This window comes from Streptomyces sp. NPDC016459, from assembly GCF_040632845.1.
Classification (GTDB): Bacteria; Actinomycetota; Actinomycetes; order Streptomycetales; family Streptomycetaceae; genus Streptomyces.
In genome coordinates this window covers 1-57671 of sequence record NZ_JBEYCR010000004.1, presented here as the reverse complement: position 1 = coordinate 57671, position 57671 = coordinate 1, and the positions used below count along the sequence as shown (strand labels likewise).

The 57671-nt window shown below is 71.9% G+C and carries 44 protein-coding genes, 9 tRNA genes, 3 pseudogenes and 1 riboswitch (1 of these 57 running past the window's edge); of the genes and pseudogenes, 32 read left to right on the top strand and 24 right to left on the bottom strand.

Features of this window, described 5'->3' with window-relative positions; translation table 11 throughout:
• Together ABZ567_RS12730 and ABZ567_RS12725 are read left to right on the top strand one after the other, a co-directional pair.
• A protein-coding gene (locus ABZ567_RS12730) for a N,N-dimethylformamidase beta subunit family domain-containing protein (protein ID WP_360787780.1) crosses the window boundary here: on the top strand, positions 1-605 show its final stretch. Its footprint begins 856 nt before the window's first position; 605 of the gene's 1461 nt are visible here — the last part of the coding sequence; the start codon falls outside the window, past its left edge; its stop codon occupies positions 603-605.
• A gap of 96 nt (positions 606-701) precedes the next feature.
• On the top strand, positions 702-1610 hold the full coding sequence (locus ABZ567_RS12725) for a phosphoribosylaminoimidazolesuccinocarboxamide synthase (protein ID WP_360787777.1): 909 nt from the start codon (positions 702-704) through the stop codon (positions 1608-1610).
• A 67-nt stretch (positions 1611-1677) separates the two neighbouring features.
• Here the strand turns inward: ABZ567_RS12725 and ABZ567_RS12720 are convergent.
• From ABZ567_RS12720 to ABZ567_RS12700, 5 genes and pseudogenes are all read right to left on the bottom strand, one after another.
• A tRNA-Gly gene (locus ABZ567_RS12720) sits at positions 1678-1753 on the bottom strand.
• Positions 1754-1775: 22 nt separating this feature from the next.
• Positions 1776-2389, bottom strand: a pseudogene (locus tag ABZ567_RS12715) (response regulator transcription factor).
• A 218-nt stretch (positions 2390-2607) separates the two neighbouring features.
• A tRNA-Gly gene (locus ABZ567_RS12710) sits at positions 2608-2680 on the bottom strand.
• Between the two features lie 95 nt (positions 2681-2775).
• A tRNA-Gly gene (locus tag ABZ567_RS12705) sits at positions 2776-2847 on the bottom strand.
• A gap of 144 nt (positions 2848-2991) precedes the next feature.
• Positions 2992-3333: an Lsr2 family protein gene (locus ABZ567_RS12700; RefSeq protein ID WP_360787775.1), complete on the bottom strand. Its 342-nt coding sequence runs from the start codon at positions 3331-3333 to the stop codon at positions 2992-2994.
• 366 nt (positions 3334-3699) lie between these two features.
• Here ABZ567_RS12700 and purS point away from each other — a divergent pair, with 366 nt between their 5' ends.
• The 3 genes from purS to purL are packed head-to-tail and all read left to right on the top strand — an operon-like array spanning position 3700 to position 6871.
• Positions 3700-3945: a phosphoribosylformylglycinamidine synthase subunit PurS gene (gene purS, locus ABZ567_RS12695; RefSeq protein ID WP_360787772.1), complete on the top strand. Its 246-nt coding sequence runs from the start codon at positions 3700-3702 to the stop codon at positions 3943-3945.
• Positions 3942-4622 (top strand): phosphoribosylformylglycinamidine synthase subunit PurQ, encoded by a 681-nt coding sequence (gene purQ, locus ABZ567_RS12690; protein ID WP_360787769.1) that lies wholly within the window; start codon positions 3942-3944, stop codon positions 4620-4622. The genes purS and purQ overlap by 4 nt, the downstream gene beginning before the upstream one ends.
• Positions 4622-6871 (top strand): phosphoribosylformylglycinamidine synthase subunit PurL, encoded by a 2250-nt coding sequence (gene purL / locus ABZ567_RS12685; RefSeq protein WP_360787767.1) that lies wholly within the window; start codon positions 4622-4624, stop codon positions 6869-6871. The genes purQ and purL overlap by 1 nt, the downstream gene beginning before the upstream one ends.
• 67 nt (positions 6872-6938) lie before the next feature.
• On the opposite strand, the gene ABZ567_RS12680 is transcribed toward purL, so the two are convergent.
• Positions 6939-7343 (bottom strand): nuclear transport factor 2 family protein, encoded by a 405-nt coding sequence (locus tag ABZ567_RS12680; RefSeq protein WP_360787764.1) that lies wholly within the window; start codon positions 7341-7343, stop codon positions 6939-6941.
• 75 nt (positions 7344-7418) lie between these two features.
• Here ABZ567_RS12680 and ABZ567_RS12675 point away from each other — a divergent pair, with 75 nt between their 5' ends.
• Positions 7419-8207, top strand: a complete 789-nt coding sequence (locus ABZ567_RS12675; RefSeq protein WP_360787761.1) for a sterol carrier family protein — start codon at positions 7419-7421, stop codon at positions 8205-8207.
• Between the two features lie 35 nt (positions 8208-8242).
• Positions 8243-9061 (top strand): META domain-containing protein, encoded by an 819-nt coding sequence (locus ABZ567_RS12670; RefSeq protein ID WP_360787759.1) that lies wholly within the window; start codon positions 8243-8245, stop codon positions 9059-9061.
• On the opposite strand, the gene ABZ567_RS12665 is transcribed toward ABZ567_RS12670, so the two are convergent.
• Both ABZ567_RS12665 and ABZ567_RS12660 read right to left on the bottom strand, forming a co-directional pair.
• A complete protein-coding gene (locus tag ABZ567_RS12665; RefSeq protein ID WP_360787757.1) occupies positions 9055-10455 on the bottom strand; it encodes a sulfatase-like hydrolase/transferase in 1401 nt (466 codons plus the stop codon). The genes ABZ567_RS12670 and ABZ567_RS12665 overlap by 7 nt on opposite strands.
• A 75-nt stretch (positions 10456-10530) precedes the next feature.
• Complete coding sequence (locus tag ABZ567_RS12660) at positions 10531-10623, bottom strand: putative leader peptide (protein WP_360787754.1); 93 nt, start codon at positions 10621-10623, stop codon at positions 10531-10533.
• Positions 10624-10952: 329 nt separating this feature from the next.
• On the opposite strand from ABZ567_RS12660, the gene purF reads away from it, so the two are divergent.
• Together purF and purM are read left to right on the top strand one after the other, a co-directional pair.
• Positions 10953-12479, top strand: coding sequence for an amidophosphoribosyltransferase (gene purF, locus ABZ567_RS12655; protein ID WP_360787751.1), 1527 nt, complete (start codon positions 10953-10955; stop codon positions 12477-12479).
• Positions 12480-12537: 58 nt separating this feature from the next.
• Positions 12538-13605, top strand: coding sequence for a phosphoribosylformylglycinamidine cyclo-ligase (gene purM, locus ABZ567_RS12650; RefSeq protein WP_360787748.1), 1068 nt, complete (start codon positions 12538-12540; stop codon positions 13603-13605).
• A gap of 163 nt (positions 13606-13768) precedes the next feature.
• Here the strand turns inward: purM and ABZ567_RS12645 are convergent, their stop codons facing one another.
• Together ABZ567_RS12645 and ABZ567_RS12640 are read right to left on the bottom strand one after the other, a co-directional pair.
• Positions 13769-14023, bottom strand: coding sequence for a DUF3073 domain-containing protein (locus ABZ567_RS12645; protein ID WP_030221379.1), 255 nt, complete (start codon positions 14021-14023; stop codon positions 13769-13771).
• Between the two features lie 323 nt (positions 14024-14346).
• A complete protein-coding gene (locus tag ABZ567_RS12640; protein ID WP_360787745.1) occupies positions 14347-15438 on the bottom strand; it encodes a Glu/Leu/Phe/Val dehydrogenase dimerization domain-containing protein in 1092 nt (363 codons plus the stop codon).
• A 155-nt stretch (positions 15439-15593) separates the two neighbouring features.
• Between ABZ567_RS12640 and ABZ567_RS12635 the strand changes: the two genes are divergently transcribed.
• Together ABZ567_RS12635 and bldC are read left to right on the top strand one after the other, a co-directional pair.
• A complete protein-coding gene (locus tag ABZ567_RS12635; protein WP_360787742.1) occupies positions 15594-16454 on the top strand; it encodes a hypothetical protein in 861 nt (286 codons plus the stop codon).
• A gap of 581 nt (positions 16455-17035) precedes the next feature.
• Complete coding sequence (bldC, locus tag ABZ567_RS12630) at positions 17036-17242, top strand: developmental transcriptional regulator BldC (RefSeq protein WP_003949541.1); 207 nt, start codon at positions 17036-17038, stop codon at positions 17240-17242.
• 331 nt (positions 17243-17573) lie between these two features.
• Here bldC and ABZ567_RS12625 read toward each other — a convergent pair whose 3' ends face one another.
• The 3 genes from ABZ567_RS12625 to hrpA all read right to left on the bottom strand — a co-directional run bounded on the left by ABZ567_RS12625 (position 17574) and on the right by hrpA (position 22058).
• On the bottom strand, positions 17574-17792 hold the full coding sequence (locus ABZ567_RS12625) for a DUF6274 family protein (protein WP_360787739.1): 219 nt from the start codon (positions 17790-17792) through the stop codon (positions 17574-17576).
• A 127-nt stretch (positions 17793-17919) separates the two neighbouring features.
• Positions 17920-17993: transfer RNA gene (locus tag ABZ567_RS12620), tRNA-Asp, on the bottom strand.
• A 108-nt stretch (positions 17994-18101) separates the two neighbouring features.
• A complete protein-coding gene (hrpA, locus tag ABZ567_RS12615; RefSeq protein WP_360787736.1) occupies positions 18102-22058 on the bottom strand; it encodes an ATP-dependent RNA helicase HrpA in 3957 nt (1318 codons plus the stop codon).
• 161 nt (positions 22059-22219) lie between these two features.
• Here hrpA and ABZ567_RS12610 point away from each other — a divergent pair, with 161 nt between their 5' ends.
• The 3 genes from ABZ567_RS12610 to ABZ567_RS12600 are packed head-to-tail and all read left to right on the top strand — an operon-like array spanning position 22220 to position 24192.
• The gene (locus tag ABZ567_RS12610; RefSeq protein WP_360787733.1) at positions 22220-22567 is read left to right on the top strand and encodes a hypothetical protein; all 348 of its coding nucleotides are present in this window, start codon (positions 22220-22222) and stop codon (positions 22565-22567) included.
• Between the two features lie 57 nt (positions 22568-22624).
• Positions 22625-23353, top strand: coding sequence for a thioredoxin domain-containing protein (locus ABZ567_RS12605; RefSeq protein WP_360787730.1), 729 nt, complete (start codon positions 22625-22627; stop codon positions 23351-23353).
• Entirely contained in the window at positions 23350-24192 is an 843-nt protein-coding gene (locus tag ABZ567_RS12600) for a cytochrome c biogenesis CcdA family protein (protein WP_360787727.1), read from the top strand. Before ABZ567_RS12605 ends, ABZ567_RS12600 begins: the two co-directional genes overlap by 4 nt.
• A gap of 98 nt (positions 24193-24290) precedes the next feature.
• On the opposite strand, the gene ABZ567_RS12595 is transcribed toward ABZ567_RS12600, so the two are convergent.
• From ABZ567_RS12595 to ABZ567_RS12585, 3 genes are all read right to left on the bottom strand, one after another.
• Positions 24291-24364, bottom strand: a tRNA-Phe gene (locus ABZ567_RS12595).
• A 22-nt stretch (positions 24365-24386) separates the two neighbouring features.
• A tRNA-Asp gene (locus ABZ567_RS12590) sits at positions 24387-24460 on the bottom strand.
• Between the two features lie 39 nt (positions 24461-24499).
• Positions 24500-24572, bottom strand: a tRNA-Glu gene (locus ABZ567_RS12585).
• A 104-nt stretch (positions 24573-24676) separates the two neighbouring features.
• Here ABZ567_RS12585 and ABZ567_RS12580 point away from each other — a divergent pair.
• The 7 genes from ABZ567_RS12580 to ABZ567_RS12550 all read left to right on the top strand — a co-directional run bounded on the left by ABZ567_RS12580 (position 24677) and on the right by ABZ567_RS12550 (position 34433).
• Entirely contained in the window at positions 24677-25027 is a 351-nt protein-coding gene (locus ABZ567_RS12580) for a metallopeptidase family protein (protein WP_033208941.1), read from the top strand.
• 152 nt (positions 25028-25179) lie between these two features.
• Positions 25180-25896 carry a hypothetical protein gene (locus tag ABZ567_RS12575; protein WP_360787723.1) on the top strand — a complete coding sequence of 239 codons (717 nt, stop codon included), beginning with the start codon at positions 25180-25182 and terminating at the stop codon, positions 25894-25896.
• A 198-nt stretch (positions 25897-26094) separates the two neighbouring features.
• Entirely contained in the window at positions 26095-28500 is a 2406-nt protein-coding gene (locus ABZ567_RS12570; protein ID WP_360787720.1) for a DEAD/DEAH box helicase, read from the top strand.
• A 207-nt stretch (positions 28501-28707) separates the two neighbouring features.
• Entirely contained in the window at positions 28708-31833 is a 3126-nt protein-coding gene (locus ABZ567_RS12565) for an FG-GAP-like repeat-containing protein (RefSeq protein ID WP_360787718.1), read from the top strand.
• A 141-nt stretch (positions 31834-31974) separates the two neighbouring features.
• Positions 31975-32047, top strand: a tRNA-Lys gene (locus ABZ567_RS12560).
• Positions 32048-32253: 206 nt separating this feature from the next.
• Entirely contained in the window at positions 32254-33831 is a 1578-nt protein-coding gene (locus ABZ567_RS12555; RefSeq protein ID WP_360787715.1) for an acylglycerol kinase family protein, read from the top strand.
• The gene (locus ABZ567_RS12550) at positions 33828-34433 is read left to right on the top strand and encodes a phosphatase PAP2 family protein (RefSeq protein WP_360787713.1); all 606 of its coding nucleotides are present in this window, start codon (positions 33828-33830) and stop codon (positions 34431-34433) included. Before ABZ567_RS12555 ends, ABZ567_RS12550 begins: the two co-directional genes overlap by 4 nt.
• A 178-nt stretch (positions 34434-34611) precedes the next feature.
• On the opposite strand, the pseudogene ABZ567_RS12545 reads toward ABZ567_RS12550, so the two are convergent.
• Positions 34612-35516: pseudogene (locus ABZ567_RS12545) on the bottom strand (sigma-70 family RNA polymerase sigma factor).
• Positions 35517-35779: 263 nt separating this feature from the next.
• Here ABZ567_RS12545 and ABZ567_RS12540 point away from each other — a divergent pair.
• The 5 genes from ABZ567_RS12540 to ABZ567_RS12520 all read left to right on the top strand — a co-directional run bounded on the left by ABZ567_RS12540 (position 35780) and on the right by ABZ567_RS12520 (position 40238).
• A complete protein-coding gene (locus ABZ567_RS12540) occupies positions 35780-36274 on the top strand; it encodes a rhodanese-like domain-containing protein (RefSeq protein ID WP_360787710.1) in 495 nt (164 codons plus the stop codon).
• 196 nt (positions 36275-36470) lie between these two features.
• A tRNA-Met gene (locus tag ABZ567_RS12535) sits at positions 36471-36544 on the top strand.
• A 121-nt stretch (positions 36545-36665) separates the two neighbouring features.
• Complete coding sequence (locus tag ABZ567_RS12530) at positions 36666-37406, top strand: MerR family transcriptional regulator (protein WP_360787707.1); 741 nt, start codon at positions 36666-36668, stop codon at positions 37404-37406.
• Between the two features lie 125 nt (positions 37407-37531).
• The gene (locus ABZ567_RS12525; RefSeq protein ID WP_360787704.1) at positions 37532-38743 is read left to right on the top strand and encodes a PP2C family protein-serine/threonine phosphatase; all 1212 of its coding nucleotides are present in this window, start codon (positions 37532-37534) and stop codon (positions 38741-38743) included.
• A 201-nt stretch (positions 38744-38944) separates the two neighbouring features.
• A riboswitch (cyclic di-AMP (ydaO/yuaA leader) is annotated at positions 38945-39090 on the top strand.
• Positions 39091-39101: 11 nt separating this feature from the next.
• A complete protein-coding gene (locus tag ABZ567_RS12520) occupies positions 39102-40238 on the top strand; it encodes a M23 family metallopeptidase (RefSeq protein ID WP_360787701.1) in 1137 nt (378 codons plus the stop codon).
• Positions 40239-40318: 80 nt separating this feature from the next.
• Here ABZ567_RS12520 and ABZ567_RS12515 read toward each other — a convergent pair whose 3' ends face one another.
• The 4 genes from ABZ567_RS12515 to ABZ567_RS12500 form a co-directional block, all read right to left on the bottom strand.
• Positions 40319-41650, bottom strand: a complete 1332-nt coding sequence (locus tag ABZ567_RS12515) for a PrsW family intramembrane metalloprotease (RefSeq protein ID WP_360787698.1) — start codon at positions 41648-41650, stop codon at positions 40319-40321.
• 67 nt (positions 41651-41717) lie between these two features.
• Positions 41718-42482, bottom strand: a complete 765-nt coding sequence (gene trmB / locus ABZ567_RS12510; protein WP_360788797.1) for a tRNA (guanosine(46)-N7)-methyltransferase TrmB — start codon at positions 42480-42482, stop codon at positions 41718-41720.
• Between the two features lie 72 nt (positions 42483-42554).
• Positions 42555-43739: an L-2-hydroxyglutarate oxidase gene (gene lhgO / locus ABZ567_RS12505; RefSeq protein ID WP_360787696.1), complete on the bottom strand. Its 1185-nt coding sequence runs from the start codon at positions 43737-43739 to the stop codon at positions 42555-42557.
• A 100-nt stretch (positions 43740-43839) separates the two neighbouring features.
• Positions 43840-45282 carry an MFS transporter gene (locus ABZ567_RS12500; RefSeq protein WP_360787693.1) on the bottom strand — a complete coding sequence of 481 codons (1443 nt, stop codon included), beginning with the start codon at positions 45280-45282 and terminating at the stop codon, positions 43840-43842.
• A gap of 537 nt (positions 45283-45819) precedes the next feature.
• Between ABZ567_RS12500 and ABZ567_RS12495 the strand changes: the two genes are divergently transcribed.
• The 3 genes and pseudogenes from ABZ567_RS12495 (at position 45820) to ABZ567_RS12485 (ending at position 48490) form a co-directional block, all read left to right on the top strand.
• Positions 45820-48129: an asparagine synthase-related protein gene (locus ABZ567_RS12495; RefSeq protein ID WP_360787690.1), complete on the top strand. Its 2310-nt coding sequence runs from the start codon at positions 45820-45822 to the stop codon at positions 48127-48129.
• Positions 48130-48142: 13 nt separating this feature from the next.
• Positions 48143-48259: pseudogene (locus tag ABZ567_RS12490) on the top strand (Uma2 family endonuclease); the annotation flags it as partial.
• Positions 48242-48490 (top strand): hypothetical protein, encoded by a 249-nt coding sequence (locus ABZ567_RS12485; protein WP_360787687.1) that lies wholly within the window; start codon positions 48242-48244, stop codon positions 48488-48490. The pseudogene ABZ567_RS12490 and the gene ABZ567_RS12485, both read left to right, overlap by 18 nt.
• Here the strand turns inward: ABZ567_RS12485 and ABZ567_RS12480 are convergent.
• Together ABZ567_RS12480 and ABZ567_RS12475 are read right to left on the bottom strand one after the other, a co-directional pair.
• Positions 48477-50612: a sigma-70 family RNA polymerase sigma factor gene (locus ABZ567_RS12480; protein ID WP_360788794.1), complete on the bottom strand. Its 2136-nt coding sequence runs from the start codon at positions 50610-50612 to the stop codon at positions 48477-48479. The genes ABZ567_RS12485 and ABZ567_RS12480 overlap by 14 nt on opposite strands.
• A 285-nt stretch (positions 50613-50897) precedes the next feature.
• On the bottom strand, positions 50898-51704 hold the full coding sequence (locus ABZ567_RS12475; RefSeq protein WP_360787684.1) for a helix-turn-helix domain-containing protein: 807 nt from the start codon (positions 51702-51704) through the stop codon (positions 50898-50900).
• Positions 51705-52039: 335 nt separating this feature from the next.
• On the opposite strand from ABZ567_RS12475, the gene ABZ567_RS12470 reads away from it, so the two are divergent.
• Positions 52040-53404, top strand: coding sequence for an NAD(P)/FAD-dependent oxidoreductase (locus tag ABZ567_RS12470; RefSeq protein ID WP_360787682.1), 1365 nt, complete (start codon positions 52040-52042; stop codon positions 53402-53404).
• Positions 53405-53509: 105 nt separating this feature from the next.
• The gene (locus ABZ567_RS12465; protein ID WP_360787679.1) at positions 53510-55177 is read left to right on the top strand and encodes a SpoIIE family protein phosphatase; all 1668 of its coding nucleotides are present in this window, start codon (positions 53510-53512) and stop codon (positions 55175-55177) included.
• Here the strand turns inward: ABZ567_RS12465 and ABZ567_RS12460 are convergent.
• A complete protein-coding gene (locus tag ABZ567_RS12460; RefSeq protein WP_360787676.1) occupies positions 55174-56442 on the bottom strand; it encodes an MFS transporter in 1269 nt (422 codons plus the stop codon). The genes ABZ567_RS12465 and ABZ567_RS12460 overlap by 4 nt on opposite strands.
• A gap of 155 nt (positions 56443-56597) precedes the next feature.
• Between ABZ567_RS12460 and ABZ567_RS12455 the strand changes: the two genes are divergently transcribed.
• Positions 56598-57164 (top strand): MarR family transcriptional regulator, encoded by a 567-nt coding sequence (locus ABZ567_RS12455; protein ID WP_360787673.1) that lies wholly within the window; start codon positions 56598-56600, stop codon positions 57162-57164.
• Positions 57165-57671: the final 507 nt, after the last annotated feature.

Below are 57671 nucleotides of genomic sequence, written 5' to 3'. Positions count from 1 at the left end.
GGCACGACGAGTACTGGTCGGTGCCGATGCGCAGGACCGTCGAACTCGCCCGTGACCAGGGCACGTCGCTGGTCTTCCTCTCGGCGAACACCATGTACTGGCGGGTGGAGCTGGGGCCCTCGCCGTCCGGGGTGCCGGACCGGCTCCTCACCTGCCGCAAGCGGCGCGGCCCGGGCCGTCCGGCGCTCTGGCGCGAGGTCGACCGGCCCGAGCAGCAGCTCCTCGGCATCCAGTACGCGGGCCGGGTGCCCGAACCGCACCCGCTGGTCGTACGGAACGCCGAGCACTGGCTCTGGGAGGCCACCGGCGCCGGTGACGGCGACGAGCTGCCCGGCCTGGTCGCGGGCGAGGCCGACCGCTACTTCCCGCGCACGGCGCTCCCGGAGCACCAGGGCCGCATCCTGCTCGCCCACTCGCCCTACCGGGACGGCGAAGGGGCGCTGCGCCACCAGGAGACCTCGCTCTACCGGGCACCCTCGGGGGCCTGGGTCTTCGCCTCCGGTACGTTCGCGTGGTCGCCGGCGCTGGACCGGCCGGGCCATGTCGACGCCAGGGTCCAGCGCGCCACCGCGAACCTTCTCGACCGGATCTGTAAGAGGGACTGACCGGGGCCGACCAGGACTGACCGGGCCCGCCCGCCGCCGACCGGCCCCGGTGCGAGAGAATCGAACCGCTCCTGGATCAACCTACGCGGAGGAACCGTGTCCGGATTCGTAGAAAAGCCCGAGCCTGTCCAGGTCCCGGGCCTCACCCATCTCCACACGGGCAAGGTGCGCGACCTGTACCGGAACGAGGCCGGTGACCTCGTGATGGTGGCGAGCGACCGCATGTCCGCGTACGACTGGGTCCTGCCCACCGAGATCCCCGACAAGGGACGGGTCCTCACCCAGCTCTCCCTGTGGTGGTTCGACCGGCTCTCCGACCTGGTCCCCCACCACGTGCTCTCGACCGACCTCCCGGCCGGCGCCCCCGCCGACTGGGCGGGCCGCACCCTGGTCTGCACGTCGTTGAACATGGTCCCGGTCGAGTGCGTGGCCCGCGGCTACCTCACCGGCTCCGGTCTCGTCGAGTACGACGAGTCCCGTACGGTCTGCGGCCTCGCGCTGCCCGAGGGGCTGAGCGACGGCTCCGAGCTGCCGGCCCCGATCTTCACCCCGGCCACGAAGGCCGCGGTCGGCGACCACGACGAGAACGTGTCGTACGAGGAGGTCGCCCGTCAGGTCGGCGCCGAGACGGCCGCGCTGCTGCGCCAGACGACCCTCGCCGTGTACGGCCGGGCCCGTGACATCGCGCGCGACCGGGGGATCATCCTCGCCGACACCAAGTTCGAGTTCGGCTTCGACGGGGAGACGCTGGTGCTCGCCGACGAGGTCCTGACCCCGGACTCCTCGCGCTTCTGGCCTGCCGACCAGTGGGAGCCGGGCCGTGCCCAGCCCTCGTACGACAAGCAGTTCGTCCGGGACTGGCTGACCTCCCCGGCCTCCGGCTGGGACCGCAGGAGCGAGCAGCCGCCGCCGCCCCTCCCGCAGGAGATCGTGGACGCGACGCGCGGCAAGTACCTGGAGGCGTACGAGCTGCTGACCGGCAAGACCTGGTCCGACAGCTTCTAGGCGCCCAGCCGCCCGGTCGCGCGGGGCACGAGAAAGCCCCCGGTCGATTCGACCGGGGGCTTCATCATGGAGCGGACGACGAGATTCGAACTCGCGACCCTCACCTTGGCAAGGTGATGCTCTACCAACTGAGCCACGTCCGCATGCGCCGTAGCGCGCAGCCAACTATACCCAACCTTTCGCCTGCGCGAGCCGCACCGCCGTGTGACGGTTCTCGGCGCCGTGCTTCGCGGTGGCCGACGAGAGGTAGTTCCGGACGGTTCCGGGGGAGAGCGAGGCGCGCCGGGCGATCCCCGCGACGGGTGGCCCGTCGGCGGAGAGTTCGAGGACCTCGGCCTCCCGCGCGGTCAGCGGGGAGTCCCCCACGGCGATCGCGTCGGCCGCCAACTCCGGGTCCACGTAGCGGTTTCCTGCATGCACGGTACGGATGATCTCGGCGAGCCGCTGGGCGCTGACGGTCTGCGACGCGAAGCCGCGTACGCCGGCGGAGAGGGCCCGCTTGAGGTGCCCCGGACGGCCGTGACCGGTCACGATCATGGTGCGGCCACCGGGAGTTCGTCCCGCAGGGCCGTGGCGACCGTCACACCGTCCGCGCCCGGCATCTGCGGATCGAGCACGGCGACGTCGGGGCGATGGGCCCGAGCCATGGCGACCGCCTCGGGCCCGGTGGCGGCCTCGGCGACGACGACGAGGTCGTCCTCGATCCCGAGCGGCGCGGCGAGAGCGCCACGGATCAGATGCTCGTCGTCGGCGAGCGGCACGCGCAGGGGGACGGTCACGGGGCCAGGGCCCCGACCCGCGCCCGGCACCCGACCCGCGCCCGGTTGGTCATGTGTCCAGGCTTCCGGCGGGCGCGGCCGTCCGGCAGTGCGCGCTGTCACCACGGCTTCTGACGCATGTCATGAGGGGCGAGGGCGATGCGGCGGAGGAGGCGATGAGAACGCGGGGAACACGGCGAAGGCCCCGGTTCCTGAGAACCGGGGCCTTCGACTTCCTGAGCGGACGACGAGATTCGAACTCGCGACCCTCACCTTGGCAAGGTGATGCTCTACCAACTGAGCCACGTCCGCATTGCTGCCGCTCATCGGCCTTCTCGAAGGAGGACCCCGGGCGGTGCGAGCACTACTCTACCTGATCCACGAGAGTGGTCGGTCGAGCGATGCAGAGCGGGTGACAGGAATTGCACACTGCGCCTTCCCCCTGGAAGGGGGATGTTCTACTACTGAACTACACCCGCACGCTGCGTGAGGTGGGGCTTTGCGGCCTCGCCCCTCGGCGTGTTCCAGACTCTAGCGGATCATGGGGGGTGCAATGCAAATCGGTTCCCCCGGCCCGGTCCGCCGAGTCGCCCGCCCCGGCCCGCCGCGCTGAGCGGCGCCGCTCAACTCGCTTCGCGGAAGGCCTCGTAGACCCGCTTCGGGATCCGTCCGCGAGCGGGCACCTCCATCTTGTTGGACTGGGCCCAGGCGCGGACCGCCGCCGGATCGGGGGCGAGGGAGGTGTGGGTGTACGTCTCCGCCGAGGGGGTCCGGCCGGCCGCGCCCTTGGCCGGAAGCCTGCGGCCGGCGGCGAGGTACGGCGCGAGGGCCTTGCGGAGTTTCTTTGCATTGGCAGCATTCAGGTCGATCTCGTACATCTTCCCGTCAAGACCGAACGCGACCGTTTCAGCCGCTTCTCCGCCGTCCATGTCGTCGGAGAGAGTGACCACCACACGCTGAGCCACGGATATCGGTCCTTTCCTGCGGCCGACGCCGCGGGGGAGGTGCTTGTGGCGCCTCTGACGTGCGGTGATGTCGGCCTTGCGGCTGTTCCGGGACAATAATGCTTTCTTCTGGATTCCTTTGTACAGCGGCAGGTGTCGCATTGTGAAGCCCTGGCAATTGTTTCCGCGTGTCCCGGGGCAATGAGGTCCGCAATATTTCACTCGAATTTTCCGTGGGTGGGCCCGGGCAGGGGCATGGGTGGTGTGCGTGCGGTGAGCCCCTCCGGAGCCTGGCATTTGGAGGATCCTTCAGATCTCTACCCGCGTAGAATTTGGAGGCAGGTACGCTGAGGGAACCGCCCACGCAACACACCACCGGGAGTGCCAGTGGCACGCGTCGTAGTCGACGTCATGCTCAAGCCGGAGATCCTCGACCCTCAGGGGCAGGCGGTGCAGCGTGCACTGCCCCGCCTGGGATTCGCCGGAATCGCCGACGTCCGCCAGGGGAAGCGCTTCGAGTTGGAGGTGGAGGGACCGGTCGACGAGGCCGCCCTCGCCCGCATCCATCAGATGGCCGAAACCTTCCTTGCCAACACCGTGATCGAAGACTTCATCGTGAAGGTGGAATCGTGACCGCACGCATCGGCGTCGTCACGTTCCCCGGAACGCTCGACGACCAGGACGCGTTGCGTGCCGCTCGTCTCGCGGGTGCCGAGCCCGTCTCGCTCTGGCACCGCGACGAGGACCTCAAGCAGGTCGACGCCGTGGTCCTGGCCGGCGGTTTCTCCTACGGCGACTACCTGCGGGCCGGAGCCATCTCCCGCTTCTCGCCGGTGATGGAGCCGATCATCGAGCAGGCGAAGGCGGGCATGCCCGTCCTCGGTATCTGCAACGGCTTCCAGATCCTCACCGAGGCGCATCTGCTGCCGGGCGCGATGCTGCGCAACAACCACCTCCACTTCATCTGCCGTGACCAGAAGCTGCGGGTGGAGAACGCGGAGACCGCCTGGACCTCGGACTACACCGAGGGCCAGGAGATCGAGGTCCCGCTCAAGAACATGGACGGCCGGTACGTCGCCGAGGAGCGCGTCCTCGACGAGCTGGAGGCCGAGGGGCGGGTGGCCTTCCGCTACCTGGACATGAACCCCAACGGCTCGCTGCGCGACATCGCGGGCATCACCAACGCCGCGGGCAACGTGGTCGGCCTCATGCCGCACCCCGAGCACGCCGTCGAGCCCCTGGTCGGCACCGGTAAGACGGACGGCCTCGGTTTCTTCACCTCGATCCTCAAGAAGCTGGTCAACGCCTGATGACTCTGGACACGGTCAAGCACGCGGCCGAGACGCCGGACAGCGAGCAGCCCTGGAAGGACCTCGGCCTCAAGGAGGACGAGTACGCGCGCATCCGCGAGATCCTCGGCCGCCGTCCCACCGGTGCCGAGCTCGCCATGTACTCGGTCATGTGGTCCGAGCACTGCTCCTACAAGAGCAGCAAGGTCCACCTGAAGCAGTTCGGCGAGAAGACCCCCGCCAATGACGCCATGCTCGTCGGCATCGGTGAGAACGCGGGCGTCGTCGACGTCGGCCAGGGGTACGCGGTCACCTTCAAGGTCGAGTCGCACAACCACCCCTCGTACATCGAGCCCTACCAGGGCGCGGCCACCGGCGTCGGCGGCATCGTCCGCGACATCCTCGCCATGGGTGCCCGTCCGGTCGCGGTCGTCGACCCGCTGCGCTTCGGCGCGGCCGACCACCCCGACACCAAGCGCGTACTGCCCGGTGTCGTCGCCGGCATCGGCGGCTACGGCAACTGCCTGGGCCTGCCGAACATCGGCGGCGAGGTCGTCTTCGACTCCTGCTACCAGGGCAACCCGCTGGTCAACGCCGGCTGCATCGGCGTGATGAAGCACGAGGACATCCACCTCGCCAAGGCGTCGGGCCCGGGCAACAAGGTCATCCTCTACGGCGCCCGCACCGGCGGCGACGGCATCGGCGGCGTCTCGGTCCTCGCGTCCGAGACCTTCGACGACACGAAGCCGACCAAGCGCCCCGCCGTCCAGGTCGGCGACCCCTTCCAGGAGAAGCTCCTCATCGAGTGCACCCTGGAGATCTTCAAGGAGAAGCTGGTCGCGGGCATCCAGGACCTCGGCGGCGCCGGGCTCTCCTGCGCCACGTCCGAGCTGGCCTCCGCCGGTTCCGGTGGCATGCGCGTCGAGCTCGACCGCGTCCACCTGCGCGACGCGACCCTCTCGCCCGAGGAGATCCTCATGAGCGAGTCGCAGGAGCGCATGTGCGCGATCGTGGAGCCCGTGCACGTCGAGCGGTTCCTGGAGATCTGCGAGAAGTGGGACGTCATCGCCACCGTCATCGGTGAGGTGACCGAGGGCGAGCGCCTGGAGATCTTCTGGCACGGCGAGCAGATCGTCGACGTGCCGCCGCGCTCCGTCGCCCACGAGGGCCCGACCTACCACCGGCCGTACGCCCGCCCGGAGTGGCAGGACGCGCTCCAGGCCGACGACGCCGGCAAGCTGCCCCGGCCGCAGAACGGCGCCGAGCTGAAGGACCAGGTCCTGAAGCTCGTCTCGTCGCCGAACCAGGCCTCGAAGGCGTGGATCACGGACCAGTACGACCGGTTCGTGCAGGGCAACACGGTGCTGGCGCAGCCCGAGGACGCGGGCATGGTCCGTATCGACGAGGAGACGAACCTCGGCGTGGCCATGGCGACCGACGGCAACGGCCGGTACGCGAAGCTCGACCCGTACACGGGTGCGCAGCTCGCGCTGGCGGAGGCGTACCGCAACGTCGCCGCGTCCGGCGCCAAGCCGCTGGCCATCTCGGACTGCCTGAACTTCGGTTCGCCCGAGGACCCGGCCGTGATGTGGCAGTTCGCGGAGGCCACCCGTGGTCTCGCGGACGGCTGCCTCCAGCTGGGCACCCCGGTGACCGGCGGCAACGTGTCGCTGTACAACCAGACCGGTGAGGTCGCCATCCACCCGACGCCGGTCGTGGCCGTGCTCGGTGTGATCGACGACGTGAACCGCCGTACGCCGATCGCCTTCGCGGAAGAGGGCCAGCTCCTCTACCTGCTGGGCGACACGCGTGAGGAGTTCGGCGGCTCGGCCTGGTCCGAGGTGATCCACCAGCACCTCGGCGGCATGCCGCCGACCGTGGACCTCGACCGGGAGAAGCTGCTCGGCGAGATCCTGATCTCGGCCTCCCGCGACGGCATGATCGACGCGGCGCACGACCTGTCCGACGGAGGTCTGGTCCAGGCGGTCGTCGAGTCCTGCCTGCGCGGCGGGAACGGCGCGCGCCTGGTGGTCCCGGAGGACCTGGACGCCTTCACGTTCCTCTTCAGCGAGTCGGCCGGCCGTGCGGTCGTCGCCGTTCCGCGCAGCGAAGAACTCCGCTTCACCGACATGTGCGGTGCGCGGGGTCTGCCGGCAGCCCGGATCGGTGTCGTCGACGGTGACGTGGTGGACGTGCAGGGCGAGTTCACGCTCTCCCTGACGGAGCTGCGCGAGGCGCACGAGGCGACGATCCCGGCCCTGCTGGCCTGATGTTCGGACGTTTCACGTGAAACGGTCCCCGCCCTCGGGCGGGGACCGTTCGCGCGTCCGGCGCCGTCTATGCGGCCGTGCCCCAGAAGGCGTCGGACTGATCGATGTCCTCGACGCACTCGTCGATGTCGGTGATCTTCCCGCCGACGATGGTGAACACGAGCGCGCCCTGCATCTCGATGCCCCGGTCCCCTCGCTCCGCGAAGAACTTGTTGGCCGCCACGGCATGGCCGCGACCGTCCACGCAGACGCTGTGCAGTTCGACGCGCATCTTGCCGCCGGTGAGCTCGAACATCTGCCGGTACATGGCGAGGATGTTGTCCCGGCCCTTGAAGTGCCCGGAGATCTGGCTCTCACCGGGCATGTGGTGCGTGCAGTCCGCCGTCATCAGGGTGCCGACGGTCTCCATGTCCCCGCTGGTCCATGCCTCGAAGCCGCGGCGGACCAGGGCTGCGTCAGGGTGCTCAGCCATGGCTGATCGACCCCTCTCGTACGTGGGGGTGTGCGGGCGGCCCTCCCCCTCCAGTCTCCGACTACCCTCGCCCCCATGCCACCGGCCAAGAAGCGCACCCGTAGTTATGACTCCGCCAGGATCCGGGCGGCCGTGCTCGCCCAGTTCGGGCACGTACGGAAGGCGGTCGGGGCGCTCACGCCCGAGCAGCTCGACGCGCCGACCCGGCTCGGGGAGTGGACGGTACGGGACCTGGCGGCGCACCTCGCCTGGATGGTCGACTCCGTCCCGCAGCTCCTGGCCCTGCCGGAGCGGGGCGGGGACCGGCTCGCCCTCCTCGACTGGCCGTTCGTCACCGCCGGCGCGGCCGAGCGGATCGACGCGCACACCCGGGACATCGACGCCTCCGACCTGGCGGGACTGTACGCCCGCGTGGCGGACGACTACGAGCGGGCCGTGGGGGGCGCCGCCGACGAGCGGCTCCTGCCGGTGAGCTTCGGCCCCATGACCCTCGCCGATTTCCTGGTCACCAGGACCGTGGAGCTGGTCGTCCACACCGACGACCTGAACGCGGCGACCGGCGCAGCCGTCCCGTACGACCGGCAGGCCCTCGCCGCCTGCACCCGGCTGCTCGCCGACACGCTCGCGTCGAAGGCCCCGGGCGGCGCGGTGGAGGTGCGGATCCCGCCGTACGCGGTGGTGCAGTGCGTGGAGGGCCCCCGGCACACCCGGGGCACCCCGCCGAACGTGGTCGAGACGGACCCGCTGACGTGGATCAGACTGGCGACCGGCCGGGCCGGGTGGGCCGCCGAGCTGGACGGGGCGAAGGTCCGCGCCAGCGGCGAACGCGCCGACCTGGCCGGCCTGCTGCCGCTGATGGGCTGAGGGAACCGACTCCTCCGCGCGCCCGTCCCATCGCCATGAAGACGCCGCGTACGCCCCTCGCAGCAGCCGCCCTGGTCCTTCTCCTCGCCGCCTGCGGTACGGAAGGAGGTACCGGATCAGGTGGTGTGGCCACCGTCTCCCCCGACCTGCCCGTCGCCGGCACCCACTGGACGATCGACGCCGTGACGGTCGACGGGCGCAGGTCCGCCGCCCCGGACGGCGCGCGTGTCGACTTCGAGAAGAACGGCCGCGCCCGGGGGAACACCGGCTGCAACACCTTCGGTGCCGCCGTCGCGGTGAACGGCGACACCCTGACCGTCTCCCCGCAGGAAGTCACCGAGATCGGCTGCCCCGCCGACCGGCAGCGCTTCGAGCAGGAGCTGCTCAAGGCGTTCTCCGGTCGGCTCAAGGGGACGATCGAGGGCGACAGGTTCACCCTCGACTCGCCCGACGGCAAGGACGATCTGGAGCTGACCTCCGAACCGGCCGCCCCCCTGCGCGGCACCACCTGGAAGGTCGACGGCCTCGTCTCCGGTAAGACGGCGGCCTCGCAGCCCGCCGACAGCGAGGGCAAGGCGCGGATCGTCATCGGCGCGGACGGGCGGGTCTCCGGCAACCTCGGGTGCAACAACTTCTCCGCGACCGCCCGCGTCGACGAGAAGGCCCGCACCCTCACCGTCGACGGTCCGGCGGCGACCACCCGCATGATGTGCGCGAGCCCGCAGATGACGCTGGAGACGAAGCTGTACGAGCTCCTCGACGGCCCCCTCGGCTACCGCCTGGACCACCGGACCCTGACCCTCACCGACGCCTCGGGCGAGGGCCTCACCGCGGTCGCCGCCCCCGCTCAGTAGCGCAGGAGGCCCGCGTCGATCCGTTCCCAGGCCGTCCGCAGCGAGGCGGTCAGCCCGGGTTCGGCAACGGCCAGGTCCGCCTGCTCGCGGACGTCCCGGCCGAGGTGGAAGAGCTGGTCGCGGCCGGCCTTGCCCCGGTAGTACTTCCAGTCGCCCCGGCGCAGGGCCCGCTCGCCCCGCACCCGCCAGAACAGGTCCCGCTCGGGGACGTCGTCGCCGCGCAGCAGGTGCCCGGCGAGGCTCGTCCCGTCGAGCGGGAAGGCGGGGTGGGGGCGGGCCCCGGCCAGTTCGAGGAGGGTGGCGGTCCAGTCGGGGGTGAAGACCGGGAGGCGGCTGACCTGGCCGCCGTCGATCCGGGCGGGCCAGCGCAGGATCGACGGGACGCGGATGCCGCCCTCCTGGAGTGAGCCCTTGTTGCCGGTGAGCGGCCAGTTGTAGGAGAAGCGTTCGCCGCCGTTGTCGCTGGCGAAGAGGACGAGGGTGTCGCGTTCCTGGCCGGAGCGGCGCAGGGCGTCGAGGACCGTGCCGATCGACCGGTCGAGGTCCTCGACCATCTGCCCGTACTTCTCGAGGGAACCGCCGTCCTGGTGCCAGAGCGCACGTCCGTCGCCCGCCCTGATGCGGCGGGTGATCTCGTCACTGGTCTCCTTGTCGCCGTCGGCGACCCAGGGCCAGTGCGGGGTGGTGAAGTTCAGGTTGAGGAGCCAGGGCCGGTCGTGATCGCGGCCGATGTACTCGCTCGCCCGTTCGGTGAGGATCCGGGTGTAGTAGCGCAGGTCCTTGTACTCGGCGTCGCCCTCGTAGAGGTCGTACTCGCCGCTGAGGCCGAGCTTCGAGTAGTACTCCAGGGCCCCGCCGAAGTTGCCGAAGAACTCGTCCCAGCCGGATCGGGTGGGGGAGTGGTCGGGGAGGTAGCCGCAGTGCCACTTGCCGATGAGGGCGGTGGCGTAGCCGGAGTCGCGGAGCAGCGAGGCGAGCGTCGGGTGGGTGGGCTCCAGGCCTGCGGAGCGGTCGGCGATGGGTTCGGCGAGCCCGCCCTTCGTACGGCCCGGGTAGCGGCCGGTGTAGAGGCTGAAGCGGGTCGGGGAGCAGGTCGCGGAACCGGAGTAGGCGTCGGTGAAGCGGACGCCCTGGCGGGCGAGCCGGTCGAGGTTGGGGGTGCGGATGTGCGGCGAGCCGTACGAGGAGAGGTCGGCCCAGCCGAGGTCGTCGCCGAGGACGAAGAGGATGTTGGGCCGCCGGGAGTGCCGGCGCGGGCTCGCGGCCCGGAAGTCGCGCTCCTCGGGCGGGCCGGGCCGGGCGTGGGCGGGGGAGGCGGCGGCACCGAGGGCGGCGGCCGCCGCGGCACCGGCGGCGGCACCGCCGAGGGCACGACGGGACAGGGGTGTGGACATACGGGGTCTCCAGACGGAGGCACGGAAGAAGTGCGAAGAAGAGGAGAGGGAAGAGAAAGGGGGCCGCGGAAGCGGTCAAACGCAGCGACACACGGCGCCGGCGACACGGACGAGGTCCACGTGTCGGCGCTGGACGAGGGTGACCGAGGGGTCACGCGGGGGCTGCATGGGGCTGGAGCTTCGTCCAGCGTCCGCGTACCTGTCAACGACCGTCTCGTACCCCGGGATGACTGTGGCGACGGCGTTGCGGCGGTGTTTCCCAGGCCCTTCCCAGGGCTTCGGAGCGCCCCGGGATGCGAACTCCGTCACATCGCGCGGGCACCCCGGGGCTGGTAGGAGCGTCCGCCGTCGGGCGGTCGGAGGGCCGGAGCCCTTACCCCGCCTGGTTCGTAGGCCTCTCCAAGCCCGAGATGATCAATTCATAGGTTCGCACGAGTGGCGATGTCTCGGATTTCGCCAATTCGGACCAGTGGTCGAGCGCGTCTACACTCGGAAACGTGCCACGTGGTGACGGTCGACTCAATCACGACTTGCTTCCCGGAGAAAAAGGCCCCCAGGACGCTTGTGGCGTCTTCGGTGTCTGGGCTCCGGGTGAAGAGGTCGCAAAGCTCACGTACTTCGGGCTCTACGCCCTCCAGCATCGGGGCCAGGAATCCGCGGGAATCGCGGTCAGCAACGGCTCCCAGATCCTCGTCTTCAAGGACATGGGCCTCGTGTCCCAGGTCTTCGACGAGACCTCTCTCGGTTCCCTCCAAGGTCATATCGCGGTCGGTCACGCCCGCTACTCGACCACCGGGGCGTCCGTGTGGGAGAACGCGCAGCCGACGTTCCGGGCAACCGCCCGCGGCTCCATCGCGCTCGGCCACAACGGCAACCTGGTGAACACGGCGCAGCTCGCCGAAATGGTCGCCGACCTGCCCAAGAAGGAAGGCCGCGCGACCCGCGTGGCCGCGACCAACGACACCGACCTGCTCACCGCGCTCCTCGCGGCCCAGGTCGACGAGGACGGTGAGCCGCTCACCATCGAGCAGGCCGCCGCGAAGATCCTCCCCGACGTCCGGGGCGCCTTCTCCCTCGTCTTCATGGACGAGCACACGCTCTACGCGGCCCGTGACCCGCAGGGCATCCGCCCGCTGGTCCTCGGCCGTCTGGAGCGGGGCTGGGTCGTCGCGTCGGAGTCCGCCGCCCTCGACATCTGCGGCGCCAGCTACGTCCGCGAGGTCGAGCCGGGCGAGCTGATCGCGATCGACGAGAACGGCATCCGTACCTCGCGATTCGCGGAAGCGAAGCCCAAGGGCTGTGTCTTCGAGTACGTGTACCTGGCCCGCCCGGACACCGACATCGCCGGCCGGAACGTGTACCTCTCCCGTGTGGAGATGGGCCGCCGCCTTGCGAAGGAGGCGCCCGCCGAGGCCGACCTGGTCATAGCGACACCGGAGTCCGGCACCCCGGCCGCCATCGGTTACGCCGAGGCCTCGGGCATCCCCTTCGGCGCGGGCCTGGTGAAGAACGCCTACGTCGGGCGCACCTTCATCCAGCCGTCCCAGACCATCCGCCAGCTCGGCATCCGGCTGAAGCTGAACCCCCTCAAGGACGTCATCAAGGGCAAGCGCCTCGTGGTCGTCGACGACTCGATCGTCCGCGGCAACACCCAGCGCGCCCTCGTCAAGATGCTCCGCGAGGCCGGCGCGGCCGAGATCCACATCCGGATCTCCTCGCCGCCGGTGAAGTGGCCCTGCTTCTTCGGCATCGACTTCGCCACCCGCGCGGAGCTGATCGCCAACGGCATGTCGATCGAGGAGATCGGCAAGTCGCTGGGCGCGGACTCGCTCTCGTACATCTCCATCGACGGGATGATCGAGGCGACGACCATCCAGAAGCCGAACCTCTGCCGTGCCTGCTTCGACGGCGAGTACCCGATGGAGCTCCCCGACCCGGAGCTGCTCGGCAAGCAGCTCCTGGAGACAGAGCTGGCAGCGGGACCGGCCGCCACCGCGGCCGCCGACGCCCTCCGTCGCCCGTAAGAACCCGCTGCGACCCGCAGTACGGCGAGCAGTACGACGACACGAAAGCTCTGAACCCATGTCTCAGACCACCGGTGCCAGCTACGCGAGCGCGGGCGTCGACATCGAAGCGGGCGACCGCGCCGTCGAACTCATGAAGGAGTGGGTGAAGAAGACGCAGCGCCCCGAGGTCCTCGGCGGCCTCGGCGGCTTCGCCGGCCTCTTCGACGCCTCCGCCCTCAAGCGCTACGAGCGTCCGCTCCTCGCCTCCGCCACCGACGGCGTCGGTACGAAGGTCGACATCGCCCGCCAGATGGGCGTGTACGACACGATCGGCCACGACCTGGTCGCGATGGTCATGGACGACATCGTCGTCTGCGGCGCCGAGCCGCTCTTCATGACCGACTACATCTGTGTCGGCAAGGTCCACCCGGAGCGGGTCGCCGCCATCGTCAAGGGCATCGCCGAGGGCTGTGTCCTGGCCGGCTGCGCCCTGATCGGCGGCGAGACGGCGGAGCACCCGGGCCTCCTCGGCCCGGACGACTTCGACGTCGCCGGCGCGGGCACGGGTGTCGTGGAGCACGACCGGCTGCTCGGCGCCGACCGTATCCGTACCGGGGACGCGGTCATCGCGATGGCGTCCTCGGGTCTTCACTCGAACGGGTACTCGCTCGTCCGGCATGTGGTCTTCGACCGCGCCGGAATGACTCTCGACCAGCAGGTCGAGGAGCTCGGCCGGACCCTGGGCGAGGAGCTCCTGGAGCCCACGAGGATCTACTCGCTCGACTGCCTGGCCCTCACCCGGACCACGGACGTCCACGCGTTCAGCCACATCACGGGCGGCGGTCTCGCGGCCAACCTGGCCCGGGTCGTCCCGGACGGTCTGCACGCCACGGTCGACCGTTCGACCTGGGCGCCGGGCGCGATCTTCGACCTGGTCGGCAAGGCCGGTCAGGTGGAGCGCCTGGAGCTGGAGAAGACCCTGAACATGGGCGTCGGCATGATGGCCGTCGTGCCGGGCGACTCCGTGGACGCGGCCCTGACGACGCTCGAGGACCGGGGCGTCGAGGCCTGGGTCGCGGGCGAGATCACCGAGCGCGGGGCGCACACGACCGGCGCGGAGCTGGTCGGGGACTACGCCCGGTAGGACCGGCGACGCGGACAGTACGAGGACGGGGCGCTCCTGAGGGGCGCCCCGTCCTCGTCTCCGCCGTCGGCGCGGTCCGCGCGCGGACAGCACAGAAACCCGGCCGGGAGATCCCGGACCGGGTTTCTGAGGTGCGCTTCAGAAGGTGATGCGATTCAGAAGGTCAAGCGCGACGGGGGGACGACGCGGGACCGGACTCGTCGTCCTCGTCCTCGTCGTCCGTGTTGTAGAGATCCGCGTACTGGGCGTACGGGTCGTCTTCCTCGTCGTCGTCCTCGAACGGCTCGCCGTTAGGCGGCTGACTCGAAGTCGAAGCGCCCAGCTCATTGGCCAGACGCGTCAGGTCCGTCCCGCCGCTGCTGTACTTCAGCTGGCGGGCGACCTTGGTCTGCTTGGCCTTTGCCCGGCCGCGCCCCATGGCTCGACCCCCTCGGTGACGGGGCTCGGTGGCCCCAGAGTCTTGACACGCGTTCATGAGTCGGAACGGACTCTCGACAGAGAGACCGGTCCGTAGAGCTTCAACGGTACCTGTTTCCGCGGGTCTACGGTACGCCGCGCGCATCACATACCCCGGTACAGAACCATCGAGGTGCTCTTTCCTCGCTGGTCAACCGCGATTTTAACCTCTTCTGGGGGGCCGACCCGCCGAGGGTCGTGAGCGAAGTCTCCCCGTGGGCGCCGGAGGGGCGCCCACGGATCCCCCGCGCTCCCCCCTCCGGCGGGCCCGCCCCCTCGTACGGCTCAGCGGCGCCGCGCGTCCGCCATCCGCTGCTCGGCGATCCGGTCGGACGCCGCAGCCGGCGGAATCCCGTCCGCCTTCGCACGTGCGAAGATTTCGAGGGTGGTGTCGAAGATCTTCGTGGCCTTCGCCTTGCAGCGGTCGAAGTCGAAGCCGTGCAGCTCGTCGGCGACCTGGATCACGCCGCCGGCGTTGACCACGTAGTCGGGCGCGTAGAGGATGCCGCGCTCCACGAGGTCCTTCTCGATGCCCGGGTGGGCGAGCTGGTTGTTGGCCGCACCGCAGACGATGCTCGCGGTGAGGAACGGCACGGTCTCCTCGCTCAGGGCGCCGCCGAGCGCGCAGGGCGCGTAGATGTCGAGGCCCTCGACGCGGATCAGCGCGTCGGTGTCGGCGACCACGGTGACCTGCGGGTACTTCTCGGTGATCCGGCGCACCGACTCCTCGCGCACATCGGTGATCACGACCTCGGCGCCGTCCTTGAGGAGGTGCTCGACGAGGTAGTGGCCGACCTTGCCGACGCCCGCGACGCCGACCTTGCGGCCGCGCAGGGCGGGGTCGCCCCACAGGGTCTGCGCGGAGGCGCGCATGCCCTGGAAGACGCCGAAGGCGGTGAGGACGGAGGAGTCGCCGGCGCCGCCGTTCTCGGGGGAGCGCCCGGTGGTCCACTGGTTCTCGCGGGCGACGACGTCCATGTCGGCGACGTAGGTGCCGACGTCGCAGGCCGTGACGTACCGGCCGCCGAGGGAGGCGACGAAGCGCCCGTAGGCGAGGAGGAGCTCCTCGGTCTTGATCTTCTCCGGGTCGCCGATGATGACGGCCTTGCCGCCGCCGTGGTCGAGACCGGCCATGGCGTTCTTGTACGACATCCCGCGGGCCAGGTTGAGCGCGTCGGCGATCGCCTCGGCCTCCGTGGCGTACGGGTAGAAGCGGGTGCCGCCCAGGGCCGGGCCCAGGGCGGTGGAGTGAAGGGCGATGACGGCCTTGAGGCCGGTGGCGCGGTCCTGGCAGAGCACGACTTGCTCGTGGCCACCCTGCTCCGAGTGGAACAGAGTGCGCAGTACGTCAGCAGGAACGCCGGTCACATCGGTCACGGTGGTGACTCCCAAGTACGAAGCGGCGGTTTCGGGCCCCCCTGCGGGTGGGGGAGGACCAGTTCGGCACGAGGGTAAGTCCTACCTGCGCGTAGATCGGGCGCAGTGCTCAGGATCACCCCCTCCTGGAGTACCTCCGTGGAAGGATTCGCGACATGTCGGTCGCCTCCTCGGTCCCCATCCCCTACGCGTCCTATCTGCGGGTGTACGAGCCGCTGACCGCGTTCCCCGAGCCGGAGCGGACCCACTGGGCCCGGTACGCGCGCCGGCCGCGGACTCCGGGGGCCCAGGAGGAGCTGCGGCGTTCGCTGGCGGACCTGCTGTCGACGCCCCCTGTCCCGGTGCCGGTCCACGAGAGCGGGGACGCCTTCGTCGCCCATGTGGACGGGGTGGTGGTGATCTGCCCGTGGCGGACCCGGCTGCGGGCGTGGCTGGCGCTCCAGGACCTGCCGGAGCAGTTCCCCGAGCCCGTGCTGGACGCGATGCTGCCGCCCGTGGTGCGCGTCCAGGTGGCGAGCGACTACGAGCGGTGGCTGATCGCCAACCCGGACGCGCGGCCGTGGATCCGTACGGCGGTCTGGCAGGTGCCGCTGCGCTGGTTCGCGCTCTTCGGGGACGAGGACCGCCATTACGAGCCGGGGGAGGCCGGGAGCGCGGAGGCGGCGGGCCGGGCGCCGGTGCTGCGCTACCGGACGACGATGGCGCAGGCGCGCCGGCGGCTCGCGAGGGCGCTACGGGCGCTGCGGGAGTCGATCGACGAGGGTCCGATGACGGAGGGGCTCGTCGAGGTGGGGCGCTGGCTCGAGGAGTTCCATCCGCGGGCGCTCGTGGAGCTGGACTTCGGCGGGCTCGTGCACGCGGTCACGGAGGAGTGGCTGGCCGAGGACCGTTCGGTGGCGCAGATGGCGGAGGGGATCGCGGCGCTGCGGGCCGGTGACGGCGAGGCGGCGGGCGACACGTACGGGCGGCTGGCGGAGCGCTGGCGTGCGGTCAGGGACCTGCGCTTCGCGAATTGACATCAGTCGGGCATCTTCGTCAGGTCGGTATCGACAAGACATGTCCGGCCGGTGTAAATGATCTTCATGGGTGTCCGGATCCCGCCTGCCCGAATCTCGGCGCTGGGGTGGACGGGTCTTTCGGCACCCGTCGGGCGGGGCCATAGGTCCCGATCCGGGCCTTTGGCTCAAGCGTGACGGACAGCACGTAACGCACCCTTGCGCCCATCGCCCACCCTCGTGCCAAAATAGGACAAGGAGTCCGGGGAGGGTTCCTTCCGTCCATCTATGGGCGGATCGCTCGACATTGCACTCTATGGGGGGTCTGGGGACTCCTGATCGCTCTGTGACTGATCGTCACAGGCGCGTGACTGTCCGTTATGGCATGGTCCATCGACTTCCGCCGCTGATGAACACCTGCGAGGGCAATTCCATCGGTTTGGCCGACGTGGCTGGACGGATGGTGTAGTTGTAGTGCCGAGGACAAGCCGTTCGTCCTATAACCGACTCGGCCCGCTTTTGCCATTTCGGGCAACGCGGGTCAAGGTGCAGAATTTAGAGGAAAGAACCGAGAAGGTTCGGTTCTCCCGAGGAGGCCGCTCATGACCGCTCGCACCCCTGATGCCGAGCCGCTGCTGACCCCTGCCGAGGTTGCCACGATGTTCCGCGTGGACCCGAAGACGGTGACCCGTTGGGCGAAGGCCGGGAAGCTCACGTCCATCCGCACGCTGGGTGGACACCGCCGCTACCGCGAGGCTGAGGTTCGCGCGCTGCTGGCGGGTATTCCGCAGCAGCGCAGCGAGGCCTGAGGTCGCGCTGACACCCCGCAGTACCCCGTAACACCGGGTCTGTCCGGATCCCCCAATCCGGTCGCCCACCCCTAGCTCTGCCGACGGATTCCTGCCCCAACAGGCCTTCGTCAACGATCGCGCTGGACTCCGCCGGGTCTGGCGCGATCTTCTTTTGTGTCCGGCGCCACTCGTCGGCTGGTGGTGCAATTGCACATATTAAATTGGCCCGGTGTAGGGAGGGTGTAAGTGAAGCGGTTTCTGAAACCGCCTCAGTGACTCCCGTCACACCGGTGAAGCCTTGCCAAGGAACAGCCTGCCACTTCCTGGAACGCTCCCAAGCCGCCGTTGGTCATGGGTCGGTGGGACTTTCGTCCTCCGCGGACGCAGCGGACGCAGCGGGTTCGTCGGGCCCCTGGAACTCCTCGGGCTCCGGGAACTCCAGGGCGAGCCGCAGGAGGCGATGGCAGACCACGCAATGGCGCGTGAGGTGCCCGTAGCGCGACGCGGCCGCCAGATGGGCGCGCAGCAGTGCTCGTGTGTCATGCCGTGCTGCGGACGCCGCGGCCATGCGCGACCACCTCCGGTGTGGGCCCCCGTTTCCCTGGTGTCCGGGGTACCGGCGGACGCGTGGCCCCGTCAAGACACGGGAACACAACGAAAGGCCCGCATCTCGCGATGCGGGCCTTTCGTGGAAGCGATCCTGACGGGACTTGAACCCGCGACCTCCACCTTGACAGGGTGGCGAGCTAACCAACTGCTCCACAGGACCTTGCTCGCAGCCCCGTTAAGTGGCTGCGAGGAAGACTGTACAGCAGGTCAGCGGTCGGGTCGAACTCACCGGCGGCCGGGCCCGCCAGGCCCCGTTCGAGAAGGCCCGTCAGGGAGCCGCCGCGTCGATCGCCTTCACGATCCGCTTGTCCGACACGGGATACGCCGTGCCCAGCGCGTGCGCGAAGTAGCTCACCCGCAGCTCCTCGATCATCCAGCGGATGTCGGTGACCTCGGACGGCACCGGGCGGCCCTTCGGGAGCTGTTCGAGGAGCCAGGCGTACTCGTCCTGCATCTCCTGGACCTTCTCCATCCGCGTGGTGTCCCGCTGCACCCCGCTCGGCATCTGCTGGAGCCGCCGGTCCACCGCCACCAGATAGCGCATCAGGTCCGGGAGCCGCTTGAGCCCCGTGCGGGTGACGAAGCCGGCCGGCATCAGCCAGGCGAGCTGCGCGCGCACGTCGGCCAGGTTGGTGATCAGCGCCAGGCTGTTCGTCGACTTCAGCCGGCGCTCGCAGGCCTGCCAGGCCGCCAGGATCTGCTGCACCTGGCCCACCGTCCGTACGGTCGTGTCGACGAGGTCCGCGCGGACCTTGTCGTACAGCTTCCGGAAGGACTCCTCGTCCCACGCCGGCCCGCCGTGGTCCGCGATCAGCCGGTCGGCGGCGGCCATGGCGCAGTCGTCGAAGAGGGCCTGGACCGAGCCGTGCGGATTCGAGGACAGGGCCAGCTTCTGCTGGTTGGTCAGCTTGTCCGAGGCGAACTTCGCCGGGTTCACCGGGATGTTCAGCATGATCAGCTTCCGGGTGCCCCGCCACATCGCCCGCTCCTGCTCGGCCTCCGTGTCGAAGAGCCGTACGGCGACGGTCGCGCCCTCGTCCACGAGCGCCGGGTACGCCTTCACCGGCTGGCCGCCCCGCTTGGTCTCGAAGACCTTGGTGAGGCTGCCGATCGTCCAGTCCGTGAGCCCCGTGCGCTCCAAGGAGGACCCCGAGCCGTCCGGGCCGCCCGTGGCCGCCGCGGCGGCCTGCGAGAGGGCCTTACGGGCCTTGGGGCGCAGCTGCAGCCGCAGGGTCTCCAGGTCCTTGTCCTCGGCGAGCTTGCGGCGCCGCTCGTCGACGATCCGGAACGTCACCTTGAGGTGCTCGGGGACCTTCGCCCAGTCGAAGTCCTCGGCGGTGAGCGGCACGCCGACCATCCGCTGGAGTTCCCGGGCGAGCGCCCCCGTCAGCGGCTCCTGCACGGGCACGACCGCGTCCAGGAAGCGGGACGCGTAGTTCGGCGCGGGGACGTAGTGCCGGCGGATCGGCTTCGGCAGGGAGCGGATCAGCTCCGTGACGACCTCCGCGCGCAGCCCCGGGATCTGCCACTCGAAGCCGTCGTCCGTGACCTGGTTGAGCACCTGGAGCGGGACGTGGACGGTCACGCCGTCGGCGTCGGCACCCGGCTCGAACTGGTACGTCACCCGGAACTTCAGCGGCCCCTGCCGCCACGAGTCCGGGTAGTCGTCCTTGGTGACCGCCCCCGCCTTCTCGTTGATGAGCATCTCGCGCTCGAAGTCGAGGAACTCCGGCTCCTCGTGGCGCTTGTGCTTCCACCAGGAGTCGAAGTGGGCGCCCGACACGACGTGTTCGGGGACGCGCCTGTCGTAGAAGTCGAACAGGGTCTCGTCGTCGACGAGGATGTCCCGGCGGCGGGCCCGGTGCTCCAGCTCCTCGACCTCGGTGAGGAGCTTGCGGTTGTCCGCGAAGAACTTGTGGTGGGTCCGCCAGTCGCCCTCGACCAGCGCGTTCCTGATGAACAGGTCGCGGGAGACCTCCGGGTCGATCCGCCCGTAGTTCACCTTGCGGTCGGCGACGATCGGCACGCCGTACAGCGTCACCTTCTCGAAGGCCATCACGGCCGCCTGGTCCTTCTCCCAGTGCGGCTCGCTGTACGTCTTCTTCACCAGGTGCTGGGCGAGCGGCTCGATCCACTCGGGCTCCACGCGCGCGTTGACCCGGGCCCACAGCCGCGAGGTCTCCACCAGCTCGGCGGACATGACGAAACGCGGGGGCTTCTTGAAGAGCGCCGAACCGGGGAAGATCGCGAACTTGGCGCTGCGGGCGCCCAGGTAGTCGTTCTTCGCGCCGTCCTTGACGTCCTTCATGCCGATGTGGCTGAGGAGACCCGCGAGGAGGGACACGTGCACGGACTGCTCCGGCGCGTCCTCCTCGTTGAGGTGGATGCCCATCTGCTTGGCCACGGTCCGCAGCTGCGCGTAGATGTCCTGCCACTCGCGGATCCGCAGGAAGTTCAGGTACTCCTGCTTGCACATCCGCCGGAAGGAGCTGGAACCGCGCTCCTTCTGCTGCTCGCGGACGTACCGCCAGAGGTTCAGGTACGCGAGGAAGTCGCTGGTCTCGTCCTTGAACCGGGCGTGCTGCTGGTCGGCCTGCGTCTGCTTCTCCGCCGGCCGCTCGCGCGGGTCCTGGATGGAGAGCGCGGCCGCGATCACCATGACCTCGCGGGCACAGCCGTTCTTCTCGGCCTCCAGGACCATCCGGGCGAGCCGGGGGTCGACGGGCAGCTGGGACAGCCTCCGGCCCTGCGGGGTGAGGCGCTTCTTCGGATCCTTCTCGTCCGGGTCGATGGCGCCGAGCTCCTGGAGGAGCTGCACGCCGTCCCGGATGTTCCGGTGGTCCGGCGGGTCGATGAAGGGGAACTTCTCGATCTCGCCGAGGCCGGCCGCGGTCATCTGGAGGATGACGGACGCCAGGTTCGTCCGGAGGATCTCGGCGTCCGTGAACTCCGGCCGCGAGAGGAAGTCGTCCTCCGAGTACAGCCGGATGCAGATGCCGTCGGACGTACGGCCGCACCGGCCCTTGCGCTGGTTGGCGCTGGCCTGGCTGACGGGCTCGATCGGCAGTCGCTGCACCTTGGTCCGGTGCGAGTAGCGCGAGATGCGGGCGGTGCCCGGATCGATCACGTACTTGATGCCGGGGACGGTCAGGGAGGTCTCCGCGACGTTCGTGGCGAGGACGATCCGGCGGCCGGAGTGCGCCTGGAAGACCCGGTGCTGCTCGGCGTGGCTCAGCCGGGCGTAGAGGGGGAGGACCTCGGTGCCGCGGAGGTTGCGCTTGAGGAGCGCGTCGGCGGTGTCGCGGATCTCGCGCTCCCCGGAGAGAAAGACGAGGACGTCGCCGGGGCCCTCCGCCTGGAGCTCGTCGACGGCCTCGCAGATCGCGGTGATCTGGTCGCGGTCGGACTCCGAGCCCCCGTCCTCATCAGAAGCAGCCTCTTCGAGCAGGGGCCGGTACCGGACCTCGACGGGGTACGTACGTCCGCTCACCTCGACGATCGGGGCGTCCCCGAAGTGCCGGGAGAAACGCTCCGGGTCGATCGTCGCGGAGGTGATCACGACCTTCAGGTCGGGGCGCTTCGGCAGCAGCTGGGCCAGATAGCCGAGCAGGAAGTCGATGTTGAGAGACCGCTCGTGGGCCTCGTCGATGATGATCGTGTCGTACGCGCGCAGCTCGCGGTCCGTCTGGATCTCGGCGAGCAGGATGCCGTCCGTCATCAGCTTCACGAAGGTCGCGTCGGGGTTCACCTGGTCGGTGAAGCGGACCTTCCAGCCGACGGCCTCGCCCAGCGGGGTCCGCAGCTCCTCGGCCACCCGCTCGGCGACCGTACGGGCCGCGATCCGGCGGGGCTGGGTGTGCCCGATCATGCCCCGGACGCCGCGGCCGAGCTCCAGGCAGATCTTCGGGATCTGGGTGGTCTTGCCGGAGCCCGTCTCACCGGCGACGATCACGACCTGGTGGTCGCGTATCGCCTCCAGGATCTCGTCCTTCTTCTGCGAGACGGGCAGCTGTTCGGGATACGTGACCGCGGGCACGCGGGCGGCGCGCCCGTCGACCCGCTCCTTGGCCTTGGCCGCCTCGACGGCGATCTCGTCCAGGACGGCCGCGCGGGCCTCGGGCTTGCGGATGCGGCGGGCGCCTTCGAGACGGCGGCCGAGCCGGTGGGAGTCCCGCAGCGAGACCTCGGCCAGGACGGACTGGAGGGCGGCGAAGGAAGTAGACATACGGGATCCAGGATCGCACCTGCGGCCGAGAAGCGGCGAACCGATTTACGAGTGGCCGCTCCAAAGCCGGTGACGGCCGGGCCCCGGGACGGCTTCCGCGGGGCCGGACACGCGGAGTGCGTACTATTTCGGACACGTCGTCCGGACCGGAGAGGTCTCGCATGTTCCGCACCACCCGCGCGCTCGCGGCGTTCGCCGCGCTCGCGGGACTGGTGCTCGGTCTCCTGGTGTGCGGAGCGGCGGCCGAGGCCGCGCCCGCGCGGGGCCCGCTCCTGGTGGGCGCCGCCGTTCCCGGCTGCGATCCCGGTCACCCCGCCGACGCAGGGGCCGCGGGTCCCGCCGTACCGCCGCGTGCGCACGGCGTCGCGGAGCTGTTGCCCGCGCTCGCCGCCGACCGGACGCCGTGCGGGGCCCGGCCGGACCCGGACGGGAGGGCGGCGTCACCGGGGCGGGAGCCACCCGCGCGCGTACCGCCGTCTCCCGTGGAGCTGTCGGTCCTGAGGGTGTAGAGGGACGGCCGCCCTCCGTCCCTCTTCTCCGTCCCGCCCTTCCAGGAGCACGTCCGCATGCCCAAGTCCAAGCCGGTCGTCATCGTCTCCGGCGTCGCCGTCGCCGCCGCGCTGCTCGGTTTCGTCTCGTTCACCGCCACCAAGCCGTCGTCACCCGGCGCCTCCGGCTCCTCGGCCGTCGCCGAGGTGTCCGTCGACCCGTCCGCCGGCGTCTACCCCGAACTGGAGGCCTACGCCCGCCGCGACGCCTCCGACAGGCTCGCGATCGGCCGGGCCGACGCACCCGTCGTCCTCATCGAGTACGCCGACTTCAAGTGCGGCTACTGCGGGAAGTTCGCCCGCGACACCGAACCGGTCCTCATCGACAAGTACGTCGCCGACGGCACCCTGCGCATCGAGTGGCGGAACTTCCCGATCTTCGGCGAGGAGTCGGAGGCGGTCGCCCGCGCCTCCTGGGCGGCCGGGCAGCAGGGCCGCTTCTGGCAGTTCCACAAGGCCGCCTACGCGGAGGGCGCCAAGGAGAAGGGCTTCGGGAAGGACCGGCTCGCCGCCCTCGCCGAGGAGGCGGGCGTCCCCGACGCCGCCAGGTTCGCGAAGGACACCGACGGGCCCGCGGCCCGCGCGGCCGTCCGCGAGGACCAGGAGCAGGGGTACGCCCTCGGCGCCACCTCCACTCCCTCCTTCCTCGTCAACGGCCGGCCGATCGCCGGTGCCCAGCCCCTGGAGACCTTCACGGAGACGATCGAGGCGGCGGCCAGGAGCGCCGCCGCGAAGGGCAGGCCGTGACCTCGGGCATCGGCTACTTCGCCGCCTTCCTGGGCGGGCTGCTCGCCCTCCTCAGCCCGTGCAGCGCCCTGCTCCTGCCCGCCTTCTTCGCGTATTCGATCGACACGCGCGCGAAGCTGACGGCGAGGACCGGCATCCTCTACGCGGGCCTGGCGACGACCCTCGTCCCGCTCGGCGCGGCCGGCTCCTACGCCGGCCGCCTCTTCTACGGCCACCGGGACCTCCTCGTCACCGCCGGCGGCTGGCTGATCATCGGTCTCGGCGTCCTGCAGATCCTCGGCCTCGGCTTCGCCTCCCGCCGGATCGCCGAGGCGAGCGGCCGGATCCGCCCCACGTCGGCGCTGTCCGTCTACGCCCTCGGCCTGGTCTACGGACTCGCGGGCTTCTGCGCGGGTCCGATCCTGGGCAGCGTCCTGACGGTGGCGGCGCTGAGCGGCAGTCCGGCGTACGGCAGCCTGCTCCTCGCCGTGTACGCGCTCGGCATGGCGGTCCCGCTGTTCGTCCTGGCGCTGCTGTGGGAGCGGTACGACCTGGGCCGGCGGTCCTGGCTCCGCGGCCGCCCGGTCCGGCTCGGGCGGCTCACCCTCCATTCGACCTCATTGCTCTCGGGCCTGTTCTTCGTCGCCCTCGGGGCGCTGTTCCTGGTCTTCGACGGGACGACCGCGCTGCCCGGCCTGCTGTCGGTGGACGACTCGTTCGCGGTGGAGCAGCGGGTGGCCTCACTGGGCCGTGCGGTCCCGGACTGGGCGCTGCTGGTCGCGGTGGTGGCCGCGGTGGCGCTGGTACTCACGGTGCGGGGCAGGCGGGGGAGCCGTACGGGGGAGGGCGAGGAGGTGTGACGATACGGGGGAGGGGCGCGGGCCCCTCCCCCGTGGACCCGCCTTCTCTCCGGACGCACGACGAAGGCCCCGTTCTTTCGAACGGGGCCTTCTGTTTGTGGCTGGGGCCGGGGTCGAACCGGCGACCTATCGCTTTTCAGGCGATCGCTCGTACCAACTGAGCTACCCAGCCACGAAGCCGTTTCCAGCTTCAGCGATCCTGACGGGACTTGAACCCGCGACCTCCACCTTGACAGGGTGGCGAGCTAACCAACTGCTCCACAGGACCTTGCTATGTGCGAGCACTAGTCTCGCACACGGTAATGCGTACCCCCAACGGGATTCGAACCCGTGCTACCGCCTTGAAAGGGCGGCGTCCTGGGCCACTAGACGATGAGGGCTGGAGACCCACCTTCGTGCTTCTCAGCGCGTCGGGGACGTGAGAAGCATATGGGATCCCGGCCGCTATCGCCAAAACGGTTTCCCCCCGGGGGAGAATGGGCGCGTGCTGGAGATGACGCGTGAGGAGTTCGAGGAGCTTGTCGCCGAGGCCCTGGACCGGATCCCGCCGGAGTTGACGCGGCTGATGGACAACGTGGCCGTGTTCGTGGAGGACGAGCCCGCCCCCGACGACCCCGAGCTGCTCGGGCTCTACGAGGGGACGCCGCTGACCGAGCGCGGTGAGTGGTACGCCGGTGTGCTGCCGGACCGCATCACGATCTACCGGGGGCCGACGCTGCGGATGTGCGAGTCGCGCGAGGACGTGGTCGCGGAGACGGAGATCACCGTGGTGCACGAGATCGCCCACCACTTCGGCATCGACGACGAACGGCTCCACGCACTGGGCTACGGCTGAGCCGGCACGGCCCCGGGGGGCGGGCGGCCGCGCGTCACGGGTCGCGGCCCGGGCCGAGCGCCCGGGTGGGGACCGTGTCCCTTGTGACGCCCCGGGAGTTGGGCAGGGTGACGCGTTCCGTTCCTGCCTGTTGTGTCCCTGGAGGTGCCCCCGTGCGCCATTTGCCCACCCCGGCGAGATGGGCCGCCACCGCGCTGGCCGTCGCGGCCTGTGCCGGTCTGAGCGGCTGTATGAGTGTGAGCGACGACGCGAAGCCGACGCCCGGCGCGTCCGGCCAGAAGCGGGGCGTGGCGACCGAGTCCGGTGGCGGTGACGCCGGAGCCCCCGGCGGCGACGGCGGCTCCTGGGACGGCCGTCCGGCCGCGGGCGGACCGGACGCGGCCGGCGCGGGTACGTCGTCCCCGGTGCCGAGCGGCTCGCCCTCGGGCACCGCGAAGCCCTCCCCGGGCGCGGTCCTGCCCGTGGAGGGCCCGGACGGCCGCGGCGGCCCGTCGAAACCGCAGCCGACCGGCGGTGGCCACGACGGTCCGGGCGGCGGCGCGGGCGGCGCCTCGGGGGGGAACGGGAACGGCGGCAGCGGCGGCGGGAACAACGGCGGCGACGGCGGGAACGGCGGCGGTGGTGGCAGCGCCGGTGGCTCCGGCGCACCGGGCGGCGGGGCCACGCCCACGCCCGAGCCGACCGAACCGAGCCCCGAGCCGACGCCGGAACCGACCGTGCCGACCCCCGAGCCGACGCCGGAACCGACCTCGAACCCCACCGATCCGCCGACCCCCGGGCCCGAGCCCCAGCTGGGTGCGATGCGGGCGGCGGAAGGGCCGGAGATGTCCCCCGAGCCGACGGCATCTCCGCAGGTCGGACCGGTGTGACGCAGTCCGGTTTGCCATAGGCGGGGGAGGGTGCGTATGGTAGTAGATCGTTTGATCCCATTGCCCGGCGCCGACACAGAAGAGCGCCGTGTGGCGCGTACTCTCCCTAGCCGTGGCTGACCGCATTGAGGCGGTCGATTTGCGAATTCACGGAGTTGACGGGCGCGTGCCGAGACTCCGGAAGGTTTCGCATTTCGCATGTCCATTTTCAGTTCTGACCACGCCGTCATGCTCGAGAACGACGAGATCGTCGAGGCCGTAGAGGTCACCGAGATCGTCCAGTTCGAGGCCGACGACCTCGTCGACACGGTCGACACCCTCGACGCGATCGACACCGACACCGACGCCGACTTCGACGACTCCGTCGAAGAGCCGGCCGAGCCCACCGTCACCTTCGGCGACCTCGGTCTGCCGGAGGGCGTCGTTCGCAAGCTCGCGCAGAACGGCGTCAGCACCCCCTTCCCGATCCAGGCCGCGACCATCCCGGACGCCCTGGCCGGCAAGGACATCCTGGGCCGTGGCCGTACCGGCTCCGGCAAGACCCTCTCCTTCGGTCTGCCGCTGCTCGCCACCCTGTCCGGTGGTCACACCGACAAGAAGAAGCCCCGCGGCATCATCCTCACGCCGACCCGTGAGCTCGCGATGCAGGTCGCGGACGCCCTCCAGCCGTACGGCGACGTGCTCGGCCTCAAGATGAAGGTCGTCTGCGGCGGTACCTCCATGAGCAACCAGATCTACGCTCTGGAGCGCGGTGTCGACGTCCTCGTCGCCACCCCGGGCCGACTGCGCGACATCATCAACCGCGGCGCCTGCTCCCTCGAGAACGTCAAGATCGCCGTCCTCGACGAGGCCGACCAGATGGCCGACCTGGGCTTCCTGCCCGAGGTCACCGAGCTGTTCGACCAGATCCCCGGCGGCGGTCAGCGCATGCTCTTCTCCGCCACCATGGAGAACGAGATCGGCACCCTGGTCAAGCGCTACCTCACCGACCCCGTCACGCACGAGGTCGACAGCGCGCAGGGCAACGTCACGACCATGACGCACCACGTCCTCGTCGTGAAGCCGAAGGACAAGGCGCCGGTCACCGCCGCCATCGCCGCCCGCAAGGGCCGCACGATCATCTTCGTCCGCACCCAGCTGGGCGCCGACCGCATCGCCGAGCAGCTCCAGGACACCGGCGTCAAGGCCGACGCGCTGCACGGCGGCATGACGCAGGGCGCCCGTACCCGCGTCCTCGAGGACTTCAAGAAGGGCTACGTCAACGCGCTCGTCGCGACCGACGTCGCCGCCCGAGGCATCCACGTCGACGGCATCGACCTGGTCCTCAACGTGGACCCGGCCGGTGACCACAAGGACTACCTGCACCGCTCGGGCCGCACCGCCCGTGCCGGCCGCTCCGGTGTCGTGGTCTCCCTGGCCCTGCCGCACCAGCGTCGCCAGATCTTCCGTCTGATGGAGGACGCGGGCGTCGACGCCTCGCGCCACATCGTCGGCGGCGCCGGCGCGTTCGACCCGGAGGTCGCCGAGATCACCGGCGCCCGTTCGCTGACCGAGGTCCAGGCCGACTCGGCGAACAACGCCGCCAAGCAGGCCGAGCGCGAGGTCGTCGACCTGACCAAGCAGCTGGAGCGCCTCAAGGGCCGCGCCGTCGAGCTCCGCGAGGAGGCCGACCGTCTGGTGGCCCGCGCCGCCCGTGAGCGTGGCGAGGACCCGGAGGCGGCCGTCGCCGAGGTGACCGAGGCCGCCGAGGCCGAGGTCGCGGCCGCCGCCGTGGAGGCCGAGCGTGCCGCGCGTGCGGAGGAGCAGCGCCGCGAGGAGCGCCCGGCCCGCGACGACCGGGGCAACTACGAGCGTCGTGACCGTGGCGGCTTCAACCGCGACGACCGAGGCGACCGCGGCGGCGACCGCGGTGGCTTCCGTGGCGGCGACCGGGGTGGCGACCGTGGCGGCTTCCGTCGCGACAACGACCGTCCGTCCGGTGGCTTCCGTGGCGGAGACCGTCCGTCCGGTGGCTTCCGTCGTGACGACCGTCCGTCGGGCGGCTTCAACCGTGACGACCGTGGCGCGGGCCGTTCCTTCGAGCGTCGTGACAACGACCGTCCGTCCGGTGGCTTCAACCGTGACGACCGCGGTGGCGACCGTGGTGGCTTCCGCGGTGGCGACCGTCCCTCGGGCGGCTTCCGCCGTGACAACGACCGTCCGACCGGTGGCTTCCGCCGTGACGACCGTCCGTCGGGCGGCTTCAACCGCGACGAGCGTCCGTCGGGCGGCTTCAACCGTGACGACCGTGGCGCGGGCCGTTCCTTCGAGCGTCGCGACAACGACCGTCCGACCGGTGGCTTCAACCGTGACGACCGTGGCGCGGGCCGTTCCTTCGAGCGCCGTGACAACGACCGTCCGGCCGGCGGCCACCGCGGCAGCGACCGTCCGTTCAACCGTGACCGTCGCGACGACCGCCCCGCCGGCGGCTTCCGCTCGGGCGGCGACCGTCCGTTCGCCCGTCGCGACGACCACCGTGGCGGCGACTCCCGCGGCACCGGCTCGACCGGCGGCTCGTCCTTCGGCCGCCGCGACGACAAGCCGCGCTGGAAGCGCAACGGCTGATCAGGCCTGAAGCACCGAGCAGGGCCCGTACGACACTTCGGTGACGTACGGGCCCTGTCCCGTTCCGGCCTCCCCTTCTCCGTCTCGTACCGCCGTTCGACCGGATACGCTCAGTCGGTCGACGTGGGTGAGAGGTGCCGGCCAGGGGGCCCGGCGCAGGTCTCTCCCCGCATCCCGCACCTCAGGTTGCCTCGGGGAGGGACCTCTTTGTCTCGTTTCACCCGCGCGCGGTATCCCCGCGCGCGTATCGCCGTCCTCGCCACCGCGCTCGTCGCCACGGCGGTCGGCCTCTCACCCGTCACCGTGGCCCATGCCTCGCCGGTCGCCGGCATCGACCAGCTGGACGTCACGCCGAACTGGCGGACCGTGCCGCGGCAGGAGACCGTCCTCGCGGTGGGGCCCACGGGCTACGCCCACCGCACGGAGGACTCCGACGAGCACAGCGGCGAGGAGCCGCTGTGGACCGACTTCGCGAGCGGGGCGACGGTGCCGCTGGGGTACGGCAGCGGTAACGAGGCCTTCGGTGAGCGGGGGACCGGCGGGCGGTACGTCTACCTCCAGCGCGGCATCGGCACCCACTACCTCCGTGACGTGGAGACCGGTGAGGAAAAGCCGCTGACCATCCCCGAGGACACCGGCTACCGCGGGATCCTCGGCGAGACGCTGCTCTTCCAGCAGTACGAGCCCGGCTCGTCGTACGGCACGACCACCGGGTACCTCCTCCGGCGAGCCGACGACCCGGACGGGACGCCGATCCCCGTCACCGGCTGGCCCGAGGGCGCCGACCTCCACACGGCGCGGCTCGTGGCCGGCGACGGCGCCACGGCGGTGCTCCGCTTCAAGAGCGCGGCCTCGTACGCGTACACCGACCTCGGCGTCGTCGACCTGCGGACCGGCGCGATGCGGGTGATCGCCTCGCCCACCCCGTCGGCCGACGTGCTCGTCGGGCCGGTCGCGGTGACGTCGGAGCGGATCGCCTGGGTCGACAGCGCCCGTACGGTCCACATCCGGCGACTGTCCGCCCTGGACACCCCCGGGACGGCCTACCCGCTGCCCGAGGGGTTCGCGGCCGGCCGCATCGGGCTCGTCGGCGAGTGGGTCATCGCCGTCGGAGAGGCCGGGGGTACGGATGCGGCGCTGCACCGTCGTCTCGTCGCGTTCTCTCCGACGGGGGCGCCGCACCCGCTCCTTGAGCGGGCCGAGGGGGAGATCAACCAGATCGGCGACGGCTCCGGCGTCGCCGTGGTCGGCGGGACCTCCGCCACCGACTGGTCCCTCCTCAAGGTCGTCCCGGGCAAGGGCGGCGGCGCGCCCCTTCTGGAGAAGGTGCGTCGGCTCGAACCGCTCCCGGCGAAGATCGACGGGCTCGCCCTGGGCGCCGGCCGACTCACCACCCTGGAGCACGACGGGCCGAAGGGGCCCGGGTTCTACGGCAGGACGCTTCCGGTCGGCCCGGTGCACACCGGGCAGGGCGCGGCGGCGTGGCAGGGCGTCGAGACGAACGCCGAGTCGAGGAGGACGCCGCTCTTCGACAGCGGCGACGGCCGTACGGTCTCCCTCCCCCGGATCCCGTACACCACGCGAGCGGTCGTCTCCCGCGCCGGCACGGGCCGGACGACGCGGGTCGCCGTCGACCAGGACGGCCGGATCGGTGACGCCTTCGGCCGCTGGGCGGTCTTCCAGAGCGGGACGCCCACGTTCCCCGGGACGCTCGTCTCCGGCGGCGAGACGGTCGTCGTCAACCTCGACGCGTCGACGGTCGTGTCGCGGCAGTCGCAGACCGCCGCCGCCCTGTGGGGCGACACGCTCTTCACGGGTACGGCGACGGTCGGCGAGGTCGCCCGCAAGGACCTGGCCACCGGCAAGGACCTCGGCAAGGTCGCGACCGGCTCCGGCTGTCCGCTGACGGAACTCCAGACGGCCGGCGGTCGCTGGCTGTACTGGGCCTGTGGGCAGTTCTCCCAGCAGGGCGTCGTCGATCTGAGGAGCGGCGCCAGGATCGCGCTGCCGCGTTCGTACGGGGACGGAGGGCTCCTCGGCGACGGCTACTACGTGGACCAGTACAGCTCGTACCTCCGCATCACCGACTTCTCCGGCGGTACGGCGAAGGCGGCACGGCCCCTCGTCGACACGCGGCCGGTGTACGGCGCCCGCCGCGAGACATGGACCGTCGACCGCTTCGGCGGCGCCGTCGCCTACAAGGACGCCGAGCACCGCGTCCATGTGGTGTGGCCCGGCGTAACCACGTCCGACCTGACCGCGGCCTCGGCGAGCGTGCCGGCGTCGATGCGGATGCAGGACGGCTGGAAGGCGTCCTGGGCGCTGTCCAAGCCCGTGTCGATCTGGCGCCTGACGGTCCGCGACCGGCACACGGGCAATCCCCTCCGCGGTTTCGGGGCCGACGAGACCCGGGGCCGTATCGACGTCTCGTGGGACGGCAGGACGGCGGCCGGGAAGCCGGTGGCGAACGGCACGTACAGCTGGCACCTGCAGGCGAACTCGGCGGACGGGCAGGGCCGGGACCTCAGCCTGACCGGCACGGTCACGGTCACCGGCGGCAAGCCGGCCTGGCGGGACATGGCCGGGAACGACACGCAGGGCGACCTGCTGGCGATGGACACGGCGGGCCTGGTGTCGATGTACCGGGGCGACGGGTACGGCGGTCTTTCGGGGCGGTACGCGGGCACGGGCGCGAAGTTCGCGACCACGTCCGCCCTGGTGCCCTTCGGTGACGTGAACGGCGACGGCTGCGCGGACGTCCTGGCCCGGGTGGGCGACCAGCTGCGGGCGTACCGGCCCGGGTGCGGAAGGGTGGTGTCGGCCTCGTCGCCGTACACGCCGATCGGCTCGGGCTGGAGCCAGTACGACATGCTGACGTCCCCCGGTGACGCGAACGGCGACGGGTTCACCGACCTGATCGTGCGCCAGGCGTCGACCGGTGACATGTACTTCTACGCCGGCACGGCCGATCACCGGATGAAGTCCCGCGTCCGGATCGGCACCAACTGGAAGCTGTACAAGAAGATCACCGGCGCCGGCGACCTGAACGGCGACGGCCGCGGCGACCTCCTCGGCGTGGACGCGTCCGGTGTGCTGTGGCGGTACTACGGCACGGCGACCGGCGGCGTGACGGCCCGGGTGAAGCTCGGCCCCGGCTGGAACATCTACTCGTCCCTGGTCGGAACGGGCGACATCTCGGGCGACGGCTGCCCGGACCTGGTGGCGCGCGAGACCTCGGGCACGCTCTACGGCTACCAGGGCACGTGCCGCGGCACGTACAGCTCCCGCATGCTGATCGGCGGCGGCTGGAACATGTTCAAGGCGCTGTTCTGATCCTCACGGCGGAGCCCCCGCTCCACGCGGCGCACCGCGGGCCACGACGGCCCGCGGTGCGGCGCGCGGCCCGGCCCGTGTCGGATACCCGATCGGTTCGGTGGATCTCTCGGGCTATGCTGCACGGGTGTGCTTGTCCACGGGCCGTTAGCTCAATTGGCAGAGCAGCGGACTTTTAATCCGTTGGTTGTGGGTTCGAGTCCCACACGGCCTACGTGTGGCAGGGGAGGGAAAGCCCTCTGACCTGCTGGGGAGCGCCCCGACCGGTTTCGGCTGGTCGGGGCGCTCCGTCGTTCCCGGGCGGGTGCGGGGGCACGCACCGGCGGACGGGTCGTACTGTGACGTGACGTCAGACCCGGACGCGAGGTGCGGCACCGTGGCGCGTCCGGAACGTGGGCGCCGAGCGTGGAGGTGGGGACGGTGACGGAGAACGGATCCCGTGATCCGATCGGGCAGGCCCGGCTGCTCGCCCGGTGGGCGCTGGCCGCCGCAGCGGCGACGGTCGTGCTCCTGCTGACCGGACTCGGCACCGGGGGGCTGCTGATCCTGTTCAGCGGGCTCGTCGGGATCGCCTGTTCGGCCGTGGGGATCTGGTGGTTCCTCGCCCACCGCGGGCCCCTCCGGCTCCTCGGGGGGCTGCTCGCCGTCGGCGCGCCCCTCGCGGTCCTCAGCCTGTACATCATCGGCGGCCTCTGGCTGACCGCGCTCCTCGCCCTCGGGCTGTGGGCCATGGCCCTGTTCTGCGCGCGCGCCGCCCTCCGCCGTCTCCGCGACCTGAACGGGGGCGGCAGGGGCGAGCGGACCGATCTGGCGCGCGGTGAGCGGCGGCCCCGGCCCCGGCGGGCCGTGCTGATCATGAATCCTCGGTCCGGTGGCGGGAAGGTCGCCCGCTTCGGCCTCGTCGAGCGTGCCGAGAAGCTGGGCGCCCGGGTCATCCTCCTCGACCCGGCTGTCGAGTCCGACGTCACGGCGCTCGCCCAGGCGGCCGTGGCCGACGGCGCCGACCTGCTCGGAGTGGCCGGCGGCGACGGTACGCAGGCACTCGTCGCCGCCGTGGCCGCCGAGCACGACCTGCCCTTCCTCGTCATCTCGGCCGGTACCCGCAACCACTTCGCCCTCGACCTGGGCCTCGACCGCGCCGACCCGGCCACCTGCCTGGACGCCCTCGTCGACGGCGAGGAACTCCGGGTCGACCTGGGCTCCGTCTCCGGGCGCCCCTTCGTGAACACGGTCTCCTTCGGCGTGTACGCGGACGTCGTCCAGCACCCCGAGTACCGCGACGCGAAGGCGGGCACCGCGCTCGACGTCCTGCCCGATCTGCTCCAGGGCGGCGAGGGCGACCGCCTCGACGCCATCGCCGACGACGTACGGCTGCCCGCGCAGCAGGCGATCCTCGTCAGCAACAACCCGTACGCGGCGCCCGATCCGTTCGGAGCCGCCACGGCTCGCAGACCGCGGCTCGACGGGGGTCGGCTCGGGGTGATCGGCGTCCGGGTCGACGGGGCGGCCCAGGCGGCCGAACTGGCCGTACGGGGAACCCAGTCGACCGGCCTGAACGTTCTGACGGCGGCGCGCGTCGAGGTGACGGGGAAGGCGGTCGGTGGGGTTGGCGGGGCTGGTGATGCCAATGGGACCAATGGGGCTAGCGGGTCCAGTGGGCCTGGAGGGTCCGGTACGTCCGGTGGCTCCCGTGGGTCTGCTGGGCCCGGTGAGGCTGATGGGGACAGTGGGGTCAGCCCGGCCGGTGAGTCCCGCAGTGACCCCGGATTTCCCGCCGCCGGCGCCGTCGACCCCGAGTCCATCGCCGTCGCCGTCGACGGCGAGGCGCTGATCCTGTCCACCCCGGTCGTCTGTACCCTCCGACCCGGTGCCCTGCGGGTCCTCGTGCCCCGCAACCGGCCGGGAGCCAGCGACCCCGTGCCCCCCATGAACTGGCGGCGCGTCATCGAACTCGCCTTCCACCATCCTTCCCACCCCTACCCGAGGAGCGGCGCATGACCGGGACGACCCCCCAGACCCCCTTCCAGGCCGTACTCCGGGACCTCCGCGCGATCGACGGCGCCGTGTACGCCGCCGTGGCCGCCACCCCCAGCCCCGCGCTCGACGCGGGACTGCGCAGGCTCTCCCACACGGCCGACCACTCCAAGATCTCGTTCACCGTGGCGGCGGCCCTCGCCCTGGTCCCCGGCCGGCCGCGCCGCGCGGCTCTCGCCGGGGTCGGGGCCGTCGCCGTGGCCTCGGCGGCGGCGAACCTCCTCGGCAAGCGTCTGGTGCGCCGGGACAGGCCGGACCGCGAGGCGGCCCGGGTGGTCGCCGGCCGCCATGTGCCGATGCCGGACTCGGCCTCGTTCCCCTCCGGGCACACCGCGTCGGCGGTCGCCTTCGCCACCGCCGCCGGAGTGATGCTGCCCCCGGCCGCGGTGCCGCTCCAGGTCCTCGCGATGGCCGTGGGCTACTCCCGGGTCCACACCGGCGTCCACTACCCCGGCGATGTCGCCGCCGGTGCCGTCCTCGGCATCGCCAGCGCCGGTCTCGCCCTGGCGGCCGGAGCTTCCTGGTCCGCCGCCCGCGGATCCGCCGGCCGGGGACCGAGCGCCTGAGGCTCCCTCCGACGGCCCCGTGCCCGCGTCCGGCCGGGGGCAGACCGCCTGAGGATGTCCGACGGCCCCAGGCCCGCAGCCGCCCCCCGGGGGGACAGATTGCCCGCCTGAGGCTCCGTCCGGCCCGTCCGCCCCCCGGGGCAGGCCGCCCGCCTGAGGCTCCGCCCGGCCCGGGGCGTCAGTACCTCGCTCGGGCGAGGTCCTCCTCCGAGAGGTCGAGCGCGGCGAGGCGCTCCGGGTCCGCCAGGATGTGCAGCTCGACGATCCGGTCCCCGGCGATCGTGAACACCATGAGCGCCGCCGGGCGTCCGTTCGCGACCGACAGGACCGCGGGCGCGCCGTTGGCCAGGAGCGGCAGTGCCCCCGTACGGAACTTGGCGTACGCGAGGGCCTGGGCGACGACGGCCTCGGCGCCCCGGACGATCTTGGAGACGGCCGCGAGGGCCTTGCCACCGTCGGCGCGCAGCACCACGTCCGGGTCCAGGACCGCGAGCAGTCCCTCGAAGTCGCCGCCCTGCGAGGCGGCGAGGAAGGCGTCGGCGATCTCCCGCTGCCTCCGCGCGTCGGGCCCGGCGGTCGGGGAGTGTCCCGCACCCGGCGGCGGGCGCGGCTGGCGAGCTGGCGGGTGGCGGCCGGGGTGCGGTCGACGATCCGGGCGATCTCGTCGAAGGACACGGCGAACATGTCGTGCAGGACGAACGCGAGCCGTTCCGCCGGCGACAGGCTCTCCAGGACGACGAGCAGCGCGAGGCCGACGGATTCGGTGACCTCGGCCGCGTGTTCGGGGTCGGCGGTGTCGGGGAGCCGTACGACCGGGTCGGGGACGTAGTACTCCAGTGGGTCCTCGCGGCGCGAGCCACGGGCGCGCAGCATGTCGAGGCAGACGCGGCCGACGACCGTGGTCAGCCAGCCGCTGAGGTTCGTCACGCCGCTGACGTCGCTGCGGTTCAGCTTGATCCAGGTCTCCTGGACGGCGTCCTCGGCCTCGCCCAGCGAGCCCAGCATCCGGTACGCCACCGCTCGCAGATGCCCCCGGTCGGCCTCGAAGCGCCGGGCCAGAAGTTCCTCGTCGTCGTGGTCCATTCGTCGCCCTCCCCGTTCACGTCCCGTCACGCCGTCCCATCATCACGCCGTCACCTCGTCATGCCATCACCTCGTCATGACGTCATGACGAACGGAACCTCGTCGATGTGACACGGCCAGGGCGACGACGGTCCGGTCGTACCGTCCCGAGGCGTGAGATCCCCGCCCCCTCCTGCTCAACGCCCGGGATTCCCCGGTCGGCGCCCCCGACCGCCGTGGATCCTCACTTCAGCGGGGTGATCTCCGTCCGTAGATTGATCACCATGACGACGACAACGACGCAGGTCAACCCGGTGCTCCGCACTCCGCCCGCCTCCCCCGCCGCCGCTGCCGCGTACTTCTCCGCGAGCCTCGCCTTCCACGCCGACGTCTCCGACGTGGCCTCCGCGCTCGCCACGGCCGCCGCCGAGGGGACCGACCCGGGCTTCGTGGTGATCGACTCGCGTTCGACCGCCTCCTGGGACCAGGGGCACGTCCCCGGCGCGCTCCACCTGCCGACCGCGCTCATCGCCGAACAGGCCGAGCAGCTGCTCGACCGGTCCGTGCCGGTCGTCACGTACTGCTGGGGTCCCGGTTGCAACGGCGCTACGCGCGCCGCGCTGGCCCTCGCCGAGCTGGGCTTCCAGGTGAAGGAGATGCTCGGCGGCTTCGAGTACTGGGTGCGGGAGGGCTTTGCGTACGAGACCTGGGAAGGGCCCGCTGAGAAGGCCGCGGACCCGCTGACGGCGCCGATCGACTCGGACGACTGCGGCTGCTGACCGCGTGCCCACCGCCGCTGACCGGCGCCGATCCGCCCCCGGCCCCGCCCCTGACCGGCGCCCCATCCACCCCTGACTCCGTCGCTCACCGGCGGCGATCCGCCCCCGGCCCCGCCGCTGACCGCCTGCCGATCGGTTGCCGACGTAAACCGATTTCGTGATCGCCCCGGTCATGGCGTACAGTCGTGTTTACCGACGCGGGGTGGAGCAGCTCGGTAGCTCGCTGGGCTCATAACCCAGAGGTCGCAGGTTCAAATCCTGTCCCCGCTACTCAGTAGCAACGAAGGCCCGGATCCGATATCCATCGGATCCGGGCCTTCGTCGTGTCCGCGGCACCCGGCGGCCGCGTTCGCTTGACCTTGACGCGACGTCAAGATCTAGCGTTCTCGGTATGGAGTGGTCGATCCAAGAGGTCGCCAAGAAGGCCGGTACCACCAGCCGCACCCTCCGGCACTACGGAGAGCGCGGACTGCTGGAACCGAGCCGGATCGGCGCGAACGGTTACCGGTACTACGACCAGGCGGCGCTCGTGCGTCTGCAGCGGATCCTGCTGCTGCGCGAGCTCGGGCTCTCGCTGCCCGCCATCGCCGAGGTCCTCGCAGGGCAGCGGGACACGTCCGCCGCCCTTCGCACCCATCTCGCCCTCCTGGAGCAGGAGCGGGAGCGCATCGGACGCCAGATCGCGTCGGTGCGGACCACTCTCCACAAGACGGAGAACGGAGAAGAACTCATGGCCGACGAAGTGTTCGACGGTTTCGACCACACGGCGTACGAGGGGGAGGTCACCGAGCGCTGGGGCCGCGACGCGTACGAGAGGGGTGACCGCTGGTGGCGGTCGCTGGACGCCGGGCAGAAGAAGGCGTTCATGGACGAGCAGTCCGGCATCGCCCGCGACTTCGCGCGTGCGCTCGGGGACGGCCTGGCCGCCGACAGCGACGAGGTGCAGGCGATCGCGCGCCGCCAGGTCGCCTGGCTGACGCACACGACGGCGGTGACCAAGGAGTACGTGATCGGTCTCGGCCGGATGTACGTCGACGACCCGCGGTTCGCCGCGAACTACGACAAGCACGGTGAGGGGACCGCGGTCCTCGTCCGGGACGCGATGGAGATCTACGCGGAGCGGAACCTCTGAGGGAGCGGGCGCCCGCCCCGTACGCCAGTCGGCCCCGTGGGAGTCGCCGCCCGACGGGGCGGCGGCCACCCTGGTAGGGCGCGGTACCGACCGCGGCCGGGTACGGACCGGGCAGGAGAGCACAGGTGGGGCACCCCCTAGGAGCGGGCGGCGGTGAGCGGCGCGGCGGTGAGGGCCGCCGCACGTACGGGCGTGCCCGGCGGTTCATCCGGGCGCTGCCGCCGCTGGTCATCGCCGGCGGGGTCGTGTTCGACCTGCTGACACCGCCCGAGTACACCGCGGCGCCCCTCTTCTCCGCCGCCCCGCTGATCGCGGCGCCGTTCTTCTCCACCCTCACGACGCTCCTGACCGGCATCGCCGCCGTCCTCGCCTCCGTCGGGCTGCACCTCTACAACGGCACCGCCGACGAGGTCCCGACCCTGACCGAGACCCTGACCGTGATCACCGTGGCCGCGCTCGCCCTCCTCATCAGCCGGGTCGTGCGCAGGAGCGGTGAGCGGCTCGCCTCGGCGCGGGTCATCGCGGAGACCGCGCAGAAGGCGGTGCTGCCGACGCCCGCCGAGCGGATCGGGGGTATGCAGTGCGCGGCCCGCTACGAGGCGGCGCAGGCGGACGCGTTCATCGGGGGCGACCTGTTCGCCGTCCAGGACACCCCCTACGGGGTGCGGCTCGTGGTCGGCGACGTCCGCGGCAAGGGGATGGAGGCGGTCGAGGCCGTCGCCGTCGTCATCGGGGCCTTCCGGGAGGCGGCCGAGCAGGAGCGGAGCCTGGAGGGCGTGGCGCAGCGCCTGGAGCGGGCGCTGGCCCGAGAGGGCACCCGCAGGGACGAGCTCGACGCCGTCGAGGGGTTCACCACCGCCGTCCTCGCCGAGATCCCCCGCGGCGACGGGAGCGGCACCTTCGACGGTTTCGTACGGGTCGTCAATCGCGGGCACCCCCCGCCGCTGATGCTGCACGCGGACGGGCGCCTGGACACGCTGGAGCCGAGCGAACCGGCGCTGCCGCTCGGCATGGGCGATCTGGCGGCGTGGCCGGACCGGGCCGAGGGACGGCCGTACCCGCCGGGCGCGACGCTGCTCTTCTACACCGACGGCCTCTCGGAGGCGCGGAACGCGGCGGGTGTCTTCTACGACCCCGGGGAGCGGCTCGCCGGGCGGATCTTCCCGGGGCCGGAGGAGCTGCTGGACGCGCTGGTGGACGACGTGCGGCTGCACACGGGCGGTGGGGCGACGGACGACATGGCGCTGCTCGCCCTGAGTCGTCCGGCGACGGGGCAGCCGGAGCGGCGCCGCACGATGCCGGTGGTGCCGCCGGGCGGCTCCGGTCACCGGTCGTAGTCGGAAGGTATCGCTGCGATAACAATTGACACAACGTCAGATCGCAGGGGTTTGGGCGGTCTCTGCTGAAGGACGGTCAACTCGGGCCATTCCCGCCCAATTCCATGAATGATCAAGAGGAACGGCTTGGAATCGGGACCCCCTGTCTATTAACGTTCGATAACGCAGCGCGGTCGTCCCAGCCGCCGCAAGAGGCGGCACCGTGCGCACGCGCCGAATCCTGAAAGGGAACCGGGGAACCACCAATTGGGGTGAATCGGGCTCATCGCATCGCTGCGACGTGCCCGTAGGAGACCTTCCTGCTCCGAACCCGTCAGCTAACCCGGTAGGCGAGAAGGAAGGAAAGGAGCGCCCCTTCGTGGCGTCCAACACCCCCGCACCCGAGGCACCCTTCGACGCCTTCGGTGGCGGTGCGGGTCCCGCCGCGCCCGGCACCGAGTGGAATCCCACCGAGGACTCCCTCCGTGCCCAGAGCCGCTCCGGCGGCCGGCACCGGGTCGTCAAGCAGCGTTCCCACTTCGCCCGCTCCTCCACCGTCCTCGGCGTCGGTGTCATCGCGGCCGTCGGCGCCGGCGGCCTCGCCACCGCCCAGGAGAGGCCGCCCGTAGCCATCTCCTTGCCGGACCTCCCGGACCTAAACCTGCCGGACGCCCACGACCTCCCCGGCGTCGGCGACCTCCTCCCGGACGAGGACGCCGACACGGCCTCGGACATGGACCTGGCGGCCGCCGAGGCCCCCCGCTCCAACCCGAACCCGCTCACCGCCGCCACGTACACCACCCTCGACGACCAGCGGGGCGCGACGGCCGAGCAGGCCACCACGGCAGCCACCGGCACCGCCGACGCGGGCGAGGCCCTGCGCGCCCGCATCCTCCAGCAGGCCGAGCAGCAGCAGGCGTCCGCCGACGCCGCCGACAAGGCCGCGGCGGAGAAGGCGGCCGCGGAGAAGGCCGCGGCGGAGGCCGCGGCCAAGGCCGAGGCGGCGGAGAAGGCGGCCGCCGAGGCGAAGGCGAAGGCCGAGGCGGAGGCCAAGGCCAAGGCGGAGGAGGAGGCCAGGGCGAAGGCCGAGGCCGAGCGCCTCGCGCAGCTCGCCGCGAGCTACTCGATGCCCCTCTCCTCGTACTCCGTGAGCGCCACCTACATGCAGTCCGGCTCGATGTGGTCCTCCGGCCACCACACGGGCCTCGACTTCGCCGCCCCCACCGGCACCCCGCTCAAGGCGGTCCACGGCGCCACCGTGAAGTCGGCGGGCTGGTCCGGCTCGTACGGCTACCGGATCGTCCTGGAGCTGGCGGACGGCACCGAGGTCTGGTACTGCCACCTGTCGTCCATGACGGTCGGCGTCGGCCAGACCGTGGGCACCGGCGAGACGATCGGCCGCGTCGGCGCCACCGGCAACGTCACCGGCGCGCACCTCCACATGGAGGTGCACACGCCCGGCGGCTCCGGCATCGACCCGGCGGAGTGGCTCCGCTCGAAGGGCCTGACGGTCTGAGGGCCCTGACGGTCCGAGGGCCCCTGACGGTCTGGGGACCCTGACGGTCCGAGGGCCCTGAGGATGGCGGAGCGGGGCCTTCAGCTCCGGTACGGGTTGTAGCCGTCGTAGTCCAGGTACTGCGGGGGCGCCCACACCCGGCCCGTCGCCCTGGCCGCGTACGTGAGCGCCGGCGAGGCGACCTCGCGGCGCTGCCACAGGTGGTGCAGCAGCTCCTGCTCGCGGGCCGGGAAGTCGGGCCCGGCCGTGCCGCGCCTGGCCCGGTCCCGGAGCAGCGCCAGGGTCGTCGCGAAGGACTCGTACTCGCCCACCGTGCGTGCCGCCGACGGCCCGTACGTCCGGGCGGCGAACGAGCGGGCCAGCTGACGGGCCCGCATCGAGGAGAGCGCAAGCGGCTCGGCGGGGGAGAGCCAGCCCGCCGCCGCGTACGCCGGGAGCTCTCCGGATATCGTGCGCAGCTCCCGCTGCCGGCCCCACACCGCGAGCCAGGTCAGCAGGCCGAAGACGGGGACCATCAGCGCCCCGTACACCGCGAAGAAGGCCCAGGGGCCGCCGAAGGTGGCCGAGCCGTTCCAGGCGGCGTGCAGGCCCATGGCGAGCAGGAGCCCCGCGAGCGGCAGCAGCACCTTCCGGAGGCGCTTGCCGCGGGGAGCGAGCGCGGCGAAGCCGAAGCCGATGCCGGTGAGCACGGTGAACAGCGGATGCGCGAACGGCGACATGACGACCCGTACGAAGAAGGTCGCCGCGGTCACCGAGCCGAGACCGGAGGTGCCGAACTCCTGGTCCTCGCCGAAGGCGTTGCCGAGGTAGAGGATGTTCTCGGTGAAGGCGAAGCCGGTCGCGGTGAAACCGGCGATCACGACCCCGTCGACGAGACCGCCGAAGTTCCTTCTGCGGAAGAGGAACAGCAGCAGGATCGCAGCCGCCTTCGCGCTCTCCTCCACCACCGGGGCGACCACCGTCGCACCGAGGGTGTCCGCCGAGTCCGGGTCCGCGGTGGCCGTCGCTATCCAGCGGACCGCGAAGGAGTTCGCCAGGATGGCGACGAGCGCGGCGGCGAAGGCGCCCCACGCGAAGGCGAAGAGCAGGTTCTTCCACGGCCCCGGCTCGACCCGGTCGAGCCAGCGGAACGCGGCCATGAGCAGCGGTACGGGAAGTACGGCGAGCCCGAGGCCGACGAGGAAGCCCTCGGTGCCGGTCTGCTCGCGGACGAGGGCCAGGATGAACAGGGCGCAGATCGCGAGCACGGTGATGACGGCGACGGCCCGGACCAGTCGGCTGCGCCAGAAGGCCCGGTGCGGCCGGTACCGCCACTGGGACCGGTCGGCGGCGGCGGGGAAGGCCGGCTCCTCGGTGTCCCGGTGCGGGACGGGAGCGGTCTCCGGCTGGTCGGCGGGGGCGGGGTTCGACACGTGAGCGACCCTAACGACCCCCACCGACAGCGGGCGACGGGGTTACCGGATCAAGGGCGCCGCGCGGTCACTTCCGGCGGAAGAGGAGGTCGTGCACGACATGGCCCTTGTCCAGGCCCTGGCCCTCGAAGCGGGTGAGGGGCCGGAAGTCCGGGCGGGGCGCGTAACCGCCGTCGGCCAGGGTGTTCTCGAAGTCCGGGTGCGCGGAGAGCACCTCCAGCATCTGCTCGGCGTACTCCTCCCAGTCCGTGGCGCAGTGCAGTACGGCCCCGGGCTTCATCCGGGTCGCGAGGAGGCTCAGGAACTCGGGCTGGATGAGCCGCCGCTTGTGGTGGCGCGCCTTGGGCCACGGGTCGGGGAAGTAGACCCGGCAGCCGTCGAGTGAGTCCGTGGTGAGCATCTCGCGGAGCAGGATGATCGCGTCGCCGTTGGCGACCCGGACGTTCGTCAGACCGTTGCGGTCGGCGAGGCCGAGCAGATTGCCCTGGCCGGGCGTGTGCACGTCGACGGCGAGGATGCCGGTGCCGGGGTCGGCGGCGGCCATCTGCGCGGTCGCCTCGCCCATGCCGAAGCCGATCTCCAGGACGACCGGAAGCCCGCCGAACATCTCGCCGAGGTCGAGGACCCGCTTGCCGTCGATGTCGAGACCCCAGTCGGGCCACCGCTTCAGCATGGCCTCGGCCTGACCGGTGGTGACACGGCTGCGGCGCGGCTGGAAGCTGCGGATCCGGCGCTCGTGATGCGACCCGGCGGGGTCGGGCAGGGGGCCCTCGCCGGGGGCGAACCTCTGGCTGCCGCGTCGGGCGGGGGGCTGGGCGGGGTGCGGGGTCATCTCAGGCTGCTCAGACACAATGCCCCGATTCTACGGCGCCCCACCCACCACCGGGCCCGGCGCGGGGCCGGGTCACAGCAGGGCCAGCGCCCGGCCCGCCACCTCCCGGCCGATCGGCAGGGACGCCGTCGCCGCCGGCGACGGCGCGTTCAGCACGTGGACCGTCCGGGCGGCCTCGCGGATCAGGAAGTCGTCGACCAGGGTCCCGTCCCGCAGCACCGCCTGCGCCCGCACCCCCGCCGCCGCCCGGCGCAGGTCGGACTCCTCCACCACAGGAAGCAGCCGCCGCACCGCCTCGGTGAACGCCCGCTTCGACAGCGACCGGTGCAGCTCACCCGCCCCGTACCGCCAGTGCGCGCGCGCGATCGACCAAGAGCCGGGCCAGGCCAGGGTGGCGCCCAGCTCGCGCGGGCGGACGACGGACCAGCCGTACCCCTCCCTCGCCAGCGCCGGGACCGCGTTCGGCCCGATGTGGACTCCGCCGTCGATGCCCCGGGTCAGGTGCACCCCGAGGAACGGGAAGGCCGGGTCGGGCACCGGATAGACCAGACCCCGCACCAGCGAGGGGTCCGCGAGCTCGTAGTACTCGCCCCGGAAGGGGACGATCCGCATGCCCGGGTCGTCACCCGCGAGGAGCGCGATCCGGTCGCAGTGCAGCCCCGCGCAGTTCACCAGGACCCGCGCCCGCACCACCCGGCCGTCCGCCGTCCGCACGGCGACCCCCCACGGCCGCCGGTCGATCACGGTGACCTCCGCCCCGTACAGGATGCGGGCCCCGGAGGCCTCGGCGAGCCGCTCGGACACCGCCCCGTAGTCGCAGACGCCGGTGGTGCCGACGTGGATCGCGGCCAGGCCCCGCACCCGAGGCTCGTACTCGCTGATCTGCGCCGGTCCCAGCTCGCGGACCGGGATGCCGTTCTCCCGGCCGCGCTGCACGAGCGCGTGCAGCCGGGGCAGCTCCTCGCGCGCGGTGGCGACGACGAGCTTGCCCTTCACCTCGTACGGAATGTCCCATTCCGCGCAGAACTTGACCATCTCGGCCGCGCCCTCGACCGCGAACCGGGCCTTGAGCGAGCCCGGCCGGTAGTAGATCCCGCTGTGGATCACCCCGCTGTTGCGTCCGGTCTGGTGCCGCGCGAGGGCGTGCTCCTTCTCCAGGACCGTGACCCGGGTGCCGGGAGCGGCGCGCGTCAGGGCGTACGCCGTCGACAGACCGACGATCCCGCCGCCGATCACCAGCACGTCACAGTCAAACACCAGCGCCACCTCCCACCCCCGATAGTGCACTGGCCCACTGACAATCCCGTGAAACCTCGCGCGAGGGCACGAGACGCAGGTCACGCCACCGGGGCGGGCGTCACGCCGGGGTGACGAGCAGCGGCCTGGCCCGTTCCCGCAGCTCCATGACCCGCGGCTCGTTCCCGTACGGCTCCAGCCGGTGCAGCAGGTCCCGCACGTACTCCGTCGTCCGCGCCGAGGAGATCCGGCCGGCCACCTCCACCGCGCGCGTACCCGCCGCGCAGGCCGCGTCCAGGTTCCCCGACTCCAGCTCGGCGACGGCGGACACCACGAGCCGCAGCCCGTGCGAGCGGACGAACTCCTCGGTCGGCCGGGAGAGCGCCTGCTCGGTGAAGCGGCGCACCTCGTGGGGCGCCTTCAGGTCGCGGTAGCACTCCGCCGCGTCGGCGCAGAACCGGTCGTACGAGTAGAAGCCCAGCCAGGTCGGGTCGGCGTCGCCCTCCCGGGAGCGCTCGAGCCAGCCCTCGGCGGACTTGAGCGCGGCCGCGGCCGCGACCCCGTCACCTGCCTTCGCGTGCGCGCGTGCCTCGACGAGCCGGAAGAAGGACATGGTGCGGGCGGTGGCCAGGCCCCGGTTCCGCTCCAGTGCGGCCTGGGCGAGGTCCACGCCCTCGTCGGCGAAGCCCCGGTAGGTGGCCTGGAGGGACATGGAGGCGAGGACGTAGCCGCCGAGGGGCACGTCGGCGGCCGCGCGGGCGAGCCGCAGCGCCTGGATGTAGTAGCGCTGGGCGGCCTCCTGCTGTCCGGTGTCGAAGGCCATCCAGCCGGCGAGCCGGGTGAGCTCGGCGGTCGCGCCGAACAGGGCCCGGCCGACCTCGTCGGAGTACGAGGAGAGGAGGAGGGGTGCGGCGTCCACGCGTAAGCACTCGGGGACCATGGACGACCGCCAGTCCCCGCCGCCGTACTTGGAGTCCCAGCGGCGCGCGTCCTCGGCGGCCTCGCGGAGTTTGGCGACGTCGCTGTGGCCCACGCGCGCGTGCTCCGTGACGGTGGCGGCCGTGATGCCGCCCGCCGCGCGGGGTGCCTCGCGCTCCACCGACGGGTCGGCGGGCGTTATCAGCCAGCGGGACGCGGGCGTCGCGTACGCGCTCACCGCGAAGGACCCGGCGAGCGACTGCCAGATCCCGCCACCGCCGGCCCGCCGGCCGGCGAGGTCGAGCCGGTACAGATCGGTGGCCGAGCGCACCGCCTCGCCCACGTCACGCGGGAAGGCGAGACCCACCTCGGGCGCCGGGTCGGCGTCGGCCAGCCCGATCTCGTGCAGCGGCACGGGCCGGCCCAGCTTCTGCCCGATCGCGGCGGCGATCAGGTGCGGGGCGGCGCCCTGCGGCACCATGCCCTTGGCCACCCAGCGGGCGACCGAGGTCTTGTCGTACCGAAGCGTCAGACCCCGCTGCGCACCGAGGTCGTTGACGCGCCGGGCGAGCCCGGCGTTGCTGATTCCCGCGAGGGCGAGAACCGTGCCGAGCTTTTCGTTCGGCCCGCGTTGCTCCCTGGACATGACGCCACCCCTCGACCACCCAGCCGGCCGCCACGACGCCGGGCATAGGCGTGCGGCATTCGTCAACACAGCGTAGTTCGCCGCATCCCTACCGTTAAGGGGCAGAGTTCCGTATGGCGAGATTGTTGTGTGAAAGGCCGACGGGTCGGACCGGTGGCCAGGATCGTGCTCCCGCCGTGTGGCCGTGCGCCCGGCCGTGCGCTCTCCAGAGGCCTCCTGGGGAGCGCTTCCATGAGGAGCGCGTGGGTCGGCCCACTCGGCCGGGATCGGTGTCCCGGACCGGTGGGCTGGGGGAGACCGCCGCCCCATTCCCCGCGGGCGGCGGCCGGCACCGGGAGGCGCAAGCGCCTCCCGGGCTGCCGGTGACCAGTGGGAAGCGGTGTGCGCGGGCGAAGGCCCGGACACCTTCCACCCCCGCCGGGGAGGGTCGATATTTGGCCGAATGACGCCGGTGTCCAACTGGCCCATGCCAGGGGCGCATTCAGCTTTCGCGCGCGTGCACCCGGACCCCGCCCCGTGCGCCGTGGTCGTGGCAGCATGTCTCCCACCGGAACGGACGTGGAGGCGCCGATGCGATGGCTGGTGGGCTGGAGCAGCGTCGCCGCGAGCTTCGCGACGACGACCGGCACGCGGGCGGGGTCGGTGAGCGGCTCGTACGGCGGCGGGTACGGCCGGCGGAGCTCGTACGACGGCGGGTACGAGAGCGGCTACAGCGACGGGTACGAGAGCGGCTACGACGGCGGATACGGCGGCGGGCAGCGCGACGGGTCCGGCGGCGGGCACCGCGGTTCCTCCCCCTCCGCCGCCACCGAGGGGCGCACGGTGCAACCGGTGGGCGCACAACTCCTGTGGGGTGACCCCGATCCGCTGTGGGCGGTCGGCGACTGGCGCCCGGACGAGGTGCGGGTGGTGGCCGTCGACGACCACACCCGCCTCGCCGTCCTCGGCTGTTGCGGCGCGAGCGACGAGGAGCTGCGGATCGGCCTGCTCACCGCGCGCGGGGGCGCGCTGCGGCACCTCACGGCCTGGCCCGGCAGCTACACGGCGGTCGTCAAGGCCGGCCGCCGTGTCACCGTCACGGGTGATCTGGCGGGCGCACGGCCGGTGTTCCACACCCCGTGGGCGGGCGGCACCGCGTACGCCACCGCCGCCCTGCCGCTCGCCGACCTCGTCGAGGCCCAGCTCGACATCGGCCATCTGGGCGCGCTGCTCGCCTGCCCCGAGACCCCGGAGGCGCTGCGCGACTCCACCCCGTACGAGGGGGTACGGCGGGTACCGCCCGGCCACGCGCTGATCCTTCGGGAGGGCTCGCGCGAGATCACCGGGTACGAGCAGGTCGCCTCGCTCGCGGTCGCGGCGGCCCAGACCGATCCCCGACAGGCCGTCGAAGGGGTACGGGACGCCCTGATCGAGGCCGTACGCGCCCGGCTCACCGCCCCCCGGCACGCGCCGGAGACCTCGCTTCCCGACCCGGGCCCCGTCCCCGGCATGGGGCCCGCCGACCGGCGTGCGGCCCGGGGCGCGGGCCCGGCGCCCGGCATCGGCGCCGATCTGTCCGGCGGCAGCGCCTCCGGCACGCTCGCGCTGCTCGCGGCCGGGCTCCCGGGAGTGCCCGGCACGATCACCGGGCACGGCACGGGCGCGGGGGAGCGGCTGCTCGCCGTCACCTTCAACGACCTGGTGACGCGCACCGGTTCGGGCCGTGCGGACGAGCTGAAACGGGCCGGGGAGATCGCGGCCGACCCGCGCCTGCACCACGTGGTCGTCGCCGGAGGCGAGGAGGCGCTCCCGTACGCCGTTCTCGACGGGCCGCTCACCGACGAGCCGGGGCCCGCGCTCGTGACGGCCGAGCGGCACCGGAGACGGCTCGCGGGCGGCAGCGCCGACCACTTCACCGGCATGGGCGCCAAGCAGGTGCTGGACGCGCACCCGGCCCGCCTCGCCGATCTCCTGATGGACCGCAGGCGCCGCTCGCTCGTGCGTCCCGTGACGGCGCTCGCCAAGGCGTCGGGACCGTCGGCGGGTTCGCTGCTCGTGCCGCTGACGGTGTACCGGGCGGCGCGGAAGCTGGCGCGCACCCCCTACCGGGCGGGCCTGGAGTCGGCGGCCCAGCGGGTCCTGGAGGCGAACCGCACGGCGCCGGACGGCTTCGGCCCCCTGGAGGCGTCCCTCTCGGCACTCGCCTGGTCGCGGCCGGGACCGGCGGCGCGGTGGCTGACGGGGGAGGCGCTGGCTGAAGTATCGGTTCGCCTGAACCGGGCGGCGACCCTGCCGACCTCCGTCCAGCGTCCGGGCGAGGCACGCGCGCGTGCGGCCCTCGCGCGCGCGGCGGCCGACCACCGGGTCCTGGAGCAGGCCGCCGAGATCCGCGGCCAGCGCCTGCACGCCCCCTTCCTCGACAACCAGGTGGTACGGGCCTGCCGCCACCTCCCGGAATCGCTCCGGGTCCAGCCGGACGCACGCGCGGGAGTCCTCCGTACGGTCCTCTCCGGCGCGGGCGTCCACGACCTGCCGTCCGGCTGGGGCGCCTCCCACCCCGCGGTCCCGGCCGCCGCCACCCGCGCGGGGCTGCGTGCGGCGCTGCCCGAACTCCTCGCCCTCTTCGACGCCCCTCTCCTCGCCGACGCCGGCCTGATCGAGGCCCGTGTGGTCCGCAAGGCCCTCCGCGCGGCGGCCGAGGGCGAACCGGTCCCCCTGGACGGCCTCGCCGACCTGGTCTCCACCGAACTCTGGCTCCGCCGCCTCATGTCCCGCCGAGGCTCCTGCTGGACCAACACGACGGAACCCCGCGCCCACCGAGCGGTCCAGGGCCCCCTGATCCCGGCGTCGAGGTCGCTGCCGGCGTAAGGGGCGACCCGACACGGTCAGGGTCGTCCCCGACCTCGTCATCGCTCCCAAGGGGAGCTTCGACGCCCAGCGGGAGGGGCACGCCCCCGACCCCGTCCTCCTCGTCGCCGAGGTGACCCCCACCTCGACCCGGCGGGACGGTCCGCCCGGTGGAACCCCTCCGCCCGACCCGGCCCACCGTCTCTTCGTACGAGGAGCCCCCTCGGCCCGACGGCTCGCCGCCGCCCGCGCGGCCGGGGCGGGTCTCGGCATCGACGACATACTGACGCTCGCGGCGACGGTCACCGAAGCAGGGGAGGCCACCCGAGCGGCCGACGCCACCGAACCCACCGGCCGGGACAGGGCCGTCAGGAGCAGCTGATCCGCGAGTCGGCCCAGTCGGCGACCGCGGCGCGCCCGAACGGCGTGTGCTCCTCCACCACGAGCCGGAGCGTGCCACGGCCGGTGATGTCGACATGTACCGGGATCGGCGGGTCGCCCGGCCGGACCACGTCGGACCGCCAGAGCCGCTCCTCGTCCCCGTACACGGAGAAGCGGACCCCGCCGAGGCCGAGCGGGGCGCTCAGGTCGTCGACGCCGACGACCGCGTCGTAACTCGTGCACTGCCGGTTGAGGTCGATGAACAGCGACGACGGCGCCTGGACGCTCACCCCGTGCGCGTACGGCGTGCCGCCGATCGAGAGGCCCTCGCGCTGCCACATCCAGCTGCTGTCGGAGAGGGCGACCTCGGGCTTGGTGCCGTCGCCGAAGATGCCGTACTCCAGCTCGTTGACCTGATAGACCGACGGCGGCGCGGGCGGCGGCTTCGGCTTCGGCGAGGACTTCTCGGGGCTCGGCGTCGGCATCGGCGTCGGGGCGGGGGTCGGGGCGGGGGGAGGTGGAGGGCTGGGCTTCGGCGGTGCCGGCGTCGGCGCCGGTGCCGGCTTCTCGGGACTCGGCTTCGGCGAGGGCTTCTCGGGGCTCGGCGTGGGGGTCGGCTCCGACGGTTCGACCGCCACCGGCAGCGGCGGCGGTACGTGCTTCGGTGGCGGCGTCGGCTTCGACGGGGGCGCGGGCTCCGCGGGTACGACGGGGGTGACCACCGGCTGCGTCGGCTTGGGCGCGACCACGGGCCGGGGATCGCCTGCCATGGCCCAGACGAGTCCGGCGGCCGCGGCGACGGCCAGGGCGGCCCCGAGGGCGGCCTTCGCGGGTGCGCCGAGCCCTTCGGCGGCGGCCCCTCCGGAGGCAGCGCCACCGGAGGACCCGGAGGCGGCGGCCGCGGCGCCCGCACCGGCCGCGCCCACGGCGCCACCGGCGACGACACCGGCCGCCTTGAGCGAGTAACCGGCGGCGAACCAGCCGATGACGGCGATGGGCAGCAGGGCGGGGATCCCGGCGTTGACATGGGCCAGCTCACCGGCGGCCAGCCGGCACCTGGAGCACTCGTCGAGGTGCTTGCGCAGTCCGCGTTCGGCGCGCATCCGCAGACCACCGCGCGCGTAGGCGCCGAGCCGGTCCGCGTACCGGGCGCAGTCGCCGCCCGCCGTCAGGGACTGGCTGACGTGCGCCTGGAGGTACGCCTGCTTGAGTCCCTCGCGGGCGCGGCTCGCGAGCACGGCCGTGGCGTTGGCGGTGAGCCCGAAGAGCGGGGCGACCTCGCTCGGCGACTCCTCCTCGACGGTGGTGTGCCACAGGACGGCCTGCCAGCGCTCGGGCAGCGAGCGGAAGGCCTGCATGGCGAGCGACCGCTCGGCGTCGTGCATGGCCCGCACCTCCGCACCGAGGTCCGTCGTGTCCTGGTCGGACACATCGGAGGAGCGTGCGGCGTCCGCCGCGAACACGGCGAAGTCCTCGACGAGGTGTTCCCGCTTCTGGGTCCTGGCCCAGTTCGCCGCGACCCGCCGGACGGTGGTCATGAGGTAGGCGCGCACGGCCTGTTCGGGCCCGGCGCCGCCCCGTACCGCCTGGAGGGTACGGGCGAAGACCTCGGCGGTGAGGTCGTCGGCGGTGTGCGCGTCCCGGCAGCAGGTCCTGGCGTACCGGCGTACGGCATCGGAGTGGCGGCGGAACAGCTCCTCGTACGCGGAGCCTTCGCCGTTCCGCATGAGCTGGACGAGCTCCGAGTCGGAGGGCGGCAGCTCGACGGGCGGCGGGAGAACGGAGCCGTGCTCGTCGGTCTCGTCCCCGGCCCCGTCCCAGGCATCGTCTATGGAAGGCGGTCCCGCAACCCAGGCATCCTCTACCGACGCCGGTCCCGCAGCCCCGGCATCGTCTCCTGAAGGCGGCCCCGCGCTTCCCGCCCCGGCGCCCGTCGCCCACCCGTACGCCTTGCCGTCGCGCTGCGGCGGCACGCTCACGTCCAGCGGCTCGGCCGCCGTGCCCGGCGCGCCGGGAAGGCCTCCCGGCCCACCCTGACTCGGTACCCCCTGCCCCGGGGACAGGCTCCCGGTCTCGGCGGTGCCGCCGTCGCCCAGCGGCTCGTCCCGACCGTCACCGCTCATCGCGGAAGCCCCCGTACGCATGCCCAGACCGAACATCGGCCAGCCTGCCACAGAGCGCGAGCACGCCGCAGCGCCGCGTCCACCTACCACTCGTCCGGGGCGACTTCACGGATCCGGGCGTCACCGCTCGCACGTTCGTGTCATGCTCGTCGGTCCGCCCGGACCACGAAACGCCACCCCCGAGAACGCGGAAACTCGTGAACGCGGAACTCGTGAACGCGGAACTCGTGAACGCGGGACTTGTAGACCCGGAGCCGCGGTTCCCCGAGCCGGGACGAGCGAGACCTACCGGGAGCGCAGCCCTTCGAGCAGGATGTCGAGGAGCCGGGTCGAGGCCGCCGCCTGCTGCACCGCGTCCGGCAGGGCCGGGGCGGCGGTGGCGATGACGAGCAGGACGTCCGCCACGGTCACGTCGGCCCGCAGCTCACCCGCCTCCCGCGCCCGATCGACGAGCCGCCCGACCACCTCGAGGAGCTCCGCCGCTCCCGCGTCGTCCCGCTCCTCGGCCGGTACGGCCCGCGGCGACACCACCCGTGCGTCGGCCGGCTCGGCGACACCCCGCTGGTGCGGCACCCGGGCCGCGTCGTCCGTGTCGTCACCGAAGGACACCGCGGTGTCGTCCACCCGCACCCGCAGCACCTGCGGCGGAAGGAGACGGCCCGCGCCCGAGGCCACCGAGGTCCGCAGGAACCGGGAGAGCGCCGACCACGGCTCCTCCTCCTGGCCCAGCGCGGTCCGCGCCTGCTCGGTCAGCCGGGAGGTCTCCTCCTCGGCTATGCGCCGCACCAGCACGTCCTTGCTGGGGAAGCGCCGGTAGACGGTGCCGACGCCGACACGGGCGCGGCGCGCCACGTCCTCCATCGGAGCGCCGTAGCCGAGCTCGCCGAACACCTCGCGCGCGGCGCGCAGGACATGCTCCAGATTGCGCTGGGCGTCCACCCGCAGCGGCGCTGACCTGCCGCCTATCACCACCGGCGCGCCGTTGCGCTCGGGGCCGACGGCGCCCGCGTGGAGGCCGCCGTCCACGGTCGCCGTGCCGGCGCCCGTCTGCCATCGTGAATCCTGCATCTGCATAAGCGTTCCCCCGCTCATGATGTCTCCCCCCGGAGACTCCCCGCCCTGACACGGGGCTCCCGGCCGGTGAGCGCTTCGGTCCACGCGCTCCCCTACGACACCCCGATGAACTACGAACATAGTTGAGTCCGGGTCAATTCAGAAGGGGGAGTTCCGTACGGTGCGCCCCCCGATCGGAGCAAGGACCGGAACACTCCCGATTCCGACCCGCCATCGAGCCCGTTCCGACCACCCTGACCTGCGCCGTTTACCCCGCGCCCGGCCGGCGCGCCACCCCACGCCTCCGTACCCTTCCGGTCACACAATTTGTCGAGGCTGTGGACAAACCACGGACGGGGGTGCGTCATGGGACAGTGACCGAACCTGCGCGCATTCTCGTCGTCGGCGGTGGCTACGTCGGCATGTACACCGCGCTGCGCCTCCAGCGGCAGCTCAGGGCCGAGCTGAGAGCCGGCGCGGCCGAGATCGTGGTGGTCACCCCCGAGCCGTATATGACGTACCAGCCGTTCCTGCCCGAGGCCGCGGCCGGTTCGATCTCCCCGCGCCATGTCGTCGTGCCGCTCCGCAGGGTCCTGAACCGCTGCCGGATCGTCATCGGCGAGGTCCGGTCCGTCGACCACGCCAAGCGGACGGCGTCCCTCGCGACCCTGGCCACCGCTGAGGAGGGCACCGGCACCGTCGACCTCACCTACGACGAACTCGTCATCGCGCCCGGCTCCGTCTCGCGCACCCTCCCCGTCCCCGGACTCCTCGACCACGGCATCGGCTTCAAGACCGTCGAGGAGGCCATCGGGCTGCGCAACCACGTCATCGAGCAGATGGACATCGCCTCCTCGACCCGGGACCCCGGGCTCCGCGACGCGGCCCTCACCTTCGTGTTCGTCGGCGGCGGGTACGCGGGCGTGGAGGCGCTCGCCGAGCTGGAGGACATGGCCCGTTACACGGCGCGGTACTACCACAACATCAAGCCGGAGGACCTGCGCTGGGTCCTCGTCGAGGCCTCGGACCGGATCCTGCCCGAGGTCGGCGAGGAGATGGGCCGGTACGCGATCCGGGAGCTCCGCGGCCGGAACGTCGACGTACGCCTGGAGACCCGCCTGGAATCCTGCGAGGACCGGGTCGCCGTCCTCAGCGACGGCACCCGGCTGCCCACCCGCACCGTCGTCTGGACCGCCGGCGTCAGACCGGCCCCCGTCCTCGCCGCCACCGACCTGCCGCGGAACGAGCGCGGCCGGCTCCGCTGCACCGCGCAGCTCGCCGTCGAGGGCGTCGACCACGCCTGGGCCGCGGGGGACGCCGCAGCCGTACCGGACGTGACCGCGGAGGGATCCGGGGCGGAGTGCGCGCCCAACGCGCAGCACGCCGTCCGTCAGGCCAAGGTCCTCGCCGAGAACATCGCGGCCTCCCTGCGCGGACAACCGCTCAAGGAGTACGCGCACGCGTACGCCGGTTCCGTCGCCTCCCTGGGCCTCCACAAGGGAGTCGCCCACGTCTACGGACGGAAACTCAAGGGATATCCGGCCTGGTTCATGCACCGCGCCTACCACCTCAGCCGGGTGCCCACCTTCAACCGCAAGGCCCGGGTCCTCGCCGAATGGACCTTGTCCGGCCTGTTCAAACGGGAGATCGTCTCCCTGGGATCACTGGAACACCCCCGCGCCGAATTCGAACTCGCCGCCGCACCCCCACCGGACCCCGGCCACAAGCCGTCGTCCTGACATCACTGTCAGTGCGCTCGTCCACACTGGACGTGTGACCATAGGTGGGCCCACACCTGCACAGCGTGACTCGCACGGCACCGACACCACGAGGCATACAGATCCGTGAACTTCACCCGTTGGAGCGCCCGGCTCCCCGGCACACAGCGCCGCGCGGCGCGGGGGACCGAAGGCTCCGTGCCCGCCGCCCGCGGCGAGTACGCGCGGCAGCTGGGGCGACTCATCAACGACGCGACCGATGCGTCCGGCGCCGCCGGCACGTCCGGGACCGCCGACGTCCCCGCCCTCGAGGACTTCTCCGTACGGGAGCTCCTCGGCCGTCTCCCCGGCCTGGTCGCGCTCGTGTACGGCCCGGAGCACCGCATCGCGTACGTCAACGACGCCTATGCCGCCGCCTTCGGGCACCGCCCCCCGGGCGGCACCGTCGCCGACTCCTGCCCCGAGGCCGAGGACCTCGGCCTCGGGCCCCTCATCGACCAGGTGCTGCGCAGCGGCAAGCCGCGCACGGTCAAGTCCCGCCGCACCCAGGACGGCGGCTCGTACACGGTGACGTGCCTGCCCGTGGACAGCCCCCACCTGGACGGCGGCGGAGTCCTCGTCCACGCCGCGGACGTCACCGACCACGCCGAGGCGGCCGAGCGGCTGCGAGCCAGCGAGCGCCGCCACCGCGAGACCGCCGTCACCCTCCAGCGCTCCCTGCTCCCGCAGGACCTCGAACAGCCCGACGACCTGCGCATCGCGGCCACCTACCAGCCCGGTGGCACCGACGCGGCCGTCGGCGGCGACTGGTACGACGTGATCACCCTCGGGGCCGGCCGCACCGCACTCGTCATCGGGGACGTGATGGGCCGGGGCGTGCGCGCGGCCGCCGTCATGGGCCAGCTCCGCACCGCCGTCCGGGCCTACGCGCGGCTGGACCTGCCCCCGCACGAGGTCCTGCAGCTCCTCGACGGCCTCGCCGCCGAGATCGACGCCAGCCAGATCGCCACCTGTGTGTACGCGATCCACGACCCCAGCGAGGGCAAACTGGTCTACGCCTCCGCCGGTCATCTCCCGATCCTCGTGCGAGACGAGGACGGCACCGTGCGGTGCGCCGAGGACCCGACGGGACCGCCGCTCGGCACCGGCGGCTGGCTCCACACCTCCGGTTCCATCGCCCTGCCGCCCGGCTCCACCGCCGTCCTCTACACCGACGGCCTGGTCGAGCGCCGCCGCGAGGACATCGATGAGGGCGTCGCCGCCCTCGCCCGCGCCCTCTCCGGCGCCAGCGGCACTCCGCAGGTCGTCTGCGACCGGCTGCTCCGCTCGCTGGGGGTCACCGCCGATCACGACGACGACGTCGCCGTCCTCGTCGTCCAGCACCCCTCCCGCACGGGCCCGGACGCGGAGCTCTTCCACAACGCCGCGCTGGAACTCCTCGGCGGAGTGGAGGCCGCTCCCCGCGCGCGTGCCTTCGCCTCGGGCGTCCTGTCGTCCTGGCGTTTCCCGGTCGAACTGCGGGACCTGGGTGTCCTCGCCACCAGCGAGCTCGTGGCGAACTCGCTCCAGCACGGCACCCCGCCGATGCGGCTGCGGCTGCGCCGCACGGACCGCCGCCTGATCATCGAGGTGACGGACGGGGACGACCATCTGCCGCGCCGTCGCAGGGCGGAGACGGAGGACGAGGCGGGTCGCGGTATCTCGATCATCGCGACGATCGCCTCGTCCTGGGGCAGCCGCCGCACGCCGGGCGGCGGCAAAGCGGTCTGGTGCGAGTTCGCCCTGCCCGACTAGGCGGCGGCGGTCTCCTTCTCCGGCAGGTGCTGCGCCACGACCCGGGACGGCTTCACGGCGAGCGACGGCTGGTTCTGCTCCGGGGTCAGCTGCCGGCCGAGCCGCACGGCGAGGAAGGTGATGCCGAGCGAGAACAGCACGAAGGTCACGATGTACGGACCGTGCAGGGCGGCTCCCATGGGCCCGCCCACGGCCGGCCCGACGGCCAGCGCCAGCTGCTTGACCAGCGCGAAGGCCGAGTTGTACTGCCCGACCATCGACTCCGGTGCCAGATCGGCCACCAGCGGCGCCACGGTCGGCGACAGCATCGCCTCACCGAGCCCGAAGAGGGCGTACGTGGCGACGAAGGCCGCCGTCGCCATGGCCTGGCTGCCGTGCCCGAGGCCCGCGTACCCGGCGATCAACCAGGCCACGGCCCAGATCAGGCCCACGGCCGCGATCACCCGGGACCGCTTGCGGCGCTCGACGAACCTCAGCACCAGGAACTGGGCGGCGACGATCACCGCCGTGTTGGCGGCGAGCGCCATGCCGAGCGTCGACGGCTGGATGCCGGCGGCCTCGGTGCCGTAAGCGGCGAGACCCGACTCGAACTGCCCGTAGCAGGCGAAGAAGAGGACGAAGCCGAGGACGCACAGCTGCACCATCGCCTTGTGCCCCAGCAGGGCCCGGAGACCGCCGCCCTTGCCGCCCTCGGCGGGACGGGCGTCCCGGAGCGCGGGGGAACCGGGCATCCGGACGGTCCCCACGACCGCCCCGAGCACCAGGAACATCGCCGCCTCGATCGAGAACAGCAGGATGAAGCTGCCCGGCCGGCTCGTGTCGACGAGCAGGCCGCCGATCAGACCACCGACACCGAGACCCAAGTTCTGCAGGAAGAACTGCATGGCGAAGGCCCGGGTGCGGCCCGCGGGCGTCGAGCACCAGACGATCATCGTGGCCAGGGCCGGCTGCAGCACGGCCGTACCGGCACCGAGCAACGCCGCCGCCCCCACGGCCGCCGACACACTGGACGCGAAGCCCATGCCCACCGCGCCCACCGCCGCGACGACCGAGGCCACGAGAAGGACGGGCACGGGCCCGCGCCGGTCGATGGCCCGCCCGCTGAACGGCAGCACCACGAGCGCGGCCATGGCGAAGACGGCCAGGACGATGCCCGCCGTGGCCGCGCCCAGATCCCGCACCTGCGCCACATACACATAGAGGTACGGCACGGTGAAGCCGAGTCCGAACGCGCTCAGCGCGCTGCCTGCCTGGATACGGCGCATCGCTGCGCCCCTCGCCTTGGTCACACTCACCCACTTCGGTCGCAGGTTCAGAGGTGTAGCCCTGAACCTTGAAGACTTCAACACTAAAGTTAACGCCTTAACAGTACACATCGAAGGACTTCAACGCCAACGAGACGCATGGGATACTCGCCTGCATGTCCGACAACCCCGAGCGACCCGGCCCGCAGGCTCCCCAGGAGCCGAGCCTCGACGAGCAGATCGCCGCCTATCAGCGCGAGTTCCGCGACCTCGACCCCCAGGTCGAGAAGGTCGTCTCGGCCCTCGGCCGCCTGAACCGCCGGATGAACGTGGCGTACGGCCGCCAGCTCGCCGACCTCGGCATCAGCAACGCCGAGTGGGAGGTCCTCAAGACCCTGGTCCTCTCCGGAGAGCCCTACCGGCTGGGCCCCGGCGAGCTCGCCAAGCGACTGGGCCTCACCCCGGCCGCGATGACCCACCGCATCGACCGCATGGCCGGCGAGGGCCTGGTCACCCGCGACCGTGACGAGAACAACCGGGTCCGCGTGATCGTGGAGCTCACCGACGAGGGCCGCTCGAAGTGGCTGGAGGCCATGCGGATGGCCACGGACTTCGAGGAGGACCTCCTCCAGGACCTCACGGCAGAGGAGAAGGGCGTCCTCGGCGAGGCCCTCATCCGCCTCCTCCGGCGCGTGGAGCTCACTCAGCCGGACGCCGGCGGCCGCCTGACGGACCTCGACTGAGGCCCCAGGGCGGGGGTTGACACCCCCCTGCCAGATACGTAGTGTTCTCCGAGTTGTCACAGAGCCGGAACGGTTCTTCGGCAACCACTCCGCCGCTGATAGCGGCACCCCTACTCAGCACGATCTCCCCAGCGGGATGAATTTCGGCATGCCGAAATTAATTTCGAAAACCTCGATTATGAGGCGCCGGGGAAATCCGCTAGAGTCCAGGACGTCGGAACGGCCCAACAGCCGCGACGACAAACCCCGCTGACTGGGAATCAGACGCCGAAAGGTTCTGATAGAGTCGGAACCGCCGGAAGGGCCCGGAGCGAAAGCGAACGGGACCGGAAAGCACCGAGGAAATCGGATCGGAAAGATCTGATAGAGTCGGAAACGCAAGACCGAAGGGAAGCCCGGAGGAAAGCCCGAGAGGGTGAGTACAAAGGAAGCGTCCGTTCCTTGAGAACTCAACAGCGTGCCAAAAATCAACGCCAGATTAGTTGATACCCCGTCCATCTTCGGATG

Excerpts from the sequence above, each read along its gene's own strand:
- purL (WP_360787767.1), top strand. The coding sequence starts at position 4,622 with ATGACTCTGGACACGGTCAAGCACGCGGCCGAGACGCCGGACAGCGAG.
- ABZ567_RS12680 (WP_360787764.1), bottom strand. The coding sequence starts at position 7,343 with ATGGCTGAGCACCCTGACGCAGCCCTGGTCCGCCGCGGCTTCGAGGCA.
- ABZ567_RS12675 (WP_360787761.1), top strand. The coding sequence starts at position 7,419 with ATGCCACCGGCCAAGAAGCGCACCCGTAGTTATGACTCCGCCAGGATC.
- ABZ567_RS12670 (WP_360787759.1), top strand. The coding sequence starts at position 8,243 with ATGAAGACGCCGCGTACGCCCCTCGCAGCAGCCGCCCTGGTCCTTCTC.
- ABZ567_RS12665 (WP_360787757.1), bottom strand. The coding sequence starts at position 10,455 with ATGTCCACACCCCTGTCCCGTCGTGCCCTCGGCGGTGCCGCCGCCGGT.
- ABZ567_RS12660 (WP_360787754.1), bottom strand. The coding sequence starts at position 10,623 with ATGCAGCCCCCGCGTGACCCCTCGGTCACCCTCGTCCAGCGCCGACAC.
- purM (WP_360787748.1), top strand. The coding sequence starts at position 12,538 with ATGTCTCAGACCACCGGTGCCAGCTACGCGAGCGCGGGCGTCGACATC.
- ABZ567_RS12645 (WP_030221379.1), bottom strand. The coding sequence starts at position 14,023 with ATGGGGCGCGGCCGGGCAAAGGCCAAGCAGACCAAGGTCGCCCGCCAG.
- ABZ567_RS12635 (WP_360787742.1), top strand. The coding sequence starts at position 15,594 with ATGTCGGTCGCCTCCTCGGTCCCCATCCCCTACGCGTCCTATCTGCGG.
- bldC (WP_003949541.1), top strand. The coding sequence starts at position 17,036 with ATGACCGCTCGCACCCCTGATGCCGAGCCGCTGCTGACCCCTGCCGAG.
- ABZ567_RS12625 (WP_360787739.1), bottom strand. The coding sequence starts at position 17,792 with ATGGCCGCGGCGTCCGCAGCACGGCATGACACACGAGCACTGCTGCGC.
- hrpA (WP_360787736.1), bottom strand. The coding sequence starts at position 22,058 with ATGTCTACTTCCTTCGCCGCCCTCCAGTCCGTCCTGGCCGAGGTCTCG.
- ABZ567_RS12610 (WP_360787733.1), top strand. The coding sequence starts at position 22,220 with ATGTTCCGCACCACCCGCGCGCTCGCGGCGTTCGCCGCGCTCGCGGGA.
- ABZ567_RS12605 (WP_360787730.1), top strand. The coding sequence starts at position 22,625 with ATGCCCAAGTCCAAGCCGGTCGTCATCGTCTCCGGCGTCGCCGTCGCC.
- ABZ567_RS12570 (WP_360787720.1), top strand. The coding sequence starts at position 26,095 with ATGTCCATTTTCAGTTCTGACCACGCCGTCATGCTCGAGAACGACGAG.
- ABZ567_RS12550 (WP_360787713.1), top strand. The coding sequence starts at position 33,828 with ATGACCGGGACGACCCCCCAGACCCCCTTCCAGGCCGTACTCCGGGAC.
- ABZ567_RS12540 (WP_360787710.1), top strand. The coding sequence starts at position 35,780 with ATGACGACGACAACGACGCAGGTCAACCCGGTGCTCCGCACTCCGCCC.
- ABZ567_RS12530 (WP_360787707.1), top strand. The coding sequence starts at position 36,666 with ATGGAGTGGTCGATCCAAGAGGTCGCCAAGAAGGCCGGTACCACCAGC.
- trmB (WP_360788797.1), bottom strand. The coding sequence starts at position 42,482 with ATGACCCCGCACCCCGCCCAGCCCCCCGCCCGACGCGGCAGCCAGAGG.
- ABZ567_RS12500 (WP_360787693.1), bottom strand. The coding sequence starts at position 45,282 with ATGTCCAGGGAGCAACGCGGGCCGAACGAAAAGCTCGGCACGGTTCTC.
- ABZ567_RS12495 (WP_360787690.1), top strand. The coding sequence starts at position 45,820 with ATGTCTCCCACCGGAACGGACGTGGAGGCGCCGATGCGATGGCTGGTG.
- ABZ567_RS12480 (WP_360788794.1), bottom strand. The coding sequence starts at position 50,612 with ATGAGCGGTGACGGTCGGGACGAGCCGCTGGGCGACGGCGGCACCGCC.
- ABZ567_RS12475 (WP_360787684.1), bottom strand. The coding sequence starts at position 51,704 with ATGAGCGGGGGAACGCTTATGCAGATGCAGGATTCACGATGGCAGACG.
- ABZ567_RS12460 (WP_360787676.1), bottom strand. The coding sequence starts at position 56,442 with ATGCGCCGTATCCAGGCAGGCAGCGCGCTGAGCGCGTTCGGACTCGGC.
- ABZ567_RS12455 (WP_360787673.1), top strand. The coding sequence starts at position 56,598 with ATGTCCGACAACCCCGAGCGACCCGGCCCGCAGGCTCCCCAGGAGCCG.